At 65.0% G+C, this 52,309-nt stretch carries 70 protein-coding genes (2 of these 70 running past the window's edge); 52 read left to right on the forward strand and 18 right to left on the reverse strand.

Translation table 11 applies throughout. From position 1 onward, the window contains the following. The 7 genes from pstS to phoR form a co-directional block, all read left to right on the forward strand. Window positions 1-446 carry the 3' portion of a phosphate ABC transporter substrate-binding protein PstS gene (gene pstS, locus C7416_RS06080; protein ID WP_111517615.1) on the forward strand. 586 nt of this gene lie to the left of the window's left edge, so only the last 446 of its 1,032 coding nucleotides appear in the window; its start codon lies beyond the left edge, outside the window; it ends in the stop codon at window positions 444-446. Between the two features lie 88 nt (window positions 447-534). After that, a complete protein-coding gene (pstC, locus tag C7416_RS06085; RefSeq protein WP_111517616.1) occupies window positions 535-1,503 on the forward strand; it encodes a phosphate ABC transporter permease PstC in 969 nt (322 codons plus the stop codon). 17 nt (window positions 1,504-1,520) lie between these two features. Beyond that, window positions 1,521-2,402 (forward strand): phosphate ABC transporter permease PstA, encoded by an 882-nt coding sequence (pstA, locus tag C7416_RS06090; RefSeq protein WP_370866960.1) that lies wholly within the window; start codon window positions 1,521-1,523, stop codon window positions 2,400-2,402. A 51-nt stretch (window positions 2,403-2,453) separates the two neighbouring features. After that, window positions 2,454-3,242, forward strand: a complete 789-nt coding sequence (pstB, locus tag C7416_RS06095; protein WP_018007822.1) for a phosphate ABC transporter ATP-binding protein PstB — start codon at window positions 2,454-2,456, stop codon at window positions 3,240-3,242. A gap of 47 nt (window positions 3,243-3,289) precedes the next feature. Next, a complete protein-coding gene (gene phoU / locus C7416_RS06100; protein WP_111517617.1) occupies window positions 3,290-3,994 on the forward strand; it encodes a phosphate signaling complex protein PhoU in 705 nt (234 codons plus the stop codon). Between the two features lie 28 nt (window positions 3,995-4,022). Further along, a complete protein-coding gene (gene phoB / locus C7416_RS06105; protein WP_111517618.1) occupies window positions 4,023-4,730 on the forward strand; it encodes a phosphate regulon transcriptional regulator PhoB in 708 nt (235 codons plus the stop codon). A 112-nt stretch (window positions 4,731-4,842) separates the two neighbouring features. Then, on the forward strand, window positions 4,843-6,222 hold the full coding sequence (gene phoR, locus C7416_RS06110) for a phosphate regulon sensor histidine kinase PhoR (RefSeq protein WP_111517619.1): 1,380 nt from the start codon (window positions 4,843-4,845) through the stop codon (window positions 6,220-6,222). 54 nt (window positions 6,223-6,276) lie between these two features. Here phoR and ppk1 read toward each other — a convergent pair whose 3' ends face one another. After that, the gene (gene ppk1, locus C7416_RS06115) at window positions 6,277-8,403 is read right to left on the reverse strand and encodes a polyphosphate kinase 1 (protein ID WP_111517620.1); all 2,127 of its coding nucleotides are present in this window, start codon (window positions 8,401-8,403) and stop codon (window positions 6,277-6,279) included. Between the two features lie 154 nt (window positions 8,404-8,557). Here ppk1 and ppx point away from each other — a divergent pair, with 154 nt between their 5' ends. After that, on the forward strand, window positions 8,558-10,090 hold the full coding sequence (gene ppx / locus C7416_RS06120) for an exopolyphosphatase (protein WP_111517621.1): 1,533 nt from the start codon (window positions 8,558-8,560) through the stop codon (window positions 10,088-10,090). Window positions 10,091-10,159: 69 nt separating this feature from the next. Here the strand turns inward: ppx and C7416_RS06125 are convergent, their stop codons facing one another. The 3 genes from C7416_RS06125 to infA form a co-directional block, all read right to left on the reverse strand. Beyond that, window positions 10,160-11,002: a GNAT family N-acetyltransferase gene (locus C7416_RS06125; protein ID WP_111517622.1), complete on the reverse strand. Its 843-nt coding sequence runs from the start codon at window positions 11,000-11,002 to the stop codon at window positions 10,160-10,162. Window positions 11,003-11,160: 158 nt separating this feature from the next. Then, window positions 11,161-11,637: a SixA phosphatase family protein gene (locus tag C7416_RS06130; protein WP_111517623.1), complete on the reverse strand. Its 477-nt coding sequence runs from the start codon at window positions 11,635-11,637 to the stop codon at window positions 11,161-11,163. A gap of 198 nt (window positions 11,638-11,835) precedes the next feature. Beyond that, on the reverse strand, window positions 11,836-12,057 hold the full coding sequence (gene infA / locus C7416_RS06135) for a translation initiation factor IF-1 (RefSeq protein WP_008641674.1): 222 nt from the start codon (window positions 12,055-12,057) through the stop codon (window positions 11,836-11,838). Between the two features lie 597 nt (window positions 12,058-12,654). On the opposite strand from infA, the gene C7416_RS06140 reads away from it, so the two are divergent. Together C7416_RS06140 and C7416_RS06145 are read left to right on the forward strand one after the other, a co-directional pair. Continuing rightward, the gene (locus tag C7416_RS06140; RefSeq protein ID WP_111517624.1) at window positions 12,655-13,176 is read left to right on the forward strand and encodes a hypothetical protein; all 522 of its coding nucleotides are present in this window, start codon (window positions 12,655-12,657) and stop codon (window positions 13,174-13,176) included. Window positions 13,177-13,290: 114 nt separating this feature from the next. Further along, on the forward strand, window positions 13,291-14,031 hold the full coding sequence (locus tag C7416_RS06145) for a DNA polymerase III subunit epsilon (RefSeq protein WP_111517625.1): 741 nt from the start codon (window positions 13,291-13,293) through the stop codon (window positions 14,029-14,031). A 293-nt stretch (window positions 14,032-14,324) separates the two neighbouring features. Here the strand turns inward: C7416_RS06145 and C7416_RS06155 are convergent, their stop codons facing one another. The 5 genes from C7416_RS06155 to C7416_RS06175 form a co-directional block, all read right to left on the reverse strand. Further along, window positions 14,325-15,446 carry a tyrosine-type recombinase/integrase gene (locus C7416_RS06155; protein ID WP_111517626.1) on the reverse strand — a complete coding sequence of 374 codons (1,122 nt, stop codon included), beginning with the start codon at window positions 15,444-15,446 and terminating at the stop codon, window positions 14,325-14,327. Continuing rightward, complete coding sequence (locus tag C7416_RS06160; RefSeq protein ID WP_181461156.1) at window positions 15,443-15,688, reverse strand: DUF4224 domain-containing protein; 246 nt, start codon at window positions 15,686-15,688, stop codon at window positions 15,443-15,445. Before C7416_RS06160 ends, C7416_RS06155 begins: the two co-directional genes overlap by 4 nt. A gap of 103 nt (window positions 15,689-15,791) precedes the next feature. Continuing rightward, window positions 15,792-16,328: a DUF1643 domain-containing protein gene (locus C7416_RS06165; RefSeq protein ID WP_111517628.1), complete on the reverse strand. Its 537-nt coding sequence runs from the start codon at window positions 16,326-16,328 to the stop codon at window positions 15,792-15,794. A 208-nt stretch (window positions 16,329-16,536) separates the two neighbouring features. Next, the gene (locus C7416_RS06170; protein ID WP_220085014.1) at window positions 16,537-17,196 is read right to left on the reverse strand and encodes a hypothetical protein; all 660 of its coding nucleotides are present in this window, start codon (window positions 17,194-17,196) and stop codon (window positions 16,537-16,539) included. After that, window positions 17,193-17,819 (reverse strand): hypothetical protein, encoded by a 627-nt coding sequence (locus C7416_RS06175; protein WP_111517630.1) that lies wholly within the window; start codon window positions 17,817-17,819, stop codon window positions 17,193-17,195. Before C7416_RS06175 ends, C7416_RS06170 begins: the two co-directional genes overlap by 4 nt. 29 nt (window positions 17,820-17,848) lie before the next feature. On the opposite strand from C7416_RS06175, the gene C7416_RS28845 reads away from it, so the two are divergent. Continuing rightward, window positions 17,849-18,406, forward strand: a complete 558-nt coding sequence (locus C7416_RS28845) for a DUF6680 family protein (protein WP_146604248.1) — start codon at window positions 17,849-17,851, stop codon at window positions 18,404-18,406. 11 nt (window positions 18,407-18,417) lie between these two features. Here the strand turns inward: C7416_RS28845 and C7416_RS06185 are convergent, their stop codons facing one another. The 8 genes from C7416_RS06185 to C7416_RS06215 form a co-directional block, all read right to left on the reverse strand. Continuing rightward, entirely contained in the window at window positions 18,418-20,208 is a 1,791-nt protein-coding gene (locus tag C7416_RS06185; protein WP_111517632.1) for a DNA cytosine methyltransferase, read from the reverse strand. Further along, on the reverse strand, window positions 20,205-21,071 hold the full coding sequence (locus tag C7416_RS29285; RefSeq protein ID WP_258400944.1) for a hypothetical protein: 867 nt from the start codon (window positions 21,069-21,071) through the stop codon (window positions 20,205-20,207). Before C7416_RS29285 ends, C7416_RS06185 begins: the two co-directional genes overlap by 4 nt. 14 nt (window positions 21,072-21,085) lie before the next feature. Beyond that, entirely contained in the window at window positions 21,086-21,520 is a 435-nt protein-coding gene (locus C7416_RS29290) for a hypothetical protein (protein WP_258400946.1), read from the reverse strand. Further along, window positions 21,517-21,861, reverse strand: coding sequence for a hypothetical protein (locus C7416_RS06200; protein ID WP_111517633.1), 345 nt, complete (start codon window positions 21,859-21,861; stop codon window positions 21,517-21,519). Before C7416_RS06200 ends, C7416_RS29290 begins: the two co-directional genes overlap by 4 nt. Continuing rightward, window positions 21,858-21,992, reverse strand: a complete 135-nt coding sequence (locus C7416_RS29295) for a hypothetical protein (RefSeq protein ID WP_022539353.1) — start codon at window positions 21,990-21,992, stop codon at window positions 21,858-21,860. Before C7416_RS29295 ends, C7416_RS06200 begins: the two co-directional genes overlap by 4 nt. Window positions 21,993-22,110: 118 nt before the next feature. Continuing rightward, the gene (locus C7416_RS06205) at window positions 22,111-22,344 is read right to left on the reverse strand and encodes a hypothetical protein (protein WP_111517634.1); all 234 of its coding nucleotides are present in this window, start codon (window positions 22,342-22,344) and stop codon (window positions 22,111-22,113) included. A 226-nt stretch (window positions 22,345-22,570) separates the two neighbouring features. Continuing rightward, entirely contained in the window at window positions 22,571-22,930 is a 360-nt protein-coding gene (locus tag C7416_RS06210) for a hypothetical protein (protein WP_111517635.1), read from the reverse strand. Window positions 22,931-22,940: 10 nt separating this feature from the next. Further along, the gene (locus tag C7416_RS06215; RefSeq protein ID WP_165835122.1) at window positions 22,941-23,921 is read right to left on the reverse strand and encodes a LexA family transcriptional regulator; all 981 of its coding nucleotides are present in this window, start codon (window positions 23,919-23,921) and stop codon (window positions 22,941-22,943) included. On the opposite strand from C7416_RS06215, the gene C7416_RS06220 reads away from it, so the two are divergent. The 15 genes from C7416_RS06220 (at window position 23,920) to C7416_RS06285 (ending at window position 30,821) form a co-directional block, all read left to right on the forward strand. Beyond that, the gene (locus C7416_RS06220; protein ID WP_243419600.1) at window positions 23,920-24,216 is read left to right on the forward strand and encodes a hypothetical protein; all 297 of its coding nucleotides are present in this window, start codon (window positions 23,920-23,922) and stop codon (window positions 24,214-24,216) included. The two genes, C7416_RS06215 and C7416_RS06220, sit on opposite strands and share 2 nt — an antisense overlap. 366 nt (window positions 24,217-24,582) lie before the next feature. Continuing rightward, on the forward strand, window positions 24,583-24,885 hold the full coding sequence (locus C7416_RS06230; RefSeq protein ID WP_111517639.1) for a DNA-binding protein: 303 nt from the start codon (window positions 24,583-24,585) through the stop codon (window positions 24,883-24,885). Beyond that, window positions 24,882-25,073: a hypothetical protein gene (locus C7416_RS28850; protein WP_146604249.1), complete on the forward strand. Its 192-nt coding sequence runs from the start codon at window positions 24,882-24,884 to the stop codon at window positions 25,071-25,073. The genes C7416_RS06230 and C7416_RS28850 overlap by 4 nt, the downstream gene beginning before the upstream one ends. Further along, entirely contained in the window at window positions 25,070-25,246 is a 177-nt protein-coding gene (locus tag C7416_RS29090) for a hypothetical protein (RefSeq protein ID WP_181461157.1), read from the forward strand. The genes C7416_RS28850 and C7416_RS29090 overlap by 4 nt, the downstream gene beginning before the upstream one ends. A gap of 8 nt (window positions 25,247-25,254) precedes the next feature. Beyond that, window positions 25,255-25,548: a helix-turn-helix domain-containing protein gene (locus C7416_RS06235; protein ID WP_111517640.1), complete on the forward strand. Its 294-nt coding sequence runs from the start codon at window positions 25,255-25,257 to the stop codon at window positions 25,546-25,548. Next, a complete protein-coding gene (locus tag C7416_RS06240; RefSeq protein WP_111517641.1) occupies window positions 25,548-25,841 on the forward strand; it encodes a DUF1364 family protein in 294 nt (97 codons plus the stop codon). Before C7416_RS06235 ends, C7416_RS06240 begins: the two co-directional genes overlap by 1 nt. Next, window positions 25,838-27,061, forward strand: a complete 1,224-nt coding sequence (locus tag C7416_RS06245) for a DNA-methyltransferase (protein WP_111517642.1) — start codon at window positions 25,838-25,840, stop codon at window positions 27,059-27,061. Before C7416_RS06240 ends, C7416_RS06245 begins: the two co-directional genes overlap by 4 nt. Continuing rightward, entirely contained in the window at window positions 27,058-28,038 is a 981-nt protein-coding gene (locus C7416_RS29235; RefSeq protein WP_220085015.1) for a helix-turn-helix domain-containing protein, read from the forward strand. The genes C7416_RS06245 and C7416_RS29235 overlap by 4 nt, the downstream gene beginning before the upstream one ends. Continuing rightward, window positions 28,035-28,478: an XF1762 family protein gene (locus tag C7416_RS06260; protein WP_111517643.1), complete on the forward strand. Its 444-nt coding sequence runs from the start codon at window positions 28,035-28,037 to the stop codon at window positions 28,476-28,478. Before C7416_RS29235 ends, C7416_RS06260 begins: the two co-directional genes overlap by 4 nt. A gap of 24 nt (window positions 28,479-28,502) precedes the next feature. Next, window positions 28,503-28,700 (forward strand): DUF7696 family protein, encoded by a 198-nt coding sequence (locus tag C7416_RS29425; RefSeq protein WP_419951036.1) that lies wholly within the window; start codon window positions 28,503-28,505, stop codon window positions 28,698-28,700. Beyond that, complete coding sequence (locus C7416_RS06265; RefSeq protein ID WP_111517644.1) at window positions 28,652-29,002, forward strand: DUF1064 domain-containing protein; 351 nt, start codon at window positions 28,652-28,654, stop codon at window positions 29,000-29,002. Before C7416_RS29425 ends, C7416_RS06265 begins: the two co-directional genes overlap by 49 nt. Beyond that, window positions 28,999-29,259: a hypothetical protein gene (locus C7416_RS06270; protein WP_111517645.1), complete on the forward strand. Its 261-nt coding sequence runs from the start codon at window positions 28,999-29,001 to the stop codon at window positions 29,257-29,259. The genes C7416_RS06265 and C7416_RS06270 overlap by 4 nt, the downstream gene beginning before the upstream one ends. 79 nt (window positions 29,260-29,338) lie before the next feature. Continuing rightward, complete coding sequence (locus C7416_RS28855; protein WP_146604250.1) at window positions 29,339-29,896, forward strand: hypothetical protein; 558 nt, start codon at window positions 29,339-29,341, stop codon at window positions 29,894-29,896. Then, on the forward strand, window positions 29,893-30,171 hold the full coding sequence (locus C7416_RS06280) for a hypothetical protein (protein ID WP_146604251.1): 279 nt from the start codon (window positions 29,893-29,895) through the stop codon (window positions 30,169-30,171). Before C7416_RS28855 ends, C7416_RS06280 begins: the two co-directional genes overlap by 4 nt. Beyond that, complete coding sequence (locus tag C7416_RS06285) at window positions 30,168-30,821, forward strand: hypothetical protein (protein ID WP_111517648.1); 654 nt, start codon at window positions 30,168-30,170, stop codon at window positions 30,819-30,821. The genes C7416_RS06280 and C7416_RS06285 overlap by 4 nt, the downstream gene beginning before the upstream one ends. A gap of 92 nt (window positions 30,822-30,913) precedes the next feature. Here C7416_RS06285 and C7416_RS28860 read toward each other — a convergent pair whose 3' ends face one another. After that, window positions 30,914-31,300, reverse strand: a complete 387-nt coding sequence (locus C7416_RS28860) for a hypothetical protein (RefSeq protein ID WP_146604252.1) — start codon at window positions 31,298-31,300, stop codon at window positions 30,914-30,916. Window positions 31,301-31,602: 302 nt separating this feature from the next. Here C7416_RS28860 and C7416_RS06295 point away from each other — a divergent pair, with 302 nt between their 5' ends. From C7416_RS06295 to C7416_RS06415, 26 genes are all read left to right on the forward strand, one after another. Next, window positions 31,603-31,929, forward strand: coding sequence for an HNH endonuclease signature motif containing protein (locus C7416_RS06295; RefSeq protein WP_258400948.1), 327 nt, complete (start codon window positions 31,603-31,605; stop codon window positions 31,927-31,929). Continuing rightward, window positions 31,926-32,087 carry a hypothetical protein gene (locus C7416_RS29095; RefSeq protein ID WP_181461158.1) on the forward strand — a complete coding sequence of 54 codons (162 nt, stop codon included), beginning with the start codon at window positions 31,926-31,928 and terminating at the stop codon, window positions 32,085-32,087. Before C7416_RS06295 ends, C7416_RS29095 begins: the two co-directional genes overlap by 4 nt. A 393-nt stretch (window positions 32,088-32,480) precedes the next feature. Further along, entirely contained in the window at window positions 32,481-32,990 is a 510-nt protein-coding gene (locus tag C7416_RS06300; protein ID WP_111518080.1) for a terminase small subunit, read from the forward strand. A gap of 4 nt (window positions 32,991-32,994) precedes the next feature. Further along, window positions 32,995-34,680, forward strand: a complete 1,686-nt coding sequence (locus C7416_RS06305) for a terminase large subunit (RefSeq protein ID WP_111517651.1) — start codon at window positions 32,995-32,997, stop codon at window positions 34,678-34,680. Continuing rightward, window positions 34,677-35,978, forward strand: a complete 1,302-nt coding sequence (locus C7416_RS06310) for a phage portal protein (protein ID WP_111517652.1) — start codon at window positions 34,677-34,679, stop codon at window positions 35,976-35,978. The genes C7416_RS06305 and C7416_RS06310 overlap by 4 nt, the downstream gene beginning before the upstream one ends. Continuing rightward, a complete protein-coding gene (locus tag C7416_RS06315; RefSeq protein WP_111517653.1) occupies window positions 35,975-36,841 on the forward strand; it encodes a head maturation protease, ClpP-related in 867 nt (288 codons plus the stop codon). Before C7416_RS06310 ends, C7416_RS06315 begins: the two co-directional genes overlap by 4 nt. 32 nt (window positions 36,842-36,873) lie before the next feature. Then, the gene (locus C7416_RS06320) at window positions 36,874-38,175 is read left to right on the forward strand and encodes a phage major capsid protein (RefSeq protein WP_258400949.1); all 1,302 of its coding nucleotides are present in this window, start codon (window positions 36,874-36,876) and stop codon (window positions 38,173-38,175) included. 63 nt (window positions 38,176-38,238) lie between these two features. Then, the gene (locus C7416_RS06325; RefSeq protein ID WP_111517654.1) at window positions 38,239-38,553 is read left to right on the forward strand and encodes a hypothetical protein; all 315 of its coding nucleotides are present in this window, start codon (window positions 38,239-38,241) and stop codon (window positions 38,551-38,553) included. Window position 38,554: 1 nt separating this feature from the next. Next, window positions 38,555-38,899: a head-tail connector protein gene (locus C7416_RS06330; RefSeq protein ID WP_111517655.1), complete on the forward strand. Its 345-nt coding sequence runs from the start codon at window positions 38,555-38,557 to the stop codon at window positions 38,897-38,899. Window positions 38,900-38,922: 23 nt separating this feature from the next. Next, window positions 38,923-39,231 (forward strand): phage head closure protein, encoded by a 309-nt coding sequence (locus C7416_RS06335; RefSeq protein ID WP_220085016.1) that lies wholly within the window; start codon window positions 38,923-38,925, stop codon window positions 39,229-39,231. After that, window positions 39,224-39,571 (forward strand): DUF3168 domain-containing protein, encoded by a 348-nt coding sequence (locus C7416_RS06340; RefSeq protein ID WP_111517656.1) that lies wholly within the window; start codon window positions 39,224-39,226, stop codon window positions 39,569-39,571. Before C7416_RS06335 ends, C7416_RS06340 begins: the two co-directional genes overlap by 8 nt. A 57-nt stretch (window positions 39,572-39,628) precedes the next feature. Then, window positions 39,629-40,270 (forward strand): phage tail tube protein, encoded by a 642-nt coding sequence (locus C7416_RS06345; RefSeq protein ID WP_111517657.1) that lies wholly within the window; start codon window positions 39,629-39,631, stop codon window positions 40,268-40,270. Window positions 40,271-40,273: 3 nt separating this feature from the next. Next, on the forward strand, window positions 40,274-40,675 hold the full coding sequence (locus tag C7416_RS06350) for a hypothetical protein (protein ID WP_181461159.1): 402 nt from the start codon (window positions 40,274-40,276) through the stop codon (window positions 40,673-40,675). 17 nt (window positions 40,676-40,692) lie between these two features. Next, entirely contained in the window at window positions 40,693-40,965 is a 273-nt protein-coding gene (locus C7416_RS06355) for a phage tail assembly protein T (RefSeq protein ID WP_419951037.1), read from the forward strand. Beyond that, window positions 40,965-41,405 carry an HK97-gp10 family putative phage morphogenesis protein gene (locus C7416_RS06360; RefSeq protein ID WP_111517659.1) on the forward strand — a complete coding sequence of 147 codons (441 nt, stop codon included), beginning with the start codon at window positions 40,965-40,967 and terminating at the stop codon, window positions 41,403-41,405. The genes C7416_RS06355 and C7416_RS06360 overlap by 1 nt, the downstream gene beginning before the upstream one ends. Beyond that, complete coding sequence (locus C7416_RS06365) at window positions 41,398-44,178, forward strand: phage tail tape measure protein (protein ID WP_111517660.1); 2,781 nt, start codon at window positions 41,398-41,400, stop codon at window positions 44,176-44,178. The genes C7416_RS06360 and C7416_RS06365 overlap by 8 nt, the downstream gene beginning before the upstream one ends. A 2-nt stretch (window positions 44,179-44,180) precedes the next feature. Beyond that, window positions 44,181-44,837, forward strand: coding sequence for a hypothetical protein (locus C7416_RS06370; RefSeq protein ID WP_111517661.1), 657 nt, complete (start codon window positions 44,181-44,183; stop codon window positions 44,835-44,837). After that, on the forward strand, window positions 44,834-45,385 hold the full coding sequence (locus C7416_RS06375; RefSeq protein WP_111517662.1) for a hypothetical protein: 552 nt from the start codon (window positions 44,834-44,836) through the stop codon (window positions 45,383-45,385). The genes C7416_RS06370 and C7416_RS06375 overlap by 4 nt, the downstream gene beginning before the upstream one ends. Continuing rightward, the gene (locus tag C7416_RS06380) at window positions 45,385-45,786 is read left to right on the forward strand and encodes a DUF6950 family protein (RefSeq protein WP_146604253.1); all 402 of its coding nucleotides are present in this window, start codon (window positions 45,385-45,387) and stop codon (window positions 45,784-45,786) included. The genes C7416_RS06375 and C7416_RS06380 overlap by 1 nt, the downstream gene beginning before the upstream one ends. A gap of 9 nt (window positions 45,787-45,795) precedes the next feature. Further along, window positions 45,796-48,990 (forward strand): phage tail protein, encoded by a 3,195-nt coding sequence (locus C7416_RS06385; RefSeq protein WP_111517664.1) that lies wholly within the window; start codon window positions 45,796-45,798, stop codon window positions 48,988-48,990. 15 nt (window positions 48,991-49,005) lie between these two features. Then, complete coding sequence (locus C7416_RS06390) at window positions 49,006-49,656, forward strand: phage tail protein (protein ID WP_111517665.1); 651 nt, start codon at window positions 49,006-49,008, stop codon at window positions 49,654-49,656. Window positions 49,657-49,666: 10 nt separating this feature from the next. Then, window positions 49,667-50,269, forward strand: a complete 603-nt coding sequence (locus C7416_RS06395) for a tail fiber assembly protein (protein WP_111517666.1) — start codon at window positions 49,667-49,669, stop codon at window positions 50,267-50,269. Between the two features lie 3 nt (window positions 50,270-50,272). After that, complete coding sequence (locus tag C7416_RS06400; RefSeq protein WP_111517667.1) at window positions 50,273-51,328, forward strand: phage head spike fiber domain-containing protein; 1,056 nt, start codon at window positions 50,273-50,275, stop codon at window positions 51,326-51,328. A 57-nt stretch (window positions 51,329-51,385) separates the two neighbouring features. Continuing rightward, entirely contained in the window at window positions 51,386-51,919 is a 534-nt protein-coding gene (locus C7416_RS06405) for a glycoside hydrolase family 19 protein (RefSeq protein WP_111517668.1), read from the forward strand. A 29-nt stretch (window positions 51,920-51,948) separates the two neighbouring features. Then, window positions 51,949-52,287, forward strand: a complete 339-nt coding sequence (locus C7416_RS06410; protein WP_111517669.1) for a hypothetical protein — start codon at window positions 51,949-51,951, stop codon at window positions 52,285-52,287. After that, window positions 52,271-52,309 carry the 5' portion of a hypothetical protein gene (locus C7416_RS06415; RefSeq protein WP_146604254.1) on the forward strand. 381 nt of this gene lie beyond the right edge of the window, so only the first 39 of its 420 coding nucleotides appear in the window; it begins with the start codon at window positions 52,271-52,273; its stop codon lies beyond the right edge, outside the window. The genes C7416_RS06410 and C7416_RS06415 overlap by 17 nt, the downstream gene beginning before the upstream one ends.

Here is a 52,309-nt window from a genome sequence, read left to right on the forward strand (position 1 = left end):
GCAAGGGCAACGAGGGCGTGGCTGCCTTCGTGCAGCGCCTGAACGGCGCCATCGGCTACGTCGAGTACGCCTACGCCAAGCAGAACAAGATGACCCACGTGAACATGAAGAACGCGTCGGGTGCCGTGGTCAAGCCGGGTGACGACGCCTTCAAGGCCGCCGCCGCCGGCGCTGACTGGAGCAAGAGCTACTACCAGATCCTGACCAACCAGCCGGGCAAGGATGCCTGGCCGATCGCCGGCGCCACCTTCATCCTGGTGCACAAGAACCAGGACAAGCCGGCACAGGGCGCGGAAGTGCTGAAGTTCTTCGACTGGGCCTACAAGAACGGCACCGGCATGGCTGCCGACCTGGACTACGTGCCGCTGCCGGAGAACGTGGTCAACCAGATCCGCACGACCTGGAAGACCATCGTGAAGGACGCTTCGGGCAAGGCGCTGTATTGATCTGAAGGCATTGCCGGCCCGCGCCAGCGCGCGGCCGGCGTCCGCTCCCGCCCCGGCGGGAGCGGCGATCCACCCTGAATTCTCCGACATGGCGACTACCCCCTCCGACACCCGCAACGTCCAGCCCCCGAGCCGCATGGGCGACATCCTGTTCGGCGGCCTGACGCGGGGCGCCGCGATCGTGACGCTGCTGCTGCTGGGCGGCATCATCGTCTCGCTGGCGATCAGCGCCTGGCCCTCGATCGAGGCCTTCGGCGCGCGCTTCCTGTGGTCCGCGGAGTGGGATCCTCCCGCCGATGTCTACGGCGCGCTGGTGCCCATCTACGGCACCATCGTGACCTCGCTGATCGCACTGATCATCGCGGTGCCGGTGAGCTTCGGCATCGCCCTGTTCCTGACCGAGCTGTCGCCGGCCTGGTTGCGCCGCCCACTCGGCACCGCCATCGAACTGCTGGCCGCGGTGCCGTCGATCGTGTACGGCATGTGGGGCCTGCTGGTGTTCGCGCCGATCTTCGGCGAGTATTTCCAGAAGCCGCTGGCCGCCACGGTGGGCCAGCTGCCGGTGATCGGCAAGCTGTTCCAGGGCGCGCCGCTGGGCATCGGCCTGCTGTGCGCGGGCGTGATCCTGGCGATCATGATCATCCCGTACATCGCCTCGGTGATGCGCGACGTGTTCGAGGTCACCCCGGTGCTGCTCAAGGAATCCGCCTACGGCGTGGGCTGCACCACCTGGGAGGTGATGTGGAACGTGGTGCTGCCCTACACCCGCGCCGGCGTGATCGGCGGCGTGATGCTGGGCCTGGGCCGCGCGCTGGGCGAGACCATGGCCGTCACCTTCGTGATCGGCAACACCAACCTGCTGGACAGCGCCTCGCTGTTCTCGCCGGGCAACAGCATCACCTCGGCGCTCGCCAACGAGTTCGCCGAAGCCGGCGCCGGCCTGCATACCGCCGCGCTGATGGAGCTGGGCCTGATCCTGTTCTTCATCACCTTCGTGGTGCTGGCGCTGTCCAAGCTGTTGCTGCTGCGACTGGCCAAGAATGAGGGCGCAAAATGAGCCAAGCGAGCCAAGCCATGACTTCCGTATCGATTCCCGCCGTCCGTCCCGATGCCGATGCCGTGCGCGCGCGCCTGCAGGGCCGCCGCCGCCGCGTCAACCTGTACGCGCTGACCGCGTCGCTGGTGGCGATGGGCTTCGGCCTGTTCTGGCTGGCGTGGATCCTGTGGACCACCGTCACGCTGGGCGTCGGCGGGCTGTCGCTGGACCTGTTCACGCAGATGACGCCGGCCCCCAACACCGCCGGCGGCGGCCTCGCCAACGCCATCTTCGGCAGCTTCGTGATGGTCGGCATGGCCACGCTGTTCGGCACGCCGCTGGGCATCCTGGCGGGCATCTACCTGGCCGAGTACGGCAAGAGCTCGCCGCTGGCCAGCCTTATCCGCTTTATCAACGACATCCTGCTGTCGGCGCCGTCGATCGTGATCGGCCTGTTCGTCTACGCGCTGGTGGTGACCCGCATGGGCCACTTCTCGGGCTGGGCCGGCATCTGCGCGCTGGCGCTGCTGCAGGTGCCGATCGTGGTGCGCACCACTGAAAACATGCTGAACCTGGTGCCCAACGCGCTGCGCGAGGCCGCCTTCGCCCTGGGCACGCCCAAGTGGAAGATGGTGCTGTCGATCACGGTGAAGTCATCGTACGCCGGCATTGTGACGGGCGTATTGCTGGCCGTGGCTCGTATCGCCGGCGAAACCGCGCCGCTGCTGTTCACCGCGCTGTCCAACCAGTTCTGGACCACCGACCTGAACAAGCCGATGGCCAACCTGCCGGTGACGATCTTCCGCTTCGCCATGAGCCCGTTCACCGAATGGCAGCAACTGGCCTGGGCGGGCGTGTTCCTGATTACGATCGGCGTGCTGGCCCTGAACATCCTGGCGCGCATCCTGTTCAAGAAATAAGCGGCGCGCCCGTCATCCGGACCGCCCCAAGACTGCAAGCGAGAAAACGCAATGACCTCCACCGTCATCGACATTCCCGATTCGGTTCGCGCCAAGATCGACGTGCGCAACCTGAACTTCTATTACGGCCAGTTCCATGCCCTGAAGAACATCAACATGTCGATCCCGGACCGCAAGGTCACCGCCTTCATCGGCCCGTCGGGATGCGGCAAGTCGACGCTGCTGCGCACCTTCAACAAGATGTACGCGCTCTATCCCGAGCAGCGCGCCGAGGGCGAGATCAACATGGACGGCGACAACCTGCTGACCGCCAGGCAGGACATCGCACTGCTGCGCGCCAAGGTCGGCATGGTGTTCCAGAAGCCGACGCCGTTCCCGATGTCGATCTATGACAACATTGCCTTCGGCGTGCGCCTGTTCGAGAAGCTCTCGCGCTCGGAAATGGACGACCGCGTGGAGTGGGCGCTGACCAAGGCGGCGCTGTGGAACGAGGCCAAGGACAAGCTGCACCAGTCGGGCTACGGCCTGTCCGGCGGCCAGCAGCAGCGCCTGTGCATCGCGCGCGGTATCGCCATCCGCCCGGAAGTGCTGCTGCTGGACGAGCCGTGTTCCGCGCTCGACCCGATTTCAACCGGCCGCATCGAAGAACTGATCGCCGAACTGAAGGACGAGTACACCGTGGTGATCGTGACGCACAACATGCAGCAGGCGGCGCGCTGCTCGGACTACACCGCCTACATGTACCTGGGCGAACTGATCGAGTTCGGCGAGACCGAGAAGATTTTCATCAAGCCGCACCGCAAGGAAACGGAAGACTACATCACCGGCCGCTTCGGCTGACAGGCAGGGCAGGGACTAGCATATCCATAAGCGCCCAGGAGAATCCGATGACTGACAAGCACCTGTCGACCCAGTTCGACGCAGACCTCAACGCCATCAACACCAAGCTGCTGCAGATGGGCGGGCTGGTGGAGTCGCAGATCGAACTCGCCATGCGTGCGCTGACCGACTTCGACGCCGACATCGCCGACCAGGTGATCGCCCGGGAGATCCAGCTCAATGCGCTGGAAGTCGAGATCGACGCCGATTGCGGCAACATCATCGCGCGGCGCCAGCCGACGGCGCGCGACCTGCGCCTGGTGATGGCCATCTCCAAGACCATCACCAATCTGGAGCGCGCCGGCGACGAGGCCGAGAAGATCGCCAAGCGCACCAAGCACATCATGGAAGATGCGTCGGCGCACAGCATCAACTACGCCGAGGTCAAGCTCTCGGGCGAGATGGCGATCGCGCTGCTGCGCCAGGCGCTCGACGCCTTCGCGCGCCTGGACACGGTCGCGGCGGCGCGCATCGTCAAGGATGACAAGGCCATCGACGAGGAATTCCGCGGCTTCGTGCGCAAGCTGATCACGTACATGATGGAAGACCCGCGCACGATCTCGGTCGCGCTGGATTTCCTGTTCATCGCCAAGGCTGTCGAGCGCATCGGCGATCACGCCAAGAACATCGCGGAATTTATCATTTACATTGTCAAGGGGACGGACGTCCGCCATGTCTCGCGCGAGGACATGGAGCGCGAAGCGCTGAGCTGAATACAGCCGCCCACGGAGAACCATACACATGCCAAGCAGTATTCTCGTTGTCGAAGACGAACCGGCGATCGCCGAACTGATCGCCGTGAACCTGCAGCACGCGGGGCATTATCCGATCCGGGCCTATAACGCCGAGCAGGCGCTGTCGCTGATGAGCGATGTGCTGCCCGACCTGGTGCTGCTCGACTGGATGCTCCCGGGCAAGTCAGGCGCGAACTTCGCCAAGGAGTTGCGCGCCAACGACCGCACCCGCCAGATCCCCATCATCATGCTGACCGCGCGCGGCGAGGAGCAGGACAAGGTGATGGGGCTGGAAGCCGGTGCCGACGACTACGTCACCAAGCCGTTCTCGCCCAAGGAGCTGCTGGCGCGGATCAAGGCCGTGCTGCGCCGCCGCGCGCCGCAGCTAACCGACGACGTGGTGGCGATCAATGGCCTGCAGCTCGACCCGGCCACGCACCGCGTGACCGGCCAGGACGAGAGCGGCCCGATCAAGCTGGACCTGGGCCCCACCGAGTTCCGCCTGCTGCACTTCCTGATGACGCATCCGGAGCGCGTGCACAGCCGCTCGCAACTGCTCGACCAGGTCTGGGGCGACCACGTCTTCGTCGAGGAGCGCACCGTCGACGTCCATATCAAGCGCCTGCGCGCCGCGCTGACGCCGGGCGGCTACAGCAACATGATCGAAACCGTGCGCGGCAGCGGCTACCGGCTGGCGCGCACCCCTGGCGCCTGAACCGCCGCACGGGTCTCGAGCCGCTGGCAGGGCGCGGCGAAATCGTGGCACACTCCGTCGCAACCCTGCAGGCAGCAGTTTCCGTGGCTGGCTGCGAGCCTGAACCCTGCGCATGAATGTCATCTGGGCCCGTTCCGCGGCCATCCTGATCAGCCTGCTGGTGCTGTCCGCCGGCGTCTACCTGGTCGCCGGCCCGGTGCCGGCGCTGGCGCTGGCCTGCGTTTCATTGCTCGGGCTGCTGTTCTACTACCTGTACCAGATCAACCGGCTGTGGAGGGTGCTGGACGCGCCCGTCTACGGCGAGATCCCGAGCGCGCTCGGCCTGTGGGGCGAGGTGTATTACCGCCTGCACCGGCTGGTCAAGCGCTGGCGCACCCAGGTGCTGCAGGTGGAACAGCAGCACACCCGCTTTATCCAGGCCATCCAGGCATCGCCCAACGGCGTGCTGATGCTCGATGACGCCGACCAGATCGAGTGGTGCAACGACGTCGCCGAGCAGCATTTCGGCCTGAACGCGCGGCGCGACGTGCGCCAGCGCATTACCCACCTGATCCGTCGGCCCGAATTCGTCCACTACCTGACGCGCCAGCAGTTCGACGACCCGCTGGTGATGCGCGACATGGGCGAGCACAAGCACAGCGCGATCGCGGTGCAGATCCTGCCGTATGGCGACAACCGCAAGCTGGTGATCACGCAGGACATCACCAAGCTGGAAAATACCGAGGCAATGCGGCGCGATTTCGTCGCCAATGTCTCGCACGAGCTGAAGACCCCGCTGACCGTGATGACCGGCTTCCTCGAGACCGTGCGCGACCTGCCGGTGTCGGAAGAGGACCGGCGCCGCTACATCGACATGATGCTGGCGCAGTCGGTGCGCATGCAGAGCATCGTCGAAGACCTGCTGGCGCTGGCCAAGCTCGAAAGCGATGCGCAGCCGCCCGGGCATGAGGTGGTGCCGATCCGCGCGATGGTGGCGCACCTGATGCATGATGCCGAGGCGCTGTCGCAGGGCCGCCACCAGGTGGCGGCCGAGATCGACCCCACGGTGGGCATGCGCGGCGCGGAGACCGAGCTGATGTCGGCGCTGGGCAACCTGGTGTCGAACGCGGTGCGTTACACGCCGGAAGGCGGGCGCATCACCATGCGGCTGGCCTGGGAAGACGGCCATGCGGTGTTCTCGGTGGCCGATACCGGCCTGGGCATCGCGGCCGAGCATATTCCCCGGCTGACCGAGCGCTTCTACCGCGTCGACCGCAGCCGCTCGCGCGACACCGGCGGCACCGGGCTGGGCCTGGCCATCGTCAAGCACGTGCTGTCGCGCCACCATGCCGAATTGCGCGTCACCAGCGAAGAGGGCCGGGGCAGCGTGTTCCGCGTGGTGTTCCCGCTCGAGCGCAGCCTGCGTGCCGCCACAAGCGCGGACAGCCCGGTGCCGGGCGCGGGGCCGACGGTAACCCCGCAGGCGCCGGACAATGCCCGGCGCGCAGCCTGATGCACAAGAAGAACCCCGCCGCGGCGGGGTTTTTCTTTGCCTGCGCGGCGCCGCTCAGGGCGTGCCGCCAAACATCACCAGCATATCGTTCTGGCTGACATGTGGATGCTTGGAACGCGTCTGGCTGCGCACGTAATTGCCGTCCGACTGCATGATCCACGCGGAGGCATTGTCGCGCAGATGGACCTGCAGGCTCTCCTTGATGACGCGCGCCTTCAGCGCCTTGTCCAGCACCGGGAACGCGACTTCCACGCGGCGGAACAGGTTGCGGTCCATCCAGTCGGCGCTGGACAGGTAGAGCACCTCTTCGCCGGCGGCGTGGAAGTAATAGACGCGGTGGTGTTCGAGGAAGCGCCCGATGATCGATCGCACCGAGATGTTTTCTGACATGCCCGGCACGCCCGGCATCAGCGCGCACACGCCGCGCACGATCAGGTCGATCTTCACGCCGGCGCGCGAGGCCTTGTACAACTCGTCGATGATCGACGGTTCCAGCAGCGCGTTCATCTTGGCGATGATGCGTGCCGGCTTGCCCGCGCGCGCGTTGCGGGCCTCGGCGCGGATATGGTCGACCAGGTTGCTCTGCATGGTGAACGGCGACTGCCACAGGTGGTTCAGCCGGATCGTGCCGGCGGTGCCGGTCAGCAGCTGGAACACATGGTGCACGTCTTCGCAGATGGCCTCGTCGGCGGTCAGCAGCCCGAAGTCGGTATAGAGCCGGGCCGTGCGCGGATGGTAGTTGCCGGTGCCCAGGTGGGCGTAGCGGCGCAGCTTGACCTGCTTGGCCTTGGGCCCGGTGGGCTCGCGCCGCACGATCAGCAGCATCTTGGCGTGGCACTTGTGGCCGACCACGCCGTAGATGACGTGCGCGCCGGCGGACTCGAGCCGCTCGGCCCAGTTGATGTTGGTTTCCTCGTCGAAGCGGGCCAGCAGCTCCACCACCACCGTCACTTCCTTACCGTTGCGTGCGGCCGTCATCAGCGCTTCCATCACCAGCGATTCGTTGCCGGTGCGGTAGACGGTCTGCTTGATCGCGACCACGTTGGGATCGGCCGCGGCCAGCTGCAGCAGGTCGAGCACCGAGCTGAAGCTCTCGTACGGATGGTGCAGCAGTACGTCCTGCTGGCGCATCACGTCGAACATCGACGCGCCGCCGGAAAAGGCCTTGACCGGGGCGGGAACATACGGCGGGAACTTGAGCCCGGGCCGGTCGACCATGTCGGGGATCTGCATCAGCCGCACCAGGTTCACCGGGCCGGAGACGCGGTACAGGTCCTGTTCGGCCAGCCCCGATTCCAGCAGCAGCCGGCGCGCCAGCGGCGCCGGCGTATCCGACGAGATTTCCAGCCGCACCGTGTCGCCGAAATGGCGCGCGGGCAGTTCTCCCTGCAGCGCTTCGCGCAGGTCGGTGATGTCGTCTTCCGAGACGAACAGGTCCGAGTTGCGCGTGACGCGGAACTGATAGCAGCCATGCACGGCGATGGCGGGGAACAGCTCGTGCACGAAGCCCTGCATGAACGACGACAGCATGACGAAGCCGTACGGATAGCCCGACAGCTTCTCCGGCATCTTGACCACGCGCGGGAGCGCGCGCGGCGCCTGCACGATGGCGAGATCAGCGTCGCGCCCGAAGGCGTCCTTGCCGGACAGTTCCACCACGAAGTTCAGGCTCTTGTTGAGCACGCGCGGGAAGGGGTGGGCCGGGTCCAACGCGATCGGGGTCAGCACCGGCGCCAGTTCGCGCTGGAAGAACTCGCGCGCCCATTCGCGCTGGGCCTCGGTCCAGGTCGTGGTCAGGTGGAAAAAGACCCCTTCTTTTTCAAGTAGTGGAAAAATGGTGTTCTGCAGCATGTCATACTGCGAGGCCACAAGCCGTTGCGTGCGCTCGGTGACAAGCTGGTAGGTCTGCTGGAACGAAAGACCATCCGGCGTCAGGCCCGACGCATTGTCGCGCATCTGTTCCTTCAGGCCCGCCATGCGGATTTCAAAGAACTCGTCCAGGTTGCTGGACACGATGCAGATGAACTTGAGCCGTTCCAGCAGCGGGACTTTCGGGTCCGCGGCTTGCGCCAGCACGCGGGCATTGAATTCCAGGATGCCCAGTTCGCGATTGAGCAGCGTACTGGACGGAGTCGTCGACATGGTCATGACCTTCTTTTGGTAATGTGGCGACTTTTTCATAGAATCGTGTCACTTTCATGACAGTTTGATTTTGTCATGATGCGGACATGACCACGACATATTTTCTCCGGGCGCGAATCGCGGCGGGCCCAGGCACCAGCGTGTCTCTGCCGCGCTTCGCAACGCCAATGCGAACCTGCCCTCCAAGCACACGATGAACAACACTCCACGCCTGCTGGCCGCCGTCGACATGGGCTCGAACAGCTTCCGCCTGATGATCGGGCGGGTGGACGAAACCCCGACGTCCAATGGCCCCGCCAGCCAGATCTTCCAGGTCGACGCACTGCGCGAGCCGGTGCGACTGGCAGCCGGGCTCACCCCTGACAAATACCTGGACCAGCCTGCGCGGCGGCGAGGCATCGATGCGCTGCGGCGCTTCGGCGACCGCCTGCGCGAGTTCGCACCGGGCCAGGTGCGCGCGGTTGCCACCAATACGCTGCGGGTCGCAAAGAACGCGTCGGAGTTCCTGATCGAGGCCGAGGGAGCGCTGGGCTTCCCGATCGAAGTGATCGCCGGGCGCGAGGAGGCGCGGCTGATCTACCTGGGCGCCTCGCACGATGCGCCGGCCTGCCAGGGCAACCGCCTGGTGGTCGATATCGGCGGCGGCTCGACCGAATTCATCATCGGCAACGGCTACCAGTCCAAGCTGATGGAAAGCCTGTATATCGGCTGCGTGTCGCACAGCCGCCAGTTCTTCCCCAGCGGCAATGTCGACGACTACGCGATGAAGCAGGCCGAGCTGGCTGCGCGCCGCGAGATCCAGGTGCTGGTGCGCCAGTACCGCGCCGCGGGCTGGGAGCAGGCAGTGGGATCGTCCGGTACCGCGCGCGCGCTGGCCGAGTTGATCGAACTCAACGGCATGAACGACAGCAATGCCGAGCACGGCATCACGCGTGAAGGGCTGGAACGGCTCAAGCGCGCGCTGATCAAGGCGGAGAACACCAATCGCGTCAAGCTGACGGGGCTCAAGCCGGACCGCATTCCGGTGCTGCCGGGGGGCTTGTCGATCATGCTCGGCGTGTTCGCCGAACTCGATATCGAGCGCATGGACGTGACCGACGGCGCGCTGCGTCTGGGCGTGCTGTACGACCTGCTCGGACGCAGCCACCATGAGGACATGCGCACGGTCACGGTGGACCAGTTCATGCGCCGCTATGGTGTCGACCGCGCGCAGGCCAGCCGCGTGCGGCGCACCGCGCAGACACTGCTGTCACAGTTTCCGGACCCGGCCAACGAACGGCGCGAGGACAACCTCGCGCTGCTGGGCTGGGCCGCCAGCCTGCATGAGATCGGCATGTCGATCTCGCATAGCGGCTACCACAAGCATTCGGCCTATATCGCCACGCATGCCGACATGCCGGGCTTTTCCAAGACCGACCAGGCGCGGCTGGCGACGCTGCTGCTGGGCCATGCAGGCAAGCTGGGCAAGCTGTCGGGTAGCGGCAAGTTCGTCGACTGGCGCATGCTGTTCAGCCTGCGCCTGGCCTTTGTGCTGTGCCGGCGCCGCTCGGACGTGGCGCTGCCGGACATCCGCGTCACGCAGCTGGCCGAAGCGCTGGACGAAGGCTTCACCGTGCGCCTGCCGAAGGCTTGGATCGACGCCAATCCGCTGATCGAATACAGCCTGGCGCAGGAAGCCGACGAATGGCAGCGCATCGGCAAGCGCTACAAGGTGGTCTACGACTGACAGGGCAGGGGGTCGACCGGCCGCCCATGCGGCGGCCCGGACGGAAAGGCTTGCTGGTGTGCGCGCCGCTCAGGCGGCGTTGTTCAGGCCCAGGAAGTGGCGGGCGTAGCGCGGATTCATGTCGTTCACGCGCAGCAGCGTAAGGAAGTCCGCCACGTTGAAGTCCGGGTCCCACGCGGGCTGGCCGCAGATCTTCGCGCCCAGGCGCAGGTAGCCCTTGATCAGCGCCGGCGGCTCGACCGCCAGCTGCTGGTTCAGGTCTTCCACCGGCAGCGGCAGGCGCGGGAAGGCGTGGTACTCGATCGGCGCCAGCGAGCGCTCGGTGAACAGCCGGTGCAGGCTGGCCGCGTAGTGGCCGCCGTCGCTCATCGGCACGCTGGCGCAGCCCAGCATCGACTCGATGCCCCAGCGCTGCAGGTACTCGCCCAGCCCTCCCCACAGCGCCATGATGACGCTGCCGGAGCGGTAGTCGCGGTGCACGCACGAGCGGCCCAGTTCCAGCATCTTGGGGCGCAGGTGTGACAGGCGCACCAGGTCGAATTCCGATTCGGCGTACAGGCAGCCCAGGCGCTTGGCCTGGTGCGGCGGCAGCACGCGGTAGGTGCCGACCACGCGCAGCGTGGCCAGGTCGCGCACGATCAGGTGGTCGCAATAGGCATCGAACATGTCGATGTCCAGTTCGGGCACCGAAGAGGTCAGGCGCGCGCCCATTTCCTCGGCAAAGACCTTGTAGCGCAGGCGCTGGGCCTCGACTACTTCGTCCTGGTGGCGCGCCCACGCCACGCTGAGAACAGGCGACTCATGTGCCGGTGTATCCGATGGGCGATGAAGACGCCTCCGCGCCGTCTGGCCGCCGAGGCCATTGGGCAGGGAGTCGAAGAGCGGCTGGGTAGGCGTCGGCAGATCTCGCATCAGTATGTCCTTTTGGTGACGAAACTGTTGCGATGCAATGTAGTGAGGGCCGGTGACAATGCCATGACCCGGCGATGACGGTTGCGTGACTTCGACAGCCGGGTCTGTCCGGGGAAGCCTTTAGGGGCACCCTGGGCGGTACCGCACGCCTACCGGACCTAGAGGAATTCGGGGTTGATGACCGCGCGCAGCACGGTCTGGGCTTCGCTTTCGCGGGTACGGCCGGTCAGCCACCAGACGCCGCCCTTGCGCACGCTCCAGTCCATTTCGGTGCCCGCCAGCAGCAGGCTGGCGACGCGGCCGATCCAGGGCTGATGGCCGACCACCACCACGTGCTCGGTGCGCTCCGGCCATTCGACCGCGGCCAGCACGGCGCTGACGTCGGCACCGGGGGCCAGGGCATCCAGGATTTGCGCGTCGCCGGTCAGCGCCGCCGCGGTTTCGCGGGCGCGCACGGCGGGGCTGCACAGGACCCGGGTATCGGCTGGCAGGTGGGCGCGCAGCCATTTGGCCGAGGCCTCGGCCTGCTTGCGGCCACGGCGTGTCAGCGGGCGCTGCAGATCGGCGTGGCGGCTAAGGCTGAGGGCGTCGGGGAGGTCTTCGGCTTCGGCATGGCGCCACAGGATCAGGTTCATGTCGGACGGGGCAATGAGCTTGCTTCGAGTATGGTGAAGCGGCCCGACCGGCGCAAGCGCGGCGCAAACAAAAGCGGGCTGCCGGTCAGGGCAGCCCGCAAGTGTCTCCGGGCGCGGTGTCAGTGGCGTGACAGCGCGTCGGCGCAATACAGCGGCGGCGCCGAGGGCAATGCGTTGCCATCGGCGCCGTCGGGAAACTCAGGACTTGTGGCGGAAGTTGATGCGCCCCTTGGTCAGGTCGTAGGGCGACATTTCCAGGGTCACGCGGTCGCCGGCCAGGATGCGGATGCGGTGCTTCTGCATCTTGCCCGAAGCGTATGCCCAGATTTCAACGCCGTTTTCCAGCGTGACACGATAGCGGTTGTCAGGCAGGGCTTCCGACACCACGCCGCCAAATTCAATGAGTTCTTCCTTAGCCAATCTGTCTTCCTTTTCGGCAGCCCGCGAAGGCTGCATGGTTACGTTTTCAAAAAATCTGTTCGGTTCGCCCGCAACGTCGCCCAACCGCGGCACCTTGCGCCGATACGTGAGGCGGTCGGGGCAGGGAGCGCGCATGCTGCGGCGGCTGGCGCCTGCATGACCGGATCAATCGGCGGCGTCGGCGATGTCGCCCTGCGGGCGCGGATTGCTTGGGCGAAAACCTGGTCGCTGACAGCCGGAGAGGCCGTGTGCTTCGCGGAGCAGGCGGGCAGGTGTACCCGGTGGTTCGCCAGTTCGGTGTCGTCGCGGATGGCCCGCGCCGGCGGCTGCTGTTCGCTCGCTGCTGTTCATTAGCGAGAGCGCGCTGGTGAGAACGCCCGGTTACAGGGATGCTCGGACACCCCGGGGGCTACTGCGACATTGTATCACGTACGCGGATGCAGCATTGCCGGTGAGTCGGTTGCACCGGCCGGGGTGCGGCGCAACAAAATGGCGATAACGGCGCAAACCGGCTCGCGGTCCGCTTGGTATTTGAGCCATATGAGCTAGAACTAACGCGTACGGCCGTGCCGGGCCGGATCTCGCAAGGAGACTGCCATGGAACTCCATCTGGAATCGCACCGCTATGTCCGCTGCCGCCCCGACTGGCGCGCAGCGGTGCTGGCGGGGCTGATTGCGGGCGCGGTCTACATGGTGCTGGAGTTGCTGACCGCGCGCTTTCTGCTGTACCAGGGCGCCTGGGGCACCGTGAAGATGGTCGCCGCCATCATCCTGGGCCGTGAGGCGCTGTCGGCCGATGCCTTCAACTGGACCATCGTGCTGGCCGCGGGCACGGTGCATTTCGCCTTGTCGATCATCCTGGCGGCGGCGCTGGCGCTGATCCTGTCGTCGTTCCGGCTCGACACCAGCCTGGGGCTGGCCTCGGTGGTCGGGATCGTATTCGGCGTGGTGGTCTACCTGGTCAACTTCTATGTGCTGGGGCGCTACATGAACTGGTTCGACGAAGCGCGCGGCTGGGAAAGCCTGTTCGCGCATGCGCTGTTCGGGCTGGTCGCGGCCGATGTGTACTGCAACCTGGAGCGCCGGCGCGACGGGGCGCAGGCGCAGCCCCCCGCCTGAACCGTTTAGCCCATCTGGTTGATATGACGATTAACGCGCTCGCACTACGCTAGAGGCAAACGACCATAGCGGCTGGCGCCTGGCAGGTCCGCGCACAGTCACACCGGAGTGCCCATGCGGGTCGCAATCGTCAGTACCGAAACCACCGGGCTCACGCCAGCCGATGAGCCCGTCAGCATCGGCTTGCTGCTGGTCGAGGTGTCGCCGCGCGCCGGCGGCCTGCTGCGCGAAGTGGCGGAGTACTACGGTTCGCAGGAGCCGACCGTGCCGATCAGCGCGGCGGCCACCGATACCCACGGCCTGACCGCCGACATGCTGCGCGGGCGCCGCTTCGACCTTGGCGCCATCCGCGCCATCGTCGACGAGGCCGAGGTGCTGGTGGCCCACGGCGCCGCCTTCAACGCCCGGATGCTGGAGAAAGTGCTGCCCGGCATCCAGCACAAGCGCTGGCGCTGCTCGGTGCGGCAGGTGCGCTGGTCCCAGTATTTCCACGCCGCCAACCACAAGCTCGATACGCTGTGCGAGCACCTGCATATCTTCCGCCCCAGGCCGCAGGTGGCTTTGGATGACTGCCTGGCCCTGTCCAAGCTGCTGTTCCGGCCGATCGGCGCTACCCAGCAGGCGACGCCGATGGGCTTCCTGCTGGCCGAAGCCGATTTCGCGATGAGCGCCGCCCCGCATGCCGGCAGCGCGCCCGCTCCGCCGCCCCTGGCGCCGCCTCCGGAGGCCCCGTCTTCCTGGATGCCGCAAGTCGAAGCCAGCCAGCATGGGCCCGGGCGGGGGCTGGTGATGGCGGCCGTGATACTGATGCTATGCGCCGGCGCGGTAATCTGGCCGGACTTGTTCCCGTGGTGACAGGGCGTTGCAGGCGCCGCATGGCTGCCTTTGCCTGCCTTTGTGCTGGCGGGCCCGAAAAGAAAAACGGCCCGGATCTTCCGATCCAGGCCGTTGTTTCCATTGGGTATTTCTGGTCGGAGCGATAGGATTCGAACCTACGACCCTCTGATCCCAAAGCAGAATCCGAATCGCCTCGCAGGCCGCGCCAAATAACGGAAAAGCACCTTCCGGCTTCTAATATTTTTCACTGCCCTGACCTACGACAGCATGCGGGTTTGCGGGAAGCGTTGAGCGGGATATTGGAAGCCAGCTTACCCCGCCTTCGGCAGTTTCAGGCGCACTTCGCTGACCGGTACAGAACGCGACTTCACGTAGATCTCAGTCGTCTTCGAATCAGCGTGCGCGGCGGCCACCTGCAGCTGCTCGATGCTGTATCCGGCACGCTCGGCATCGGTCAGCGCCTTGGCGCGGATGTCCTTCACCGTGTAGCCAGCGTCGGCCAGCTCGGCCCGGACGGCCGCACGCTTCCAGGCCGTGAGTAGGGCATTGGCGGCGTACGGCCGACCGTCGATCGAATGGATGACATACTGGCTGCTCTTCACCTTGCCGGTGGCCTGGGCGCGCGTCAGCACCGTCTTGATTTCTGGCGTGATCGGCCAGTCCACGGCTTCAGCCGTGCTGTCCTCAGTTTTCGTCGGCACGAAGTGGATCACCTTGGCGTCCCAGTCGACCCATGACGCGCCGCCAGTCGCGCCCGGATCCGGCTTCCAGCGGAGCAGGCGGATCTCGGTGGAGCGCTGGGCCGTCAGGTAGCACAGGTCAACGAAGCACTGCATCATGTCGCCGGCCGGCACCTTAGTGACAATCTCCTGGCCGTCCTTGCGCTTCCGCACGTACGTGAGCAGCTTGCCGCGTATAGCCAGGAAGTGGGCGTCCGGAATGTAGACGTCGCGCGCTTTCGGCTTCTTCAGCTTGACCTCGCGGCACGGGTTTGCGGCAATCAGCCGCTTGCCAATGCACCATTCGAAGAAGCCGGACATGAACGAGCGCATCACGCGCTGCATATGCAGCTTGCCCGTCCAGTTGTCCCGCAGGAAGTCGGCCACATCAGCCGGGGCCACGGTGGCCAGGCTGACGTCCTTGAACGCCTCGCCGGCGTACTTGCCGTACGCGGGCCACGCCTTTTCCTTGTGCTGGTCCTTGTGCAGGCGCACGTATTCCGCGATCAGCGGTGCCATGTCGCCCGTGCCGGCGTGGGCCTCGAAGTCACCGATCTCCACGGCCAACCGGGCGAGCATCTTGCGCTGGCCCTCGTCCACGCGGCACAGCCGGATCCATTTCTGGTCGCTCGGCCGCACCCAGTAGAAACTGGCACCGCGCTGGTACACGCGGTTCGGCATGCCAAGGTTCGTCTGCCGCCGGCGTGCGTTCATGCCGCGCGTCCCGTGAAGGTGACCTTGCGAAGCGCCGGGCGCGCCGTCGGCGTGAGCGGCACGACCTCTCCGCTACCAACTCCGGCCTTCTTCGCCTCGAGGGCGCGGTAGGTCTCCCAGGTCATCATCACCCGGCCATCGCCGCGGCGCAGCGGTTCAATCCTGAACGCAGCTTCGAGCCATCGCGCCTGCGCCGACCAGCGCTTCTTGCCGGTCAGTTCCTGCAGGTCTTCGTCGCTCATCCATCCGGTTTTCATTGTTGGCGTCCCCCAGTTTCTGCGGGTTGTTTCGATAATTCGTTGTGCTTGCTGCTGCATTTAACAGGTTAAACCTTGTAAATCCGATTCACAGGTGTTGGCCTGTGAACGGCGCTGGGTGCGTCGATGCCGCGATGTAGAGCGGATGCTTCGGACTCCCGTCCTTGTTCAGACCCAGGTGGTAGAGGAGATTCGCGCGCCCGCACATCCGGACGATCCGCATTACCTCCGCCGCGCGCGCCGGCGCCGCCTTGTGCGCGCCCCACGCGCAGATCGCCATCGAGCAGCGGTCGAGGGCGTCCATGATCGCGCCCTCGTTGCGATCGGGGCGTTCGCCCAGCGGTGCCGGATGCGTCAGCAAGCCGTCCGGGTCCGTCGACCGCAGGGGGAACAGGTTGACCACCTGCAGTCCGCCAAATTTTCCCCCGGCCAGTGCCCGCTGCAGGCATCGGGTGATGGTCGGATCGTTGACCTGGTGGTCGGCGGTCGACGGGTTCAGCATGATGAAGCCGAGCGCAGGCCGGCTGCGGTCCCATTCGCGCCAGAGGCGGTAACGGTACTGCTCGCAGTCGGAGAGTACGCAGCCGGCCTCGCCGTCCAGAGTGGTTTCGATGAGGCGTTTCATGCGAGGCTCCCTCCGTTGTGTCGTTTAGCTTTGCCGGCGCGCGTGGCGGGATCTACGAACTCGTGATCCCAGGCTGGTGCGTCGGCTGGCTGGTCGAGGCCCGGAAGATGAACAGCGCGGTTTTGGGGCCATCCGCACACTGCGCGGCACGAAGCGCGCTTGACCCGTGGGGTCGCGATGCCACCATTGTCTGGATACAAGGTTTGCTTCATACCAGATCCTGTTCAGCCTGCCGCATCGCCGCCGTGAGCTCGGCCATTTCATTGTGCGAGCCGCCTGGGCGATCCGGATGTGCCGCCTGCGCCCGCCGGCGGAAAGCTGCCCGGACGGCGTCCAAATCCCGCTCGCCAGCCGGCACGCCAATGACCTCGCGCCAGGCGCGCGCGGCCGCCGGCGACGGCAGGGCGGTGAACCCGGTGAAGGCCCGTTCCAGGATCTGGGCGCCGCCGTGGCGCTCGATCGCGCGCATCGCTTCCAGCGTAGCCGCGATGGCGGCCAAGTTGTCGGCGACGCTTCGGTACTGGTCGATGGCCATCACGCGCGGCGCGCCGGCGCGGTCCTGCCAGTACACCGCGGCGCCAGGGTCGGATGGCTCGCGCTGGCCGGAGCGGGGCAGCCCATCCAAGCGGACGGCCACGTTCGTGCTGATGACCGTAAAGCCGGGGCGCGCGCCGAGGCGGGCCAGCTCATCCAGCACGCGGGTCACGCCGTCGGACACGGTCAGCGCCTTCTTCGTCCTCCACGACGTGCTGGTGCCGTTGGTGTAGTTGACCGTGCGCGTATCCTGGCGGCCGAAGCGCGCGTCGGCGCGCTGGCTGTCGTTCTTGCGCGGCCAGCCGGCAGGCCAGGCAAGGGGGTAGTTCGTCATGCTTCGGTCCTCCTGAATTCGACCACCCACACCCATGGATTCCTCTCCCATGCGCCGGCGCCATTGATGCTGTCCCACAGCGTGCGGAAGCCCTCGTAGTGCGGCCACGACCCACCGTCAGGCGGAACCAGAATGGGCTCCGCGCCTTCCGCCTCAGCATCGGCCGCGCTGCAGTCGTTCAGCCGTTCGACGCGCGTGCTGACGATCTCGAGCGTGATGCGGCTCGCCCAGCGGGGCATGAAGCGCGCGTGTCGGTAGCGGCCGGGTTCTGGCGGACCGCTGTGTGGCGGGGTGCTGGTGTGTTGCCAGTTCCGCCGCTGGCTGTCCGCCTCGTACTGGATCGGTGTCCACGGCTTCATGTACCCAGCGTCCAGGCACATCTCCGCAATCCGTCCGCCGCTGTATGGGTCCAGTTCCTTCGTAGACCGCCATGCCTCCCGTACATATAGGAGGTTGCCTGGTTCCCCATAGGGGCAGCCGCGCTGGTTCGGGAACCTGGACAGCACATTGTCGACGTCCATGCCGTCGAATTCGGTGGCCACACGCCGGGTCTGGGTCTTTCGGCCGTCTTGGATGGCGCGCACCATGGCGCCAGAGAAGAGGATGGGGCGTTCTTTGGTCATGCTACGATTCCTCCAAAAAGGGAGGGGATATGACGCTCAATGACTGGCTAATCATAGGAGCCACGCTGACAGGCCCGATACTTGCCGTCCAAGCTCAAAAATGGGTGGAGAGATCTCGCGAAGCGCGTGGACGCAAACTGCATATCTTTCATTCGCTTATGGCGACCAGGGGCTCGAGGCTGTCCCCTGACCATGTGCGAGCGCTCAACATGATTGATCTGTCGTTCTACGGCCCCGTGCGGTTTGGCAAGAACTGGCGGTCCAAGGCAGAGCGAGCTGTATTGGCAGCTTGGAAGGAATACCTCGACCATCTGAGCGACCGGCACGATTTCGAAGGACCTAATGCCCAGGCCATACTCGCGCGACGCGACGAGCTTTTTGTAAACCTTCTCACCACGATGGCCGCGGATCTCGGGTATGAGTTTGACCGGGTCCAATTGCGCAAGAGTTGGTACTCGCCCGTCGCTCATGGCGAACTCGAAGAACGTCAAGGCCAACTTTTGATCGCGGCAGCAGAAGTGTTTCAAGGTCGACGGCCTCTTCATATTGCACCCATGGAACAGCAGCGACAGGCAGCTGGCCAATAGTCTGGTGGGGATCATTCCCCGCTCACTTGCTGTGCCACCGACAGCGCCACGGCTACCGGCCGCACCCACACCGGCGTGGCCGAAAGCATGAACGTCTCACCGGTCTCCGCCAGCAGCAGGGTGGTGCCCATCACCTCGGCAATAGCCTGGGCGGCGTCCGGTGGCACCGCGTTGCCGATCCGCTCGCGCCAGGCCTGATCGCTGAGACCATCCAGCTCGAGGTATTCCTCCGGGTCGATCAGCGACTGGATCGCGGCCAGCTCCAGCGTGGTGAAGGGGCGGTGCCAGGTGCCGTCCAGCGCGCGGATGATTGCCACCAGCTTGTCGTTCGCCGCCGGCAGGCGTGGGTCTGCCACCGACCACCGGCCGTTGTCATGGCCAGCAGCTGCCGATACCGCGCCGCTGGGCTGATCCCAGCCGACCACGCCGTAGTGCCCGCCCGTCAGGTAGTGGTCGCCGCGCTCGCGCCGCATGCCCGGGCGCGGGTCGGCCACCGCATAGGCCCCCTGGCCGGTGTCGCTGCGCGCGATGACCGTGCCGGCCGGCTCGTCGTAGCCGGTGATGCGGTACTTGCCGGCGCCCTCGAAGCCCGTCGACGCGCGCGGATCCTGCACGCACTGACCCGTGCCGTGGGCGCTGGTGACGGCGCCGGCGGCCTGCTGCCACGGCACGATGCGAAACTCGTTGTTGTGCTTGGCCGGGCCGGCGTGGCGCGGGTCGGCTACGCTGAACGTGCCTTGGCCGGGGTTCGTGCCGGCGGTGATGGTCCCCGCGGTCTCGCCCCAGCGAAGCACGCCATACTGCTGGTACTGCGCTGCGTTGGCCGGGCCGCGCGGGTCAGCGATGGAGAAGGTACCGTTGCTGGGCAGCGATTCGCCAGCCACCGCGCCGGCATGCTCGTGCCAGTCCAGTACGCCCAGCGCCCCGTTGCGACGCTCAGGCATGATCAGGTAGTCCCGCAGGTGGCCGTCGACCACCTCGAGCCGGTTCAGGCTGCGCCAGTCGCTGCCGGCCTCCACGAAGGCCAGCCGCACCCAGGTCTTCCACTGCAGCGACGGCACGCGGTGCATCGGCCCGCCGGCGGCGTCGCCAGGCTGCGGCATGCGGCCCAGCACGGTACCGACGCCCTGCAGGCGCCGCAGCTCGGGCTCATACAGGAAGGCCGGCACCTTCTCCATGTGGCGCGCCACCAGGAGGAAGCGCTTGCGGCTCTGCGCCAAGCCGCCGATCTCGCCACAGTCGTGCGTGGTCTCGTTCACCGCATAGCCGTAGTGCCGCAGGATCTGGTTGATCTGGTCCAGCAGGTGCCGGCCGCGCGTGGCCAGCCGCGGCACGTTCTCGAACACGATCAGCTCGACCGGGTCATCCTTCCAGGCCTCGCACATCAGCCAGACGCAGCGCAGCGTCAACTCGTTCAGGGCCTGGTACTTCGGCGTGCGGCTCAGGGCTTCCGACAGCAGGCCGCTGGCGCCCTTGCAGGGCGACGAGATGAACACGCAGTTGGGCCGCTCGTTGCCGGCGGCGCGCCGGATGTCGACGGGCATGGCCTCGCGCCAGCCGGCCGGGGGCTCTTTGCCGTGGAAGGCCGTGTACTGCTGGCGGGTGAACAGGTCCATGACCGTGCAGGGCACGCCCACCAGCTTCTGGAAGTCGCGCGCGGCTGCCGGGTCGACGTCGATGCCGCCGATGCAGCGCCACTTCGCCACCATGTTGCCGACGCGGGACGCTGCCTTCTTGAAGCCTTTTGCGCCGCCGCCCAGGCCGCAGCAGAAGCCAAACGTCTTGTACTCGCGGACGATCATGCCTTGCCCTCCTTGCTGGCGCGCAAGGCGGCGCAGACGGCGATGTACGCGGCAGCCGTGCGCGTGCCCGCGACTTCATGAGCCGGCAGTTCTTCCAGCAGGGACTTGGCACCTTTCAGCGCGTCCAGGATCAGCGCATCCCTCGAATCGTCTGCGCCGGCAGAGGGCGACATATGCTCAGGCAGCGGCGAGTGCTTCGGCTTGGCGGCCTGCTTGGCGCGGATCTTCTCAACCATGGTCCAGATGCGGGCCAACTCAGTTTCTCCGGCCGCATGCATGTCCAGGCCCTGCGCGTGGCACAGCGCCGCAAGCGTGACTATGACGCCGCCGGCCTCCTGGCCCTTGTCGCCGACCGGGCGGCCATAGACGTAATCGACGAGCTGGTGCGCCTCGCTGGCCGTGGCGCCGCACGCCTGCACCAGCTCCAGCGCCTCTTCCAAGAAGCGGTGATTGCGCTCTTGCTTGTCGCCTGCGATCTCGGCCCCGAAGCAAGCCAGCATCCACGGCTGTACGCGCGCTTGAAAGGGCTCTGCGGGCTGGGCGGCGAGTAGGGCGCGGGCAAGCCTCCACCCGACAAAGCGATCCTGATCTCGTTGATACCTATACATGCCTGGATGGCGCCCAATGTCTGGCCTGCTATATCCAGCCTCGACCATTGCGGCTTCAAAGGCTTCGCAATCGACTAAAACTTCGGCGACGGTCGAATCCGTCAGCGCGGCAGGCGATGCGCTCGGCGCCGAGGTGGTGGCCAGCAACGCCTGCACATCAGCGAAGCGTACCCAGTCGCCACTGGCGTCGTTCACCATTGCTGGGTGGTGGTTGAGCGCATCGTCATTGAGCGCCTTGTATCGTTGCAGTTCCATACCGCTCTTCCCAGTCATTCCTGATCCTTGATCGTGGAGAGGAAGGCCGCCATCGGCCCGAACTTCACCCAGCGCGACAGCGGCTGGTGCGGGTGCCTGACCGCTGCGCACTTGAGCTCGCGCGCCAGCTTCTCCAACTGCGCGATCTGCAGCGTCATGACCGCGTGGGCCTCCCGGCTGATGGCCAGCGCTTCCTCCGCATCGGCGAGTTCACGGGGTTTGATGTGTGGCGTAGCGAACTGCTCCCGCACGAGCGCCAGGCCTGCGAGCGCATCCTGCGCGGCGCTCGAATAGAAGTTGTCGCACTGCAGGACCCGATCGATTGCGACGACTACCTCCTGCGCGGAGGGTAGTCCGGGCGGGATCGGCGCCTTGCCAATAAGGCTGGCGCGCTCGGCCAAGGCCTTGCTGTTCTCCGCGGTGCGGATGAGGAAGCCAGGGATGCTCATGATTGCTCCTTCGCTTGCGGATCGGTCAGGACGATGACCGGGCAGCGAAGCCGCGCATGAACCAAGTGGTTGTGGGTGTAATCGTGAGCGTGCTCAGCCTTCTGTAGGCTGAAGCCGTTGCCGAGCAACCAGGCTAAAGCTGCGTCCGCATCTCTAGAACTCACGTGGATGAAGTGCCCACATGCGTGTATGCGCTCCGGAGCGAACTCGACGCCAGCGTAGTGTGCGGGCGCCAGGATCGCGCCCAGGGTGTCGAGGTCGTCGGCCTGATCTGCGATCTTGCGACGGTCGACGGCTGCCTGCGCGTCGAAGATTTCGAAAAGGCGTTCAGAGAGCTTCATGCTGCTTTCACCTGGACATTGCGCGCCCCACACAGCAGGCCGCGGTTGATGGCCGCGTCATGAGCGGCCCACCAGCTGGCGAAGCGGCCCGTATAGACGCACTGACGGTTGATGAAGATGCGGAAGGTCACGATTGCCTCCAGATCGGGGTGGCGGTAGGCGCGTCCAGGTTGAGAACGGTGTAGGCCCCGCACAGGGCAATGAAGCCCACGGCGATGCCAATCCAGAAGAGAAGGGCGCGGAGGAATTTCACGCTGCACCTCCCGCGCGGCGGATGACTGCCTCGCGCTCATGGGCGCGCGTGATTCCCTCGCCGTCGACCTGGTTGCGAGCATTGCGTTCGGCTAGCATTGCCACCTGGCTGATGGAGAGCAGGCCCAGCATGTTTCGAATGATTCGGTGGGACGCCTGCAGCTCGCGCAGCAGCTCGGCGCGCGAGTTGTCCAGTACGGCCTGACGGATGGCGGCTTGATCGGGCGTCACGGCTCAGCCCCTTGCGCCGCGAATGAGGGACACGGCCAGGACAACCACCAGTGTCCAAACCATGATGCCGATACCTGCGAGAACTTCCATGTGTGCCTCCATCGGTGAGCTGATGGAGGTGATTAAACACAATGTTTAAACGTGAGTCAAACAAAATGTTTAGTTTCGGGCGAAAAAAAGCCCGCCTGGTGGGCGGGCCTCTCTGCACGGGATGGGGGTGCGCTGATCAGCGACTGCTGATGGCAGGCTCGGGTTTGGGGGCGCTCGCAGCTGCGCAACCCTTTTCCTTGGCGGCCGCCTGCAACTGCTGCGCCCGCTGGTCTGCGCTTTCGACAGCTTCCGTATAAGCGATGTGGTTCCCGATGCCGAAATTCCATGGCACGAAGTCACGTGCATCGAGCCGCACAGATTGCCCTTCGATCTTTGCCCGGAAGCCTTGAACCTTCGCCTGCTCAAGTTCAATCTCACGGCAGGTCAGCGTCTGTCTCTCGAAATCGGTCAGGGGCGCCTGCGTGCCGTAGTTTTTTGTTGCGCAGCCTTGGGCGGCGAGCAGGGCAAGGCCCGCCACAACGATATTCTTCTTCATGGCGCAGCTCCTAAAGCCTGGTCTTGATTTTGCGCGCGGGCACTGGGTGTGCGACGTAATACATCCACGTGATGTCCCCCGGCTCGAAGGTGAAGACCTCGGGGTCGTTATAGCTTCCCAGCCGGACGCCTTGCCGCTTTGATAGCAGGCGCTTGATCATTGTTTCACCGCTATTCAGCCGGACAAGGACGTCATCCTCCAGCTCGGGCTCGGTACCGGGCTCCACCAGCGCAAACTCACCAGGGTTGTAGCGCGGAATCATGGACAGGCCCACCACGGGCGTCAAAAAGGCGAGGGGGTCGGCACTGGCGACCTCCGCGTACTGTTGCGTTGCTCCCACGGGATAGTCTCCGTCCGTCCAAATCCGGTCCGGGAGGCCGCCTTGGGCACGTCCTACTACCGGGATTGGACGGTATTTCGTTACGTCCGCGATGTAGGTAAGGGGTGTCGGGTCCGAGGGTTCAGTCTGCTTCTTGGGTGACCTTGTTTCCTTCTTCGCGGGTGGCTTCGGCCGGGGGTCATCGAAGACCACGGCTTTCGGGGCGCCCTTGCCCATGATCAGCCATACAGCGCTATAGCCGAACGCCTCCTGGATTCCCACTGCCTGGTCGAGCGTGATCGTCTTGATCTCGCCGGACAGCCATTTGGCGACCGCGTCGGGCGTGACACCAGCTGCCTTCGCTACTGCCTGCGGCTTGATGTCCGGCTCTTCGAGCACCAGGCGCATCCGCTCGTCCAGGCCATTCTCGGTGTCGTTGGCGGTTCGGATCGACGGGTCATGCGTCATCGAGCCCTTGCCTGTCTGGAGCCAGGTCGCGCTGCAGCCGATGTGCTTCTGCGCCTCGATCATGCCCAGGCGCGATACGCCACGCCTCTCCCAGTTGTTGATCGTTTGCTGGGATTGGTTGAGCGCTCTCGCGACGTCCGTCGGCGTCTCGAGATTCTTCAGGGTGCGTGCTGCCTCGTAGAGGCGAACCATCGTTGCGTGCATGCGCGCGATCGTCTCACAAGTAAACACTTCGTTGATAAACAAAGTGTTTGCTTTCTCACTAAACGTGGTGTTTAATGCCGGCATGGAACCCGACGCCTTTATCGCTATGGATCGTGAATTGATTGATCGCCTGGGCGGCCCCGCCAAGGTCGCTGAGCTGCTTGGCTTCGAAAAGAAGGGCGGCGCCCAGCGCGTGCACAACTGGAAGGAGCGCGGCATTCCGCCGGCAGTAAAGCTGGCCCATCCGGATGTGTTTCTGAATCAGCCGATGCCAGCCAAACAGCCCGGGCCCTAGTCAGTGAGCGAGCTTCCGCAAGCCGTGCTCGTAGGTCAGCAGCTGCAGGGAGTTCAGTAGTTGGAGGGCCAGCGGGACCGGTATGCATAGCTCGCTTGGGTCGCCCCTGTCGCCGAAGTGCAGGGTCACAAAACCGTGATCCGAATTGGTTCCAGGGGCGAAGGAGAGGCCGTCAAGCCGGTCCATCAAACGAAGTCGTCCATTTTCCATGTGGGCACTCACAGAAGTAGGTAGGGCGGGATCCCCCGCAACAGTCCGCGGAAAGCCGCGGTTTGATAACTGCAGCGTAGATGCCATCCAACCCAACTGCACGCAGCGAAGTAGGGGTGGGTTTGGGCGGCGCTGAGTCACCTTGAGCAAGGCACCATGACAACCACACTTTCGCCGGCAAAGCTTGAGCAAGCTGTCCGGATGGCGCTTTCCTCCGAGCGGCGGAAGGAGCTGATGGACCTGATGGGATGGGACAGCTCCGACGTGAGCCGGATCCTGGCCAATTCGCAGGGCATCCCTCTCAACAAGATCGACATGCTGACAGGGAATTGCGGCTTCGCCCTGGTCACGAAACCCTATTTGGACGCGATCAGCACGCTGTGCCAGGTCGGCGCTTCATGCCACTGCGCGCGCGAGGGGTTTGGTGAGTGTGGCTCTGGCCTTCGGGGGCGGGCATGAACGATCGTCTGACCCCCGGCGGGGCTTACCGCATGCCGAGCGGCCGCCGCGCTTTCTACGCGCGCTACGTGGCCGCCCAGAAGGCCCACAAGTTCGTCTACGAGGACGACGGCACGGACATTCGTCACCGCGTCTTCCACCTGACCGAGAAGAACCTCCGCCTGGCGGTGCCGGAGGTGGGCGAGTGATTCACGAGCTGATGCCGCGCGCCGCGCTGCGCGAGGAGGGCGCCGAAGCCTTCCGCCGCGGCCTGGCAGCGGAGGACAACCCGCACTGGCCACCGGGCACCGACGCCCACCTGGAGTGGCATGCGGGCTTCAAGGATGAGCAATACCGGCCCAAGTCGGCCGAAGAAGCATAGGAGAGGGCATGCAAACCGCTGTCGCTCAGACCAGCATCCGCAACTACGACCGGATGCGCACCACCGGCGAACTGGGCCGGGTCCAGCAGGAAATCATGGATGCCATCGGCATCTATCCGCGCGACTACTCGCTGCAGGAGCTGGCGCAGGCGACCGGCCTGGCGATCAACACCGTCAGCGGCCGGGCCAACGAGCTGCGCCAGAAGGGCAAGCTCGAGCAGGGACCGTCGCGCGCGTGCAAGGTCACCGGCCGAACCATTCGCCCGGTCCGCAGACCGCATCCGCAGGGGAGCCTGTTCTGATGATTTTCCGCAGCAAGAAGCTCCTCGAGGCCGTGCGGGCCTTTCCGTGCCAGCACTGCAACCGGCAGGACGGGACGGTGGTGGCAGCGCACTCCAACCAACTGAGGGACGGCAAGGGCCGCGGCATCAAGGCCCACGACTACCGCATTGCCGCCCTGTGCCACCGCTGCCACGCAGAGCTGGACCAGGGCGCCAAGCTGAGCCGCGCCGAGCGCGAGGAAATGTGGGAGGCGGCGCACCGGAAGACGGTGGGCCTGCTGTTCGAGGCGGGCCTGGTAAAGGTGGTCGCATGACGGGGCGCTTCTCAGTCCATTGCGGCGACTGTCGCGAAATTCTCCAAGGGCTGCCGGATTGGTCGATCGACAGCATAGTCACAGACCCGCCGTACGAACTAGGCTTTATGGGCAAGGGCTGGGACAGCACGGGCATTGCAAATAGTCCCGCGATTTGGGCGGAATGCCTGCGCGTGCTTAAGCCTGGCGGGCACCTCTTGGCGTTCGGCGGCAGCCGCACCTATCACCGCATGGCTTCCGCGATTGAAGATGCCGGGTTCGAGCTGCGCGATCAGATCATGTGGCTGTACGGTTCCGGCTTTCCGAAATCACGGAACCTCGGCGGCGACTGGGATGGCTGGGGCACCGCGCTTAAACCGGCGCATGAGCCCATCTGCGTCGCGCGCAAGCCGCTGGCCGGCACGGTCGCAGCAAACGTCCTGGCGCATGGCACCGGTGCGCTGAACATCGACGCGTGCCGCGTGTCAACCGGCGAGGTGCTGCGCGCCGGCACCGGCGGCATCCCTTGCCGGCACGACGAGAGCACGCCGCGCGGCCGATCCGGTGAGGCGAGCGCCGATCACCGATACACCGACGCCGGCTGTACGAATTTCGCCATGAAGCCTGGCCCGCGCGGCGGAGACGCGGCCGGCCGTTGGCCAGCCAACGTCATCCACGACGGCAGCGATGAGGTGCTGCAGGCATTCGCTAAGTTCGGCGAGCGAGGCGCCTCGGCACCGGTTGACGGCACCGAGGCGAGCGTCGCCAGCGCCGGCCGCGTGACAGGCAAGCGGGAGCGCGTCGCCGGCGCCTTCCACGCCGACACCGGCACGGCCGCACGGTTTTTCTACTGTGCCAAGGCGAGCCGCACCGACCGAAACGAGGGATGCGAGCACATGGAACGCAAGCCGCTGCATTGGTCGAGCGGCGACGCGAACCCGGGCTCCTTCCAATCGGAACGCACCGACAAGACGAGCCAGAACAATCACCCGACGGTTAAGCCTACCGAGCTCATGGCCTACTTGTGCCGGTTGGTTACGCCTGCCGGCGGCCTGGTGCTGGATCCATTCATGGGCAGTGGCAGCACGGGTAAGGCAGCTATGCGGGAAGGGTTCCGTTTCATTGGCATCGATATGACGCCGGCATACGTCGAGATCGCCCGAGCCCGCATTTCCCACGCGTTAACAATGGTCTGCACGCAGTCGCCGCGGCAGGCATCGCTGTTTGAGGTTGCCGCATGAGCACCATCATCATGTCCCAGTGCTGGCCGCTGGAGGGTATGTCCATCGCTCAGAAGGCGGTGCTCATCTCCCTGGCCGACAACGCCAATGACCAAGGGGTTTGCTGGCCCTCCATTCCGACGATCTCCAAGCGGGTTTGCGCCTCGGAGCGCGCGGTGCAGAACGCCATCAAGTGGCTGGAAGCTGCCCAGGTGGTGACGGCGAATCGCTCGAACGGCCGGCACACCAGCTACACCGTTAGCCCTGCAGCATATTCACCCCCACAGGAGATTCACCCCCGCACGGCGTGCACCGGCGCAGGAGATTCACCGGCGCAGGAAATGCACCACACCCCCGCAGCAGATGCCGGGGTACCCCCGCAGGAGATGCGCCAACCCCCGCACCAGGTGCCGTCTAACCGTAAAGAACCTCCAAAGGAATCATCAGGGAACCGTCAGGGCGCGCCCGCGAAGAGCGGAAAGGCAGCGAAACAGTCGGCGCTGTTCGAGCGCCTGTGGCAGGCCTACCCCCGGAAGGTGGCGAAGGCGGACGCCGAGAAGGCATTCGCGAAGCTCGGTGCCGATGAGGCGCTGGTCGAGCAGCTGCTGGCCGCGATCGCCAAGCAATCGGGCTGGCCCGAGTGGCGCGAAGAGGGCGGCAAGTTCATCCCGCACCCGGCGACGTGGCTGAACGGCAAGCGCTGGCTGGACGAGCCGGCGCCGCAGAAGCCCGCCGGAGCGTCTGGCACGCCGGCAGGCGGTGGGGATGCGACCTGGTGGGAGTCGGCCCCGGGCATCGAAGCGAAGGGCGCCGAGGTGTGGCGGCCGCGCAAGGCCGGCGAGGAATTCCAGCGCTACAAGGTCGGCGTGTTCAAGGCTGCCGGTGATGGTCCTTGGCGCCAGGCGCTGCTGGCGGATCTGCTGCGTACCAAAAGCTCGGTCTACGCCGACGTGCACGCGTTCTTCTACGGCCATCCACCGACTGAGGGGCAGGTATGAGCCTACGAGTGGTTCCCATCGCGTTTGCTGACGCCAATGCGTTCGTGCGTCGCTTTCATCGGCACCACAAGGCGGTGACGGGGCACAAGTTCAGCGTAGCTGTCGCCGATGGCGTGGGTGATGTGCGTGGCGTTGCTGTGATCGGCCGGCCCGTGGCCCGCGCGCTCGACGATGGCCTGACGCTGGAGGTCAATCGTTGCTGCACCGATGGCGCCTTCAATGCGTGCTCGATGCTCTATGCCGCCGCTTGGCGCGCTGCACGCGCCATGGGGTATCGGAAGCTGATCACCTACACGCTGCCGCCCGAGGGCGGGGCCTCACTACGCGCTGCCGGATGGCGTGTGGTCGCCGAAACGAAGGGCGGTTCATGGAATTGCCCGAGCCGGACACGTGAGGACCACCACCCGCTGCAGGGAAAGCTGCGCTGGGAGGCGACGTGATGGGCATGTGGGGAAGGTGGGGCAATGCGAACCGACGAGGCGTGGCGGCACGAATGCGAGGTCAGGTGGGTAATCAGCCTGGCGCCGCCGGCGATCAAGGCCTACTTGATGGCGGTGGAGAAGAAGCGGGGCGCCGCGCCGGCGGAAAGGCTGCGGCAGGACGCCCGGGCGGCATGGGAGGCAAGGAGCCGAAGCCGAGCAAGTACCGCAACACCCGGGTGACCGTTGGCGGCGAAACGTTCGACAGCCAGCGCGAGATGGAGCGGTACCACCACCTGCGGATCCTGCAGCGTGCCGGCCGGATCAGCGAGCTGGAGCGCCAGGTGGTGTTCGAGCTCGCGCCGGCGGTGGTGGTGCAAGGGCGGAAGCGCCCGCCGCTGCGCTACGTGGCTGATTTCGTGTACCGGGAGGCTGGCGCTGCCGGGCTGACGGTGGAGGACGTGAAGGGGGCCATCACCCCGGAATATCGGATCAAGCGGCACCTGATGGCGGTGAAGGGAATCCAGATCAAGGAGGTTCGATGAAGGTGAATGGGGTGGTGATCCCGATTGGGACTTTGGCCGGTGCCAGGCAATACATGCAGTCGAAGAGCCGCTTTACGGCCGCCGAGATTGAAGCGTTCATTAGCTCGTCCTTGTCTCTTTGCATGGACAAGGCAATCGCGCGAGATGCTGCCTATCGTGCAGCTGACCGCCTGTTGCAGCAGGAGAGGAAAGGGGGGCGGATCGCTTACAGCCGCGGCTACTGGTCTGCCGTCGGGGTATCGGAGGCCCGGACGTGAGCGCTGCGGATATTTGCGACGTGTTCTCGGTGCTGGTGATGGGCGTGATCGTCGGCCCGATCTTGTGGGGGATGCTGCGATGAAATGGACGGAAGAGGACGTGGCCCGACTGCGCTCCCTCTGGACGACTGGCAAGTCGTTTCGGGTGATCGGTGCGGAGCTGGGCCGCTCAATCGAATCGGTCTACCGGAAAGGCAAGGAACTGGGTTTGGGCTCGAAGCCCTTCCACGGCGAAACGTCGCCGACCTGGTTTCTCCTGACTCGGGTTTGTCTGGACCGCCGCGGTCGGACGGTGCATGAGATGGCTAAGGTCACCGGCGCCAGCCGTCACACCATCGACGCGCTAATGCGCACCAAGGAAGCCGCCGGCGCTGCCCATGTGGTGGGTTGGGAGAAGCGCGCCGGCTCGCCCATCCCCCTCTGGCTGCCGTTCCCGGGGAAGAGCAAGCCGAAGCCGCGGGCCATGACCAATACCGAGCGCTGCCGGGCGCGCCGGGCCAAGCTGAAGGAAGAGGATCCGCTCGCCTACAAGGCGCTCATTGACCGCAACACGGTGAACCGTGCCCGCCGAAACGGCAGCGTGCGAAAGCAGCATGCGGTAGTGCGGGCGCTGTTCGGCATGGGAGCGCCGGCATGACAGCGCAAAAGGGTGGCGCGCTGGCGCGACTGGCCGGCATGTGGTGCGGCAACCCGGACTTCTGGCGCTTCGTGGCGAGCCGAACCCGGAAGCCATGCGAGTCAGCCGCGGGAGCCCGGGCTTTCGTGCTCCAGGTGAGCGGCATCGAGTCACGCGCGCAGCTGGACCACGTGGCCGCGGCCGAAGCCAAGTTTCACGCCGGCGTGCGGCTGCCGTACATGCGCTGGCAGCAAGGCGTAAGGGATCAACGACAAGACGGGGGAAAGAGAGGATGAACGCAGTATTCGCCGACACGCGCCAGGCGCTGTATGTGGCTCACATGGTGATGGCCCTGCCGCCGCGGCAGAAGACGCCATTCCGGACGGCGCTGATCCGGGCAATGGAAGCCACGCCGAATCTGACCGGTATGCAAGAGGCCTGGCTGGAGCAATTGCGCGGCTCGCCGTCGGACAGCACAGTGGACTTCGGTGGGCTGACCAGCGACGAGGTGCGCGGCCAGTGCGCCATGGTGATGTCGGCAGTAGATTCGAAGCTGCCGGCGCCGGAGCGGGCGGTAGTGCGCGCGCGCTTCACGCCGGCCGAGTACGAGGAGATCGGAGCAGGCGGGCAGCGTCATCGCCGCTACTTCTACGGTCCCGGCCGCGTTGAGGGAATCCGGTACCTGGCCGACTGGTTGGCGCATGGCAGCGCTATCACCGGGCCGGCGCTGGATATGCTTGTGGCAAAGGCCTTCGCCAACCATGAGCGCCTGGCGGTGAGCTTCCGCGACATGGCGCAGTCGTTCGGCGGAAACCACATGACCTATGCCCGCGCGTTCCCCAAGATCCGAGAGCGCCTGCGAGAGTTGGAGGCTGTCGCCGTCTCGCGCCTGGATGATTATTTCGCTGCCATGGGTTTGATCACTCCTGCTGGAGTTGAAGCTTGACAGGCTGTTACAGCGGCCCTAGAATTTTCCCAAATTGCAGAGTTACGCCCAAAGCCCCGCCGGAACCGAGCGGGGCTTTTTGTTTTTTAGCGTTACTTTGCTTCTTCTTGCTTCAGTGTCATAACGCCTGCGAGGGTCAAGCCCATTTCGAGCTTGGTGCCCTCGAGGGATACAAATTTGTCGTTGGCATTAAAGCGAACTTTAGCCGTGGCGCCATTGTTGAACAGGATTTGTCGTTCCTTTCCGCCGTTGGGCGCTGCCACGATATTAATTGCGGCAACTTCGGCAATGTCGTAGATCTCCACCCGGCTTACGGCAACGGCATTCACATTAATGGCACCGTCTTTTCCAACCGCAACCTGAGTGCCATGCTTGGTCGTAGCGTTTACCGTGCCATCCGCGTTCATTGTTACATCGTGGCCTAAAGCCTTGATTCGCGTGGATCCATCCACGTTCTCGGTAATTTGAGGGCTTTCCATTTCCCATCTCCCAAAAAAGGCAAAATTGCCGTAGCGGAAGTTGAGTCTGGATGCGAGATTGCAATAGGCGTGAGCGGCGTCCCCCTCTTCAGGGGTAGATGCATTGCGCAGTCAGCGGTGGCGTGCGCCAAAACACCGCCACCTTTGGCGCGATAGCACCGTAGACTCCTTCACCAAGGTGTGGTGTTCAGCCACACCCATCGTTCGCAAATTGGTCTGGAATGGGTCAAAACGCTAACTCCACAAAGAAGCTGTCGATGTTGCGTTCGCGATTGCCTCAGGCAGGTGCCCGCGCCCCACTCATGCAGCCCGGCTCATGGCGCACCGGCGCGCAGACCAGCGCTCAACGGGGCTACGGCTACCGATGGCAGAAGGAGCGCGACGCGCATCTACGCGAGCATCCATTCTGCGAGTATTGCCTGCGTCAGCAGCGCTTCAGCGCCACCGCCGTGGCCGCCGTGATTCTGGAGTGCGCGGCGCGCGGGCTGGCGATACCGTATGGGAACGTGGTTGATCATCGAGTGCCCCACCGCGGCGACCAGGCGCTGTTCTGGGATCGAGCAAACTGGCAGACGCTCTGCGCTACGCACCACAGCCGCGACAAGCAGCGGCAGGAGAACGAACCATGACCGTGCTGAACGTGACGGTGAGCGTCAAGGTGTCGTGGTGGGTCAGGCCTCTGCTCTCCGTCCTGGGATGGTTGCACCGCCGCACTGGCTTGCAGGTTGACGTCGCGGCGCTGGCTGGTTTCCTCACGAGGTATGGCGTCAGATCGAGCGTGCGATGACGCGCTCGGCTGGCACGATGCTTGTCTGCTCCACTCCGCACGTTAATGACATAAAAACAAGAACTCGAAGCACGGCAAGGGTTCTGGCGCACCGCATTGGTGCGGCGATGGCAGCGCGATGAGTGTGCGGGCGCGGTGGGACGGCTGCCGCGCTGCCCTGGCGGATCGGCGGCGGTCGGCTGGAAAGTGATGGGAGGGGCACCACAAAAGTCTGGGCGCCCCGTCGGTTCTAGACCGCCCGTTCCCTCACGCAGGGAAAATTTCCCCTCCCACGAAATTTGTTAAAGCTTTAACACGGCTGCTTCTTCAACAATGAGCCGCAAGCCCTTGATTGGAAAAGTCAATCAGGCGGCGCGATGTTAAGAATTGAGGTCCGCGACGCGGGGTTTTCCCATGGCTTTGACAGGCAAAAAGCTCAAGTTTGCCGAGGCCAAAGCGCGGGGACTCTCGAACAAGCAGGCAGCAATCGATGCCGGCTACAGCGCGGGAACGGCGGCCTCCGCCGGTTCGCGCTTGGCGAAGGATGCCGACGTCCTGGCTCACCTGGCGCGCAAATCGAAGGCCGGTACTGCGCGGAAAGCTGCGCCGCCAGCCAAGGCAACGCCAAAGGCGCAGCCGGCGCGCGGGCCTGAGTCTCTGGATGAAGACGCTGCCGCTGCCGCTGCCGCGTTCAATTGGGAGCAGGCAACCCAGTATTCCGACCCGAAGGCCTTCCTGAAAGCCGTGATGAATGACGATCTGACGGAGCCGAAGCTCCGCGTCTTCGCGGCGAAAGAGCTGATGCCCTATTTCCATCGGAAGCTGGGCGACACCGGAAAGAAGGAGGATCGCGCGGACGCAGCCAAGAAGGCGGCTTCCGGGCGATTCGCCGCCGCGGCGCCGCCGCTACGTGCCGTGAAATGACGCTATGGAATGGACGACCGCTTGCCCCGACTGGGCCGAACGCCTGCAGTCGGGGCGGTCGATCATCCCGCCGCCGATCTTCCCAGACCAGGCCGAGCAGGCGCTGGCGATCTTCAAGGAACTGCGGATCGTTGATGCGCCAGGCAGCCCGACGTTCGGTGAAGCTTGCGCGGAATGGGTCTTCGAGCTGGTTGCATCGATCTTCGGTGCATATCAGCCAGAGTCCGGGCGCCGCCTGATCACGGAATGGTTCGTCTGCCTGCCGAAGAAGAACTCGAAGTCCACGATCGCCGCCGGCATCATGATGACGGCGCTAATCCTCAACTGGCGGCAGTCGGCTGAGTTTGCAATCCTGGCGCCGACCATCGAGATCGCCAACAACAGCTTCGGCCCGTCGCGCGATTTCTGCGCCGAGCGGGTGGACGAGGATCTGAACGCGCTGATGCACGTGCAGACCCATATCAAGACCATCACCCACCGGGAGAGCAACGCAACGCTGAAGGTGGTGGCGGCCGACTCCAACACGGTCGGTGGCAAGAAGAGCGTCGGCACGCTGGTCGATGAGCTGTGGCTGTTCGGGAAGCAGCCCAACGCGGAGAACATGCTGCGCGAGGCGATCGGTGGCCTGGCGTCCCGGCCAGAAGGGTTCGTCATCTACCTGACAACCCAGAGCGATGACCCTCCGGCTGGCGTGTTCAAGCAAAAGCTGCAGTACGCGCGCGACGTGCGCGACGGCAAGATCGAGGACAAGAGTTTTGTTCCGATCATCTTCGAGCACCCACCGGAAATGGTGGCGCGCCGCGAGCACCTCGAGGTGGAAAACCTCGCGATGGTCAACCCGAATTTGGGGTATTCGGTGGACCGCGCCTTTCTTGAACGGGAGTTCAGGAAGGCAAAAGAGGCAGGCGAGGAATCGTTCCGCGGCTTCATGGCCAAGCACGGCAATGTGGAAATCGGTCTGGCGCTGCGCTCGGACAACTGGGCCGGCGCAATGTTCTGGGAGGGGCAGACGCGGCGTGGCATCACCATCGAGACGCTGCTCGAGCGTTGCGAGGTCATCGACGTCGGTGTGGACGGCGGCGGTCTTGACGACTTGCTTGGGCTATCAGCTGTCGGGCGGGATCTCAAGACGGGCGAGTGGCTGGCCTGGTGCCGGGCATGGGCGCATCCGGCAGTGCTGGAGCGGCGCAAGGAGATCGCGCCGCGACTGCAGGACTTTGCGCGCAATGGCGACCTGGTAATCGTCGAGAAGATTGGCGATGACGTGATCGAGCTCGCCGAGCTGGTTGCGCTGATCGAAGCCTCCGGGCTACTGGATAAGGTTGGCGTCGACCCGAGCGGTATCGGTGCGGTGCTGGATGCGCTCGTTGAGGCGGGGATCCCACAGGAAAAGGTAATCGGCATTTCCCAGGGTTGGAAACTGGGCGGCACGATCAAGACCACCGAGCGCAAGCTGGCCGAGGGCACGTTGTGGCATGGCGGCACCGAACTGATGAACTGGTGCGTCGGCAATGCCAAGGTCGAGCCACGTGGCAACGCAATCTTGATTACCAAGCAGGCCAGTGGGACCGCAAAGATTGACCCTCTCATGGCGCTATTCAATGCGATTGCGCTGTTGTCACTCAATCCAGAAGGGATGGGCGGCCTGGACGACTGGCTGAGCAATCCCATTGTGGCGGGCCACGCATGAAACTGAACCTTACACGTGTCGCGCGTGGCGTCCGGGCGGCCATTGACGGCTTTGTGCGGTCGTTCTCGCTGACCGATTCCGATCTATACAACCGCACCGCGGCGTTCGAGGCAGGCGTCGAGGTGACGCCAAAGGCGGTGATGCAGCTGGACGCGGTGTGGAGCTGCGTCCGGCTGATTTCCGAGACGATCGCCACGCTGCCGCTGTCGATGTACGAGCGCACCAGCGCCGGAAAGCGGGTGGCGCCTCAGCATCCCCTGCAGTTCATCATCCACGACCAGCCGAACGTCGATTCGACGGCTTCCGTGTTCTGGGAAGCGATGGTTGCCTCGATGCTGCTGCGCGGCGCTGGCCGGGCGGAGAAGCTGTACGTCAGCGGCAGTGATCAGGTGGTGGGGCTGGCGTACCTGGACCCTGACAAGCTGGCTTGCACGCAGGACTACAACACCGGCCGCAAGAAGTTCACCTACCCCCGGCCGAACGGGACGCTGCGCGAGATTCCGGAATCCCGCATCTGGACCATTCCAGGCTTCACGCTGGACGGCATCAATGGTGTGTCGGTGATCGCCTACGGTGCCAAGGTGTTCGGCAACGCAATGGCGGCCGACAAGGCCGCAGCGTCGACGTTCAGCACCGGACTGCTTCAGACGGTGTACTACAAGTTTCAGAGTTTCCTGACGCCGAAGCAGCGCACTGAATTCCGGGAGAACCTGAAGGGCTCAGTAGAGCGCGGTGAAACACCGGTGCTCGAAGGTGGATCCTCGGTCGAGTCGGTGGGCATCAAGCCGTCGGATGCCCAACTGCTGGAGTCGCGCGGCTACTCGGTCGAGGCCATCTGCCGGTGGTTCCGCGTGCCGCCGTGGATGGTCGGCCACACCGAGAAGTCGACCAGCTGGGGCACTGGCATCGAACAGCAGATGATCGGCTTCCTGACCTTCACGCTGGCGCCGTGGCTGAAACGGATCGAGCAGGCCATCAGCAAGGATCTGCTGCGCTCTGGTGAGCGTGGGCGGTTCTACCCGAAATTCGCGGTCGAAGGGCTGCTGCGAGCCGACAGCGCCGGCCGTGCAGCGTTCTACGGCGTTATGGTCGACAAGGGCATTCTGACCCGGGACGAAGTCCGCGAGTTCGAAGAGCGACCGCCGATGGGCGGGAATGCCGCGGTCCTGACCGTGCAATCGGCCATGACGACGCTTGACGCGATCGGCGCGGCCACCGCGGGCGACGCAAACCAGGCGCGGGCATCCATCCGCGCATTTCTGGGACTGGAAGACCAGCCACGAGGAACGGAATCATGAGCATCAAGACCCTTCCGGGCATCCCTGCTGGCCGTCCTGCTGCCAGCGTATCGAGCCATCTGCAGCCGCGCGCTCTGGACCGCTGGGACACCGGCGTGCGCGCCGTGGCGGAGTCGGACGCAGACCGCACGATCAGCGTCTATGACGTGATCGGCTATGACTACTGGTCCGGTGATGGCGTGACGGCCAAGCGCATTGCCGGCGCGCTGCGCGGTATGGGCGCCGGCCCGGTGACGGTGAACGTGAATTCGCCGGGCGGCGACATGTTCGAAGGCCTGTCGATCTACAACCTGCTGCGCGAGCATGACGGCGAGGTCACGGTCAAGGTGCTGGGACTGGCCGCCTCCGCGGCGTCGATCATCGCCATGGCCGGCGACAAGGTGCAGATCTCGCGCGCCGGCTTCCTGATGATCCACAACGCCTGGGTGCTGGCCGTCGGCAACCGGCACGACCTGACGGAAATCGCGGCAACGCTCAAGCCATTCGACGACGCCATGGCAAGCATTTATTCCGCGCGGTCTGGGCAGGACGTGAAGGCTATGGCGAAGCTGATGGATGCGGAAACGTGGATCAGCGGCCAGACCGCGATCGACGACGGCTTTGCCGACGAGTTCCTCCCGTCCGACCAGGTCAAGAAGGGCGACGCCAAGGCGCAGGCTTCCGCGGTGCGCCGCATCGAAGCCGCGTTGCGCTCGAGCGGCATGCCGAAGAACGAGGCATTGCGCCTCATCAGCGAATTCAAGTCCGGCCAGGGAGATCCGGCCGGCGGCGGTGCGGGAGATCCCACCGGACGCAGCGCGGGTGACCCGCCTGCTGTTGCAGCGAAGTCGGTATTGGAAGCGCTGACCGCGTTTTCCCTGTAGATCATCCCCAAACCGGAAAGGAAATCGAACCTATGAAAAAGACCAAATTTGCCGCCGTTCTGACGGCCATCGGTGCCACCGTGCACGACATGTTGTTCCGCCACATGCAGCGCAGCGGCATGGTGCTCGCTTTTGACGAAAACGACGTCAAGGAAATCAAGGCGTCGCTCGGCAAGATCAGCGACGACGTCAAGGCGGCGGGTGAAAAGGCGCTCAAGGAAGCGCAATTGGCCGCCGGCAAGCTGTCCGAGGAAACCAAGGCCAAGGTGGACGAACTGCTGACGAAGCAGGGCGAAATGCAGGCCAACCTGCAGCACGCACAGCAGGCGCTGGCAAAGCTGGAAGCCAACGGCGCGGGTGGCGACGTGCAGCATCAGTCGTTCGGTCAGCAGTTCGTCGGCAGCGACGACTTCAAGGCCTTCACCGGCAAGACCACGCCGCGGGGCCGGGTCGATATGACGTTCAACGCTGCCATCACCACGGTGGCCACCGACACGGATGGCGCTGCGGGCGATCTGGTGCAGAACACGCGCCTGCCCGGCATCATCGCGCCGCTGAATCGCCGTCTGACCGTGCGCGACCTGATCACCCCGGGCCGCATGGACGGCCAGGTGCTGGAGTACGTCAAGGAAACCGGCTTCACGAACAACGCCGCGCCGGTAGCCGAAACGGTGAAGAAGCCGGAATCGACCATGAAATTCGACCTGGTCACCACGTCGGCCAAGGTGATTGCGCATTTCGTCAAGGCCTCGCGGCAGATCCTGAGCGATGCATCCCAGCTGGCGAGCTACATCGACGGCCGCCTGCGCTACGGCCTGGCGCTGGTCGAAGAAAACCAGCTGCTGAACGGCGACGGCACCGGCCAGAACCTGCTGGGCATCATCCCGCAAGCGACGGCCTTTGCGGCACCGTTCGACCCGGCTGGCACTGAAACGGGCATCGACAACATCCGCCTGGCCATGCTGCAGGCCGCTCTGGCGGAATTCCCGGCGACCGGCATCGTGATGCACCCCAGCGACTGGGCCCGGATCGAACTCCTCAAGGACACCACCGGCCGCTACATCATCGGCAATCCGCAGGGCACGATCTCGCCAACGCTGTGGGGCCAGCCGGTGGTGGCCACGCAGGCGATCACCGTCGACAAGTTCCTCGTCGGCGCCTTTAAGCTCGGCGCGCAGGTGTTTGACCGCTGGCAGGCGCGGGTGGAAGTCGCCACCGAGAACGAAGACGACTTCGTGAAGAACCTGGTCACGATCCTGGCCGAGGAACGCCTGGCGCTGGCGGTCTACCGCCCGCAGGCCTTCGTCTACGGCGACTTCGGCAACGTGGCCTGATCGGCTGACGCTGTCTGATGGAGCGGCCCGCTTCGGCGGGCCGTATCCGTTCTGGAGGACATCATGAAAATCAAGTTCATCGGCAAGGATCCGCGCGCCGGCATGGTCGCGCAGATGGACAGCAGCCGCGGGCAGGAACTGATCGACGCCGGCTGCGCGGTGCAGATCGGCGAGAACGAGGGTGCGACTTCCGATTCTGCTCCCTCAGGCGAGGGCGGAAAAGCGGACACGAAGCCGACGCGCGAAGATTCGGACAATGCGCTTGCCAGCCTGCCGGCGGAGAGCACCGAAGCGGTCGCCGAGGTGACGAACGAGAAACCGGCCGCCGAGGAAAAGCCGGCCGGCGAGACGAAGGCCAGGAAGGGCAAGGGAGGCTGATATGTCGATCGTCGCGCTCGACATGGCAAAGTCGCACTTGCGTGTCACGTGGGCGAGCGAGGATCAACTGATCGGCCTCTACCTTGCAGCCGCAGAAGGCGCCGCCGCGTCGTTCCTGAACCGCCAGATCTACGCCACGCAGGCCGACATGGATGCGGCGGTGCTGGCCGGAACGGCCGGCGATGATCCCATGGTGGCCAATATGCAGATTCAGGCGGCCATTCTGCTGATCCTCGGGCACCTGTACAGCAACCGCGAGAACACGGTGGTCGGCGCCACGGTAGCCGAGTTGCCACAGGGCGCGCATGACCTGCTATGGCCTTATCGCGTGGGGCTTGGCGTATGAGGGCCGGCCAGCGCAGCGAACTGGTGCAGATCCAGAAGCCCGCCGACGGATATGACGATTTCGGGCAGCCCGTGATCGGCTGGGACAAGGTCATCGACGTGTGGGCCAACATCCTGCACCGAACTGGTCTGGAGATCATCCGCGCCGATGCGCCGACGTCGATCGTGCAGGCCAGCTTCCGCATTCCGTTCCTGGCGGCCGACGGCGTTACGGCGTCCATGCGTGTGCTGTGCGCGGACGGTACCGCCTACAACATCAAGGGCGTCTTGCCAGACCGCCTGAGGCGCGAGTACGTGGACCTGGTCTGTGAAACGGGGGCGCGCGATGCCTAATTCTGCCGAAGCCGTGGTCGTGGCGGCGCTGGCCGGCATCGGGGTGAAGGTCTATCCCGACGTGGCGCCCAGTGGTGCCGCTAAACCGTATGTCACCTACCAGGCTGTCGGCGGGCAGGACGTGAATGACCTGAGCGGGCCGGCGGACCTGGAGAACCAGCGCATGCAGATCAATGTGTGGTCTGCAACCCGGGCTGCGACGGTCGCCACGATGCGCAGTGCTCGCGCTGCGCTGGTCGCTGCGGGCGCGCTGCCGATCGGCGCACCGGTAAGCGACAGCGAACAGGACACCCAGCTATACGGGTCTCGGCTCGACTTCTCGATATGGTTCAAGCCCTGACCCACGTCTTTATCTTGCCCGCCCTGCGCGGGCTTTTCACAACCGAAGAGGTCAACAATGCCATCTACCGCAATCTCCGCGCAGGGATCGAAGCTCGAAATTGCCGGCGCAGCAGGCGGCGCGAAGACGATTACCGCGATCGCGCTGGGCTTTCCTACCATCCTCACGTCGACCGCGCACGGCTTCGTCAATGGCGACGTTGTCACGCTGGCCGGTCTGACAGGCACGAACGCCGGTGACCTGAACGGGCAGACCGTGGTGGTCAAGAACGTCACCACCAACACTTTCGCGTTCGACATCAATACCACCGGTCGCACCATCACCGCGGCCGGCACGGCGACGCCGGCCACCTGGACCAAGATCGAAAACCTGGTGTCCTTTAAGGGTTTCGACGGCCAGGCCAGCGAACTGGACAAGACGGATCTGGACTCGACCGCCAAGGAATACGCGCTCGGCCTGCAGGACTGGGGCAGCTTCACCTTCGACGTCAACCGTGACATGAACGATGCGGGGCAGCAGGCTATCGACGCGTCGAAGCGCGCCGGCACGGTGAAAACCTACAAGCTGACGCTGCCGAACAACAAGACCAAGACCTTCGACGCCTACGCGAAGAACAGCCCGCTGGAAGGCGGGGTCGATCAACTGCTGAAGTCGACCGGCGTGACCCTGCGCATTACCGGCGACGTGACGGACGCATAACCTATGCCGATTCTCTCGAAAACATCCATCCTGGCTGCCTCGCTGGAGCACGAAGACGTTCCCGTGCCGGAATGGGGCGGCGACGTGCGCGTGGCAGTCATGTCGGGCGCCGCGCGCGACCGCTTCATGGCGCTGCAGGGCGAGGGGAAGACGCCGTACAGCGTGTTCCAGGCGCGAGTGCTGGTGTGCTGCGTGATCGACGAGAACGGCGAACTGCTGTTCTCAGAGGACGACGTCGAGGCGTTGCGCGGTCGCAGCAAGGAAGCGCTCGATCGCGTGGTGGACGTTGCCATGCGGCTGAACAAGCTGGGGGTCGAAGCGGTGGAGGATGAGGTAAAAAACTCCGACGCCGCCCCGAGCGGCGGCACTGGCTCCGACTCAGCATCGACCTCGGAATCCCCATAAGGGAACTGCAAGAGAGGATCAGCAGCGCGGAGTTCGTCGAGTACATGGCTTCGTATCAGGTCGATCAGCGAGGCGGCGTCTATGACGACCTCCGCGCCGGCGCGATCGCGTCGACGATTGCCAATATCCATCGCGATCGAAAGGCGCGCAGCGAGCCATTTGGCTGCTTCGACATGACGCCGTGGAGCGAGCACCACGCTGCGGCGAATGATGCCGAGCCGGTCCTGCTGGATGACCCGGAAGAGCAGGCGAAGCTGATCGAGCGGGTGATGTTCCCACGGAGGGAGTGATGGCGAAGCCGCGACGCGTCACGATCGAGAACGCGGAAGCGCTCAAGGGCAAGCTCAACGCGCTCGACCAGATCGCCTCCGAGTCGGTGCTGCGGCAGGCCGCGGTGGCCGGCGGGCGCGTGATTCATGCAGAGGTGAAGCTGCGCGCTCCGGTCGATCTGGGCATCTATGAGGGCAAGCAGGGCCGGCACCCGCCTGGCTTCCTGCGTTCGCACATCATCCTAGCCTTCGAGGAAGAGAAGTCCGTCCCGGGGCGGTTGGCTTCCTACATCGTGACCTGGTCGAAGGAAGCCTTCTACGGCCGGTTCCTCGAATACGGCACGTCGAAGATGGCTGCGCAGCCGTTCCTGCGGCCTGGCTTCGAAGCGAAGAAGAAGGCCGCTGCCGCCGCGGTGAGCGCGGTGATTCAGGAAAAGGTAAGGGAGTTGTCACGTGGCTGATGAAACCATTGTTCGCGTCACGGCCGACGCGACCGGCTATACCGCCGAAATGGACAGGGCGCGGCGCAGTGCGGACGCCTTCATTGCCACGCAGGAGGCCAAGGCGCGCCGCACGCTGGCAGCGGAGTCGGCGATTGCCGAGGCGGCCCGGAACGGGTCGGATGCGCACGCGCGCGCGATCAACCAGTTCGTCAACCAGACCGCGCGGATGGCGGAGGCTTCGGGCAAGACAAGGATCCAACTGCTCGAGCAGAAGGCGGCATTGTTGGGCGTGAGCGAGTCCGTCGCCCCCTATATCAACCAGCTCAAGGCGGCTGAGGCTGCATCGTCCGGCATGCGCCGGGTCAGCGCGTCTCTGGATGACGTCGGCATGTCGGCGCGGCAGACGGCGGCGGCCATTCGCATGGTGCCGGCGCAGATGACGGACATCGTGACGCAGCTGGCTGGCGGGCAGTCGCCGCTGCTGATCCTGACCCAGCAGGGCGGGCAGTTGCGGGACATGTTCGGCGGCGTCGGCCCCGCCGTGCGCGCCGTGGGCGGCTTCATTGCCGGCCTAGTCAACCCAGTTACGATCCTGGCCGGCGCTGCTGTCGGGCTGGCGGTGGCGTTAGAGAAAGGTGCCGGCGAGACGCGCGCCTTCAATCAGGCGCTGACGATCACCGGCGGCGTGGCCGGAGTGTCTGCCGACCAGATGGCGACCATGGCCAGGGTCATGAGCGACACGGCAGGCACCCAGGGCAAGGCCGCCGAGACGCTAACGGCGCTGGCCTCGACAGGCAAGATTGCCGGCAGCACGTTCGTGGAACTAGGCAACGCAGCGCAGGCGTGGGAAAAGGCTACCGGCACGGCCATCGACAAGACGGTCGAAGAGTTCGTCAAGCTGGGCGAGGAACCGGTCAAGGCCTCTCAGAAGCTGAACGAGCAGTACCACTTTCTCACCGCTGCCGTCTTTGAGCAGATCGCAGCGCTGGAAGACCAGGGCAGGAAGGACGAGGCGGCCGCGCTGGCGCAGCGAACCTACGCCAGCGCAATGAAGGACCGCGCCGACCAGGTGGTGGCAAACGTCGGCTACATGCAGCGGGCCTGGAGCACGCTCACCAGCCTGGCCAAGGGCGCCTGGGATGCGATGCTCGGCGTCGGCCGGGATACCACGCTGGCAGACGTGCGCAGCGCGATCGAGCGCACCAAGGCCGAAATCGCCAAGATGGAGGCCTCGCCCACGGCGCAGGCGGGCGGCAGCAACTTCAACCGTGCAGCGCTGCTGCGGGCGCGCCAGCAGCTCGAGCAGTTGCAGGCGCAGGCGAAGCCGCTGGAGGCGGCCAATACGGCGGCAGAAGCCAAGGCCGCGGAGCAGCGCCGACAGGATGCTGCGGTAGCGGCGCAGGCTCGCCTGCGGGATCAGGAGAAGGCGACCCGCTCGCGCGCCGATCTGCGCAAGGAAGAGATCGACCAGCTGAACAAGGACGCCAAGCTGGTCGGCATGGCCGCCGACGAGTACAACAAGCGGCTTGCTGCCATCGAGGAGAAGTTCAAGGATCCGAAGACGGCCAAGGGGCGTCAGCCCAAGGCCTACCAGGATGACGCGGCCACGCGGTTCATTCAGCAGTTGCGCGACCAGGACGCGGCCACTCGCGCGGCGCTGGAGTCGTCGGAGAAGCTGACCGGCGCCGAGAAGCAGCAAGCCGAGTTCCTGCAGAAGATCAGCGACCTGAAAGGCAAGGGCATCCTGACCGCCGAACAGAAGAGCCTGCTGGCCAACCAGGATCAGATCAAGGCCCAGCTCGCACAGAACGTCGAGAACGAGCGCGCGTTGAAGCTGAAGACCGACATCCAGAAGGTGGAAGAGCGGTCCGCGGCGATCAGCGCGCAGATCGGCAACATGCAGAAATCGGCGTCTGAGCAGTACCAGCGGCAGTTGGACGCCGTCGGGCGCGGTACCGAGGCGCAGAAGCAGGCAGAGGCCGTGCGCGGTATTTACAAGGCGTACGAGGACCTGGCTCTGCAGCAGGAGAAGGCCACGCCGGAGGCGGCGCGCACGTCGCAGGCGTACCTGGACTCGCAGAAGAACCTGCGGGATGGGTTAGACCAGTCGATGCAGGCCTATGACGCCTACTACGCATCGCTTCGGGAGAAGCAGGAAAGCTGGGTGAATGGCGCGACAGAGGCCATGGCCAACTATGCCGAGGAATCGCGCAACGTCATGGCAATGACCAGCACGGCGGCGACCAATGCGTTCCGTCGGATGGAGGACGGCATCGTGACGTTCTCCATGACGGGCAAGGGCAACTTCCGCGATTTCGCCCAGTCGGTGATCTCTGATCTGATACGCATCCAGGCGCGTGCCGCGCTTTCCGGGCTCTTCAGCCAGCTTGGTTCGATGATGCTGGGCGCGTATGGCGACATGACCGGAACGTCGGTGGGCGGCGTGTATGGTCCGCAGACGCAGGCCGGCCTGGATACGCTGATCGCCAATGTCTCGGCGCGCGCCACCGGCGGCAACATCAATGCCGGACAGCCGTACTTGGTGGGCGAGCGAGGGCCGGAACTGGTAGTGCCGACCGGCTCCGGGTACGTTGTGCCGAACGATGCCCTGACCGCGACGGCGGCCGGTGGCGGCCAAGTGGTCAGCTTCACGCAGCACATCAACATCGACAGCCGGTCGGATCAAGCGACGATCATGCAGGCGATGGTGCAGGCGAAGAACGCTGCCGTGGCAGAGGTGAAACAGAACCTCGCGCGTGGTGGTGACATGCGGCAACTGGCCGGGAGGTAAGGATGCCAACAATTGACTGGCCCGCTGATCTGACGCCGTCGAAGGCGACATGGGGGCTGCTGTCCAATACCGAGTCCTTCGTGTCGCCGCTGAATCGGTCGTCGCAAACGGTCGAGCGACCCGGCGCGCGGTGGAAGGCGACCCTCGAATTTCCGCACATGGAGCGGGACAAGCGCGGCAGGCTGGAGGGATTCCTTGCTGGCCTCAGCGGTATGGCCGGCCGGGTCTTTCTCTGGCCGCACAGCGCGCCTGTGGCCGACCTGGCAGCGGTGCCGGTCGACGCAACGATGGCGCTCGATTTCCTTTCGCAGAGCTACCAGGTGAATGGTGAAGTTGTCGTCAATGGGTCGCTGATCGACTACAAGTACCTGCCCACGAAGTACTGGCCAGCCAGCACGCTGGTGATGAGGGCGGGTGAGTACCTGGGCGCCGGCGGGGAATTGAAGATTGTCACGGCTGACACGTACAGCGACGCGAACGGTCAGGCGCTGATCCCGATCGCGCCGCCATTTCGTGTCGCGCCGGCAAACCTGTCAGTGGTGACGCTGAACAAGCCAACGGCCACGATGATGAACACCTCCGACGAGTATGCGGTGTCGGTGATGCCTGGCTTCATTTCCGAAATGGTGGTGATCAGCCTGGTGGAGTCGTTCTCATGACTCGCGCGCTGGATAGCGGAAATGTCTCGCTGATCACCTCCGACCACGTGCCGTATGTCTTCTTCGTCCAATTGGACTTCTCCCAGCCCCTTCGCGTTTGCAGCGCCGGCTACAGCATGGACTGGAACGGATCCACGTGGTTGGGGCTTGGCGCGCTTGGCAGCATCGAACCGATTCAAGAGCAGGCGAGCCTGGAAGCCACTGGTGTCCGGCTCGCACTCACAGGGGTGCCGACGGAGTATGTCGCGATCATGCTAGCCGAGCAGTATCAGGGCCGGCCGTGCCGCATCTGGTTTGCGCCGCTGCGGTGGGACTTGCAACTGGGGTACGCGCCGATCCCGTTGTTCTCCGGGCGCATGGATGTGCCGACCATCGACGTCGGCGATACGGCTTCGATCACAGTGTCGGCCGAATCAAAGATGGTCGCCTGGGACCGCGCGAAGGTGCGGCGCTACAACAACGAGGACCAGCAGAGCCGATACCCGGGTGACCGGGGATTCGAGTTCGTGCCGCAGATGGTCGAGAAGCAACTGATGTGGGGGCGCTGATGCAGCGTTTGGAAGACTGGCCGACTCGGCTTGCCGAGTTCATCGAAGCCCGCCGCGAGCGGGTTTTTTCATGGGGCGACAGCGACTGTTGCCTGTTCGTGTGCGATGCCATCCAGGCGATGAGCGGCGCGGATCCGGGGGCGCGCTGGCGCGGTCTGTACGCCAGCGAGAAGGGCGCCCGCCGCGTGTTGCGCGACAACGGCGGTGTGGCTGGCATTGCGACGTTGGTGCTCGGCGCTGCAGCGCCACCGGCGCTGGCCGGCCGCGGCGACGTGGTTCTGATCGACACGCCGAACGGCGAGGCGTTGGCGATTTGCTTGGGCTCGCAGCTTGCGGCACAGGGGCAGGCCGGGATCGAATTCATGGAAATGAGGCAGGCGAAGGCCGCTTGGACTGTATAGGGAGGTGTTATGCCGGCAGCAGCTGCAGCGGCACTGGCTTCAGCAGCCTTCTCCGTAGCGGGTGGTGTGGCAGCGGGCGCCTTCGCTGTCGCCGCCGCCACAATTGCTTACGGGGTGGCATACGCTGTCGTCGCGCTCGGGATTTCGTTCGCCGTCGGCAGCCTGATGGGCGCTGTCTTCAAGCCGCGCACGACCAATGGCTTCGCGGCCGAGGCACAAGGCAGGACGCAGATCGTGCGTTCCAATGTCCAGCCGCGCAACATGATCTATGGCCGCGCGATGACCTCCGGCCCGCTGGTCTTCGCAGCCAGCACGGACGGGAACGGCAAGAAGAACCAGTTCATGCATCTGGTCGTCGCGCTCGCAGATCACGAGTGCGATGCGATCGAGGAGGTGTACCTCGGCGAGGATCCCGTAGGCGGTCTCGACGCTGGCGGTTTCGTGACCGGAGGCAAGTTCCTGAAGGCATCGGGCGAGTCCCGTACGCACTCGAAGACCATTCCCGCCGGACAGTCTCAAGTCACCTATGACCTGGACGAAACGGTCTACCGTGTGATCTCCGCCGCTGGATACAGCGACGGCATGGGCTTCGTGCAGGAGTTCGCCTACACCGTGGATTGGTATCAGGGATCCAAGACCGTCACCGTCCGCGGAATCGACCCGGGTACGCAGGTCGTCGTCATCACCTACGAGGCCCTGCGATCGAAAGCGCTGGTCCGGGTAAAGAAGCACCTGGGTACACTGGATCAGGCTGCCGACGGCGATCTGGTCTCGGAGGTGCCAGGCTGGACATGGGATCACCGGCTGTGCGGTGTTTGCTACGTCTATCTGCGGCTGGAGTATGACGCGGACATCTTCCCGAATGGCCTGCCAAATGTGAAAGCGGTGGTGCGCGGAAAGCGCCTGTATGACCCGCGCACCGGCGGAACGTATTGGTCGCACAACTGGGCCCTGTGCGTTTACGACTACCTGCGCGACGAGCGCGGTTTCGGCTGCACCGACGCTGACATCGACGTCGCATCGGTGATCGCCGCGGCAAATATCAGCGACGAGCCGGTGCAGACCGACACCGCGGTATGGCAGGAGCGCTATCTCTGCGACGGCATCGTGATGTCGGATAAGTCGCCGCGCGACAACCTGGCCGAGCTGGTGACGGCGGGCGCGGGCGTGGCGGTGATCGCCGGCGGCGTGTTCCGGGTGTTCGCCGGCGCCTACGATATTCCGACGGTTACGCTCACTGAGTCGGATCTGCGCGGACCGGTGAAGGTCCAGCCGCGCACGTCGCGCAAAGACCTGTTCAACGTGGTGAAGGGCACCTACGTCGACCCGGGCAGGTTCTGGCAACCCGGTGATTTCCCCGCGGTGCGCAACGCAGCCTACGCCGCAAACGATGGTGAGGTGATCGAGAGGGACATCGAACTACCGTTCACCACCAACACGATCATGGCGCAGCGCATCGCCAAGATCATCCTGGAGAGGTCGCGCCAGAGCATCGTGGTCGAGTTCCCCGCGAAGCTGACCGCGTTGCAGCTGACTGCGTACAGCACAGTGAAGCTGTCGCTGGCGAAGTTCGGCTGGACCGACAAGGTCTTCCGGGTGATGGATTGGCGCATGAGCGCCGACGGCGGCGTCGACCTGGTTTTGAACGAGGAGGCGGCAGCGGTCTACGACTGGAATCTGGGCAATGCCACGGTCATCGACCCTGCGCCGGACACGAACCTGCCGAACCCGTTTGTGGTGGAGCCGCTGGGGCAAATCTCTCTGACTTCGGGCGAGGAGCATCTGATCCTCAGTTCCAGCGGCGTAGTCACGTCTCGGATGCTGATCAGCTGGCCAGCGGCGCAAGAGCTGGCGCTATCCCAGACGGGCCGCATCGAGATGGAGTACAAGCGCGCCGACAGCGCTGCGTGGTCATCGATGCCGTCGCTTACAGCTGATACGACGAGTCGCTATCTGTCGCCGGTGGAGGACGGCGCCGCCTACGTGGTGCGCGGCCGCTTCGTGTCGGCGATCGGCGTACGCAGCGGATCGTGGACCTATTCGCCTCTGCACGTCGTCAGCGGGAAGCTGGCCGCGCCGTCGAACCTGACAGGACTCTCCATGACGGTGCTGAATGGGTTCGCCAACCTTACGTGGGACGCTGCGACCGATCTGGACGTACGGAACGGCGGGCAGGCGCGGATTCGGCACACCACTGACCTGGTGCAGCCAACCTGGGGCAGCGCCATCGACATCGGTGGCTATATCTCGGGCGCAGCCAACTCGGCGCAGCTGCCGCTGCTGGAGGGTGTCTATCTTGCCAAGTGGATCGACTCCACCGGTCACGAGTCGCCGGCGGCGGCGATGGTTGTCACCACAGCGCCGTCGCTACTTGCGCTGAATGTGGTGGCCACGGTTCAGGAGCACCCGACGTTCGCCGGCGCCAAGACGAATGTCATACGCGACCCAGCGCTGAACGGCATCAAGCTAATCGGCGCGGGCCTGATCGATGACCAGGGAATGAGCGATGCCAGTGGGCTATGGGACGCGCAACCCGCGATCAACACGCTCGGCCTGATCGACAGCGTGGTTGGCTCGGGCGGATGGGGCCTGATCGATTCGCTGGGCGGGATCGTCAGCAGCGGCGAGTACGTCTTCACTGGGTCATTGGATCTCGGCACGGTGGAGAAGTCGAGGCTGACGGCGACCATCGATGCAGTGTCGTTCGACACCGGCGACATGATCGACTTCCGGTATGACCTGATCGACAGTTGGGCATCGATCGACGGAGATCGGATCAACGACACGGCGGTGTCGCTGTACGTGCGCACCACGCTGGACGATCCGGCTGGCTCGCCGACCTGGTCGGCGTGGCAACGCTTCTCGATGGGCGACTACGAGGCGCGAGCGTTCCAGTGGAAGGTCGTGATGGAGAGCGGGGCCGCCACGCACAACATCGTCGTGACCGGCCTGGCCGTCAATGTCGACATGCCGGATCGGCGCGAGTCGGGCCGGGACATCGTGTCGGCCGCCGGCGCGACCCCGATCACTTTCTCGAAGCCATTTCGGGCCCTGCCGGTGCTGGGCATCACTGCTCAGAACATGGCGCAGGGCGACTACTTCGTCGTCAACGGCAAGACCGCTTCCGGCTTCTCCGTGACCTTCTTCAACAGCGCCAGCGTTCCGGTGTCCCGCCGGTTCGACTGGGATGCGATCAGCTACTAAACCAGAGAGGAAAGCATGTCCCAACACGACATGGACATCGCCAATCAGGCAGGCGCGGCCTTCCGCGCCGACCTGAACCTGGCGCTAAATGCACTCGTCACAAACGGTTCAGGTGCTGCGGCGCCGGCGACGACCTTCGCCTACATGTTCTGGGCCGACACCAACGCCGGTCTGCTGAGGATGCGCAACGGCGCCAACACCGCCTGGGTGACGATCGGCCTGCTCGGGGTGCCGAACTTCGGCCACATTTTGCCTGGCACTGTGTTGTACCACGCAGTGAGTTCCGTGCCGGCGGGGTATCTGAAGGCCAACGGCGGCGCTGTCTCACGAACCACCTATGCGGATCTGTTCAACGTGCTTGGTACGGGTTACGGATCTGGCGATGGGTCCACGACGTTCAACTTACCGGAACTCCGCGGCGAGTTCATCCGCGGCTGGGATGACGGCCGTGGTGTCGACGCTGGCCGCGTCATCGGGATCGGACAGGCTGACGATCTGAAAACGCACCTGCATAGCACGCAGTCGGTGGTCGCCGGCGGCGGTGCTGTGACGGGCCTTCAGATCGCGACCAACGGCATCAGCCAGGGCTTCATGTCGACCACGTCTACGGGCGGCGCCGAAACGCGCCCGCGCAACATGGCCCTGATGGCCATCATCAAGTTTTGAGGGAGCCGGCATGGAAATCTACAACTACCACCCGATCACCGGCGAATACCTCGGCATTGGTCTCGCCGACGATAACCCGCTGGAGCCGGATACCCCTATCGTGCCGGGCTATGCCACGCCGGGCACTCCGCCGGCCGACGAGGTAGGGCGCGTGCGCGTGTATCGGCGCCCGGACGGTTCGGCGCCGCAGAACTGGCCCGAAGGGTCCTGGGCGCTTGTCCCGGACTACCGGCAGGTGCCGCTCTACCGTACCGCCGATGGCTCGTCTTTCGTGCTGAGCGAGGAGTACTCCGGCATCGGCGACCTGCCGGCCTTCCTTACCGACGAGCCGCGCCCGTCGCCGGCGCATGTCTGGACGGCCGATGAGTGGGTTCTGGACGAAGCGCTGGAAACCGAGCAGCTGGCCGCCGCGGCGCGCGCGCAGCGCGATGCGCTGCTGGAGGAGGCCGACCAGTTGATCGCGCCGCTGATGGATGGGTTCGTACTGGGCGAGCTGACGCTGGAGGAAGAGGCGCGCCTGAAGGCCCTGAGCCAGTACCGCAAGGCCCTGCGCGCCATCACCACGCAGGTCGGCTTTCCGCGCACTATCAACTGGCCCATCAAGCCGGAGTAAAGCATGCTGGGTAACGTCCCCTTCGCCGAGCTGATCACGTTCACGCGCGCCAGCTCGGCGTGGCGCTTCAATGCGTCGGGCATCTTGGTGCAGGACGGGAACAACGTCCCGCGCTTCGACTACGACCCGGTGGCGCTCCAGGCGCGCGGGATGTTGGTGGAGGAGGGGCGGACCAACTACGCGTTGTGGTGCCGCGATCTCACCAATGCAGCATGGGTCAAGACCGGCTGTACCGCGGCGAAAACTGCCGTCGGGCTCGACGGTGGGAGCAACGCGGCGACCACGCTGACGGCCACCGCCGCCAACGCGACGTGCCTCCAGTCGATCACGCGTGCCTCGGCACAGCGCATCACTGGGCTGTATGTCAGGCGCCGCACCGGATCTGGCGTCATCAACATGACGCAGAACGGCGGCGCGACTTGGACGCCGGTGACCGTGACCGGCGCCTTCACGCTGGTGAGCGTCGCAGCTGCCACAGCGGCGAATCCGAGCATTGGGCTGCAGATTGTCACCAGCGGCGACGCCATCGATGTCGACTTCGTTTCGCATGAGGAAGGTGCATTCCTTACCAGCCCGATTCTCACCACAACGGCAGCAACGGCACGGTCAGCCGACCTCGGGCTCATCAGCGACTTGAGCGACCTCGGATTCAACAGCAGCGAAGGCACGTTCTTCGTCGATGCTGAAGGCTATGAGCCCGGCGCAAAGTACTCGTTCGGAGTGACAGACGGGACTGCAAACAACATGATCGGCTTGTCGCGGCAGTCCGGAGGCATCTTGCAGTCGCGAGTCACCATTGGTGGTGCGGTAGCCAGTCTCGGTCTGTCGACCAGTTATGCCGGTGAGCAGGCCAGGGTTGGCCTCACTTACGGGCAAGGCACCCACACCGCGTGCATGAACGGTGGGGCCGTCCTGTCCATCGCTTCTGGGGTTCCGGTAGTGAATCAGATGCGGGTAGGCGCGGTGACGACGACCGGCCAGATAAACGGATGGCTCAGGTCTATTCGGTACTACCCCCGCAAGCTTTCGAACGCCGAACTGCAGGCCCTGACCACCTGACCGTCACCGCATCGCAACCAGCCGCCTACGGGCGGCTTCTTCGTTTCTGGAGTCCGCATGGAAAAGCAACTGTTTCGCGCCGCTGCTGGGCTGCCTGCGGCGATGGCTGACCGCTGGTGGCCGCACGTCGATGCGGCCTGGCGCGAGTTCGCCATATCGACCCCGGCCCGCCAAGCCGCGTGGATCGCCCAGGTCGGTCACGAGTCCGGCGGCTTCGTCTTCACGCGGGAGCTGTGGGGCCCGACAGCGGCACAGCAGCGGTATGAAGGTCGGCTGGACCTTGGCAACACGCAGTCCGGCGACGGCAAGCGGTTCATGGGGAGAGGGCTGATCCAGATCACGGGCAGGGCCAACTATCGAGCGTGCGGCACGGCGCTCGGCGTGAACCTCGAATCCAACCCGGTGCTGCTGCAAGGCGATGAGCTGGCCGCCCGGTCGGCTGGGTGGTTCTGGCGGTGGAAAGGCCTGAATGCGCTCGCTGACGCTGGCGACTTCGTCGGCCTGACGCGACGGATCAACGGCGGGACCAACGGCCTGGCCGACCGACAGGTGAGATGGGAGCGCGCCCGCCGCGCGCTCGGCATTCAGTGATCGCCGCAAGAGCGACTACCGGGGAAAAGATGGACCTGAACGAATTGAACGTGCCGGGGGGCACTGGCGGCGCGCTGGGCTTCATTCTCGCCGCCGTGAGCGGGGCAGTGTGGTTCATCCGTAAGGCATGGCGCACCGACAAGGTCGAAGGCGCCCAGACGCAGGCGGAGATCGACATCATCGCGCGGCTGTCCGAGCAGCTGGACAAGGCCAACGCGCGCGCCGACCTGGCTGAGCAGCGTGCGGATCTGGCCTACAGGGAGCGCAACGAGGCATACCGCGCCATCGGCACGCTCGAGGCCAAGATCTCCGCGCTGGAGATGCAAATTCAGATGATGCGGGAGCGATTCGATGGCAAAGCTTCGTGACTGGATTGCGCGTCACCGCGCC

Origin of the sequence: Cupriavidus phytorum, assembly GCF_003254285.1 — a bacterium.
GTDB classification, from domain to species: domain Bacteria; phylum Pseudomonadota; class Gammaproteobacteria; order Burkholderiales; family Burkholderiaceae; genus Cupriavidus; species Cupriavidus phytorum.

Coding starts and splice junctions, on each gene's coding strand:
- C7416_RS28860 (WP_146604252.1), bottom strand. CDS start 31,300: ATGGAAAGCCCTCAAATTACCGAGAACGTGGATGGATCCACGCGAATC.
- C7416_RS06370 (WP_111517661.1), top strand. CDS start 44,181: ATGCCAACAATTGACTGGCCCGCTGATCTGACGCCGTCGAAGGCGACA.
- C7416_RS06240 (WP_111517641.1), top strand. CDS start 25,548: ATGATTTTCCGCAGCAAGAAGCTCCTCGAGGCCGTGCGGGCCTTTCCG.
- C7416_RS28850 (WP_146604249.1), top strand. CDS start 24,882: ATGAACGATCGTCTGACCCCCGGCGGGGCTTACCGCATGCCGAGCGGC.
- C7416_RS06125 (WP_111517622.1), bottom strand. CDS start 11,002: ATGCGAGATCTGCCGACGCCTACCCAGCCGCTCTTCGACTCCCTGCCC.
- C7416_RS06300 (WP_111518080.1), top strand. CDS start 32,481: ATGGCTTTGACAGGCAAAAAGCTCAAGTTTGCCGAGGCCAAAGCGCGG.
- C7416_RS29290 (WP_258400946.1), bottom strand. CDS start 21,520: ATGAGCATCCCTGGCTTCCTCATCCGCACCGCGGAGAACAGCAAGGCC.
- C7416_RS06345 (WP_111517657.1), top strand. CDS start 39,629: ATGCCATCTACCGCAATCTCCGCGCAGGGATCGAAGCTCGAAATTGCC.
- C7416_RS06155 (WP_111517626.1), bottom strand. CDS start 15,446: ATGAACGCACGCCGGCGGCAGACGAACCTTGGCATGCCGAACCGCGTG.
- C7416_RS06270 (WP_111517645.1), top strand. CDS start 28,999: ATGAAGGTGAATGGGGTGGTGATCCCGATTGGGACTTTGGCCGGTGCC.
- C7416_RS06210 (WP_111517635.1), bottom strand. CDS start 22,930: ATGAAGAAGAATATCGTTGTGGCGGGCCTTGCCCTGCTCGCCGCCCAA.
- C7416_RS06305 (WP_111517651.1), top strand. CDS start 32,995: ATGGAATGGACGACCGCTTGCCCCGACTGGGCCGAACGCCTGCAGTCG.
- C7416_RS06160 (WP_181461156.1), bottom strand. CDS start 15,688: ATGAGCGACGAAGACCTGCAGGAACTGACCGGCAAGAAGCGCTGGTCG.
- C7416_RS06375 (WP_111517662.1), top strand. CDS start 44,834: ATGACTCGCGCGCTGGATAGCGGAAATGTCTCGCTGATCACCTCCGAC.
- C7416_RS06410 (WP_111517669.1), top strand. CDS start 51,949: ATGGACCTGAACGAATTGAACGTGCCGGGGGGCACTGGCGGCGCGCTG.
- C7416_RS29095 (WP_181461158.1), top strand. CDS start 31,926: ATGACCGTGCTGAACGTGACGGTGAGCGTCAAGGTGTCGTGGTGGGTC.
- C7416_RS06385 (WP_111517664.1), top strand. CDS start 45,796: ATGCCGGCAGCAGCTGCAGCGGCACTGGCTTCAGCAGCCTTCTCCGTA.
- C7416_RS06175 (WP_111517630.1), bottom strand. CDS start 17,819: ATGACCAAAGAACGCCCCATCCTCTTCTCTGGCGCCATGGTGCGCGCC.
- ppk1 (WP_111517620.1), bottom strand. CDS start 8,403: ATGAAAAAGTCGCCACATTACCAAAAGAAGGTCATGACCATGTCGACG.
- ppx (WP_111517621.1), top strand. CDS start 8,558: ATGAACAACACTCCACGCCTGCTGGCCGCCGTCGACATGGGCTCGAAC.
- pstB (WP_018007822.1), top strand. CDS start 2,454: ATGACCTCCACCGTCATCGACATTCCCGATTCGGTTCGCGCCAAGATC.
- C7416_RS06390 (WP_111517665.1), top strand. CDS start 49,006: ATGTCCCAACACGACATGGACATCGCCAATCAGGCAGGCGCGGCCTTC.
- C7416_RS06295 (WP_258400948.1), top strand. CDS start 31,603: ATGCAGCCCGGCTCATGGCGCACCGGCGCGCAGACCAGCGCTCAACGG.
- C7416_RS06130 (WP_111517623.1), bottom strand. CDS start 11,637: ATGAACCTGATCCTGTGGCGCCATGCCGAAGCCGAAGACCTCCCCGAC.
- C7416_RS06185 (WP_111517632.1), bottom strand. CDS start 20,208: ATGATCGTCCGCGAGTACAAGACGTTTGGCTTCTGCTGCGGCCTGGGC.
- C7416_RS06260 (WP_111517643.1), top strand. CDS start 28,035: ATGAGCCTACGAGTGGTTCCCATCGCGTTTGCTGACGCCAATGCGTTC.
- C7416_RS06200 (WP_111517633.1), bottom strand. CDS start 21,861: ATGAAGCTCTCTGAACGCCTTTTCGAAATCTTCGACGCGCAGGCAGCC.
- C7416_RS06145 (WP_111517625.1), top strand. CDS start 13,291: ATGCGGGTCGCAATCGTCAGTACCGAAACCACCGGGCTCACGCCAGCC.
- C7416_RS06380 (WP_146604253.1), top strand. CDS start 45,385: ATGCAGCGTTTGGAAGACTGGCCGACTCGGCTTGCCGAGTTCATCGAA.
- phoB (WP_111517618.1), top strand. CDS start 4,023: ATGCCAAGCAGTATTCTCGTTGTCGAAGACGAACCGGCGATCGCCGAA.
- C7416_RS06280 (WP_146604251.1), top strand. CDS start 29,893: ATGACAGCGCAAAAGGGTGGCGCGCTGGCGCGACTGGCCGGCATGTGG.
- C7416_RS06340 (WP_111517656.1), top strand. CDS start 39,224: ATGCCTAATTCTGCCGAAGCCGTGGTCGTGGCGGCGCTGGCCGGCATC.
- C7416_RS06230 (WP_111517639.1), top strand. CDS start 24,583: ATGACAACCACACTTTCGCCGGCAAAGCTTGAGCAAGCTGTCCGGATG.
- C7416_RS28845 (WP_146604248.1), top strand. CDS start 17,849: ATGACGCTCAATGACTGGCTAATCATAGGAGCCACGCTGACAGGCCCG.
- C7416_RS06170 (WP_220085014.1), bottom strand. CDS start 17,196: ATGACGAACTACCCCCTTGCCTGGCCTGCCGGCTGGCCGCGCAAGAAC.
- C7416_RS06325 (WP_111517654.1), top strand. CDS start 38,239: ATGAAAATCAAGTTCATCGGCAAGGATCCGCGCGCCGGCATGGTCGCG.
- pstC (WP_111517616.1), top strand. CDS start 535: ATGGCGACTACCCCCTCCGACACCCGCAACGTCCAGCCCCCGAGCCGC.
- C7416_RS06330 (WP_111517655.1), top strand. CDS start 38,555: ATGTCGATCGTCGCGCTCGACATGGCAAAGTCGCACTTGCGTGTCACG.
- phoU (WP_111517617.1), top strand. CDS start 3,290: ATGACTGACAAGCACCTGTCGACCCAGTTCGACGCAGACCTCAACGCC.
- phoR (WP_111517619.1), top strand. CDS start 4,843: ATGAATGTCATCTGGGCCCGTTCCGCGGCCATCCTGATCAGCCTGCTG.
- C7416_RS29285 (WP_258400944.1), bottom strand. CDS start 21,071: ATGGAACTGCAACGATACAAGGCGCTCAATGACGATGCGCTCAACCAC.
- C7416_RS06310 (WP_111517652.1), top strand. CDS start 34,677: ATGAAACTGAACCTTACACGTGTCGCGCGTGGCGTCCGGGCGGCCATT.
- C7416_RS06315 (WP_111517653.1), top strand. CDS start 35,975: ATGAGCATCAAGACCCTTCCGGGCATCCCTGCTGGCCGTCCTGCTGCC.
- C7416_RS06245 (WP_111517642.1), top strand. CDS start 25,838: ATGACGGGGCGCTTCTCAGTCCATTGCGGCGACTGTCGCGAAATTCTC.
- C7416_RS06215 (WP_165835122.1), bottom strand. CDS start 23,921: ATGCACGCAACGATGGTTCGCCTCTACGAGGCAGCACGCACCCTGAAG.
- C7416_RS06165 (WP_111517628.1), bottom strand. CDS start 16,328: ATGAAACGCCTCATCGAAACCACTCTGGACGGCGAGGCCGGCTGCGTA.
- C7416_RS06405 (WP_111517668.1), top strand. CDS start 51,386: ATGGAAAAGCAACTGTTTCGCGCCGCTGCTGGGCTGCCTGCGGCGATG.
- C7416_RS06220 (WP_243419600.1), top strand. CDS start 23,920: ATGCGCGCGATCGTCTCACAAGTAAACACTTCGTTGATAAACAAAGTG.
- C7416_RS06235 (WP_111517640.1), top strand. CDS start 25,255: ATGCAAACCGCTGTCGCTCAGACCAGCATCCGCAACTACGACCGGATG.
- C7416_RS29425 (WP_419951036.1), top strand. CDS start 28,503: ATGCGAACCGACGAGGCGTGGCGGCACGAATGCGAGGTCAGGTGGGTA.
- C7416_RS06400 (WP_111517667.1), top strand. CDS start 50,273: ATGCTGGGTAACGTCCCCTTCGCCGAGCTGATCACGTTCACGCGCGCC.
- C7416_RS06350 (WP_181461159.1), top strand. CDS start 40,274: ATGCCGATTCTCTCGAAAACATCCATCCTGGCTGCCTCGCTGGAGCAC.
- C7416_RS06395 (WP_111517666.1), top strand. CDS start 49,667: ATGGAAATCTACAACTACCACCCGATCACCGGCGAATACCTCGGCATT.
- C7416_RS06360 (WP_111517659.1), top strand. CDS start 40,965: ATGGCGAAGCCGCGACGCGTCACGATCGAGAACGCGGAAGCGCTCAAG.
- pstA (WP_370866960.1), top strand. CDS start 1,521: ATGACTTCCGTATCGATTCCCGCCGTCCGTCCCGATGCCGATGCCGTG.
- C7416_RS06265 (WP_111517644.1), top strand. CDS start 28,652: ATGGGAGGCAAGGAGCCGAAGCCGAGCAAGTACCGCAACACCCGGGTG.
- C7416_RS06320 (WP_258400949.1), top strand. CDS start 36,874: ATGAAAAAGACCAAATTTGCCGCCGTTCTGACGGCCATCGGTGCCACC.
- C7416_RS06285 (WP_111517648.1), top strand. CDS start 30,168: ATGAACGCAGTATTCGCCGACACGCGCCAGGCGCTGTATGTGGCTCAC.
- C7416_RS28855 (WP_146604250.1), top strand. CDS start 29,339: ATGAAATGGACGGAAGAGGACGTGGCCCGACTGCGCTCCCTCTGGACG.
- C7416_RS06140 (WP_111517624.1), top strand. CDS start 12,655: ATGGAACTCCATCTGGAATCGCACCGCTATGTCCGCTGCCGCCCCGAC.
- C7416_RS29235 (WP_220085015.1), top strand. CDS start 27,058: ATGAGCACCATCATCATGTCCCAGTGCTGGCCGCTGGAGGGTATGTCC.